This window comes from Nitrospiria bacterium (genome assembly GCA_036397255.1).
In the GTDB taxonomy this organism is placed as follows: domain Bacteria; phylum Nitrospirota; class Nitrospiria; order DASWJH01; family DASWJH01; genus DASWJH01.
The window spans coordinates 1-50,121 of record DASWJH010000015.1 but is presented as its reverse complement, the minus strand read 5'-3'; the positions used below and the strand labels follow the sequence as shown (position 1 = coordinate 50,121).

At 45.3% G+C, this 50,121-nt stretch carries 49 protein-coding genes; 13 read left to right on the top strand and 36 right to left on the bottom strand.

What is annotated here, in order from left to right; genetic code table 11:
- Positions 1-256: 256 nt before the first annotated feature.
- A complete protein-coding gene (locus VGB26_02290; protein HEX9756615.1) occupies positions 257-463 on the top strand; it encodes a hypothetical protein in 207 nt (68 codons plus the stop codon).
- A gap of 28 nt (positions 464-491) precedes the next feature.
- On the opposite strand, the gene VGB26_02285 is transcribed toward VGB26_02290, so the two are convergent.
- The 13 genes from VGB26_02285 to corA form a co-directional block, all read right to left on the bottom strand.
- Positions 492-3,629, bottom strand: a complete 3,138-nt coding sequence (locus VGB26_02285; protein ID HEX9756614.1) for an efflux RND transporter permease subunit — start codon at positions 3,627-3,629, stop codon at positions 492-494.
- A gap of 114 nt (positions 3,630-3,743) precedes the next feature.
- Entirely contained in the window at positions 3,744-5,384 is a 1,641-nt protein-coding gene (locus VGB26_02280; GenBank protein HEX9756613.1) for an efflux RND transporter periplasmic adaptor subunit, read from the bottom strand.
- A 25-nt stretch (positions 5,385-5,409) separates the two neighbouring features.
- Complete coding sequence (locus tag VGB26_02275) at positions 5,410-6,690, bottom strand: TolC family protein (protein ID HEX9756612.1); 1,281 nt, start codon at positions 6,688-6,690, stop codon at positions 5,410-5,412.
- A 125-nt stretch (positions 6,691-6,815) separates the two neighbouring features.
- Positions 6,816-7,232, bottom strand: coding sequence for a hypothetical protein (locus VGB26_02270; protein ID HEX9756611.1), 417 nt, complete (start codon positions 7,230-7,232; stop codon positions 6,816-6,818).
- A gap of 249 nt (positions 7,233-7,481) precedes the next feature.
- Entirely contained in the window at positions 7,482-8,468 is a 987-nt protein-coding gene (locus VGB26_02265; protein HEX9756610.1) for an NHL repeat-containing protein, read from the bottom strand.
- Positions 8,465-9,001, bottom strand: coding sequence for a hypothetical protein (locus tag VGB26_02260; GenBank protein HEX9756609.1), 537 nt, complete (start codon positions 8,999-9,001; stop codon positions 8,465-8,467). Before VGB26_02260 ends, VGB26_02265 begins: the two co-directional genes overlap by 4 nt.
- A gap of 212 nt (positions 9,002-9,213) precedes the next feature.
- Positions 9,214-10,050, bottom strand: a complete 837-nt coding sequence (locus VGB26_02255; GenBank protein HEX9756608.1) for a transporter — start codon at positions 10,048-10,050, stop codon at positions 9,214-9,216.
- A 288-nt stretch (positions 10,051-10,338) separates the two neighbouring features.
- Positions 10,339-10,869 carry a hypothetical protein gene (locus VGB26_02250; protein HEX9756607.1) on the bottom strand — a complete coding sequence of 177 codons (531 nt, stop codon included), beginning with the start codon at positions 10,867-10,869 and terminating at the stop codon, positions 10,339-10,341.
- A 22-nt stretch (positions 10,870-10,891) separates the two neighbouring features.
- Positions 10,892-11,086 carry a GDCCVxC domain-containing (seleno)protein gene (locus VGB26_02245; protein ID HEX9756606.1) on the bottom strand — a complete coding sequence of 65 codons (195 nt, stop codon included), beginning with the start codon at positions 11,084-11,086 and terminating at the stop codon, positions 10,892-10,894.
- 14 nt (positions 11,087-11,100) lie between these two features.
- On the bottom strand, positions 11,101-11,517 hold the full coding sequence (locus VGB26_02240; GenBank protein HEX9756605.1) for a MerR family transcriptional regulator: 417 nt from the start codon (positions 11,515-11,517) through the stop codon (positions 11,101-11,103).
- A gap of 141 nt (positions 11,518-11,658) precedes the next feature.
- Positions 11,659-12,258, bottom strand: coding sequence for a DedA family protein (locus tag VGB26_02235; GenBank protein ID HEX9756604.1), 600 nt, complete (start codon positions 12,256-12,258; stop codon positions 11,659-11,661).
- Between the two features lie 86 nt (positions 12,259-12,344).
- On the bottom strand, positions 12,345-13,751 hold the full coding sequence (locus VGB26_02230; GenBank protein HEX9756603.1) for a TrkH family potassium uptake protein: 1,407 nt from the start codon (positions 13,749-13,751) through the stop codon (positions 12,345-12,347).
- A 71-nt stretch (positions 13,752-13,822) separates the two neighbouring features.
- On the bottom strand, positions 13,823-14,890 hold the full coding sequence (gene corA / locus VGB26_02225; protein ID HEX9756602.1) for a magnesium/cobalt transporter CorA: 1,068 nt from the start codon (positions 14,888-14,890) through the stop codon (positions 13,823-13,825).
- Between the two features lie 583 nt (positions 14,891-15,473).
- On the opposite strand from corA, the gene VGB26_02220 reads away from it, so the two are divergent.
- The 4 genes from VGB26_02220 to VGB26_02205 all read left to right on the top strand — a co-directional run bounded on the left by VGB26_02220 (position 15,474) and on the right by VGB26_02205 (position 19,017).
- The gene (locus tag VGB26_02220; protein ID HEX9756601.1) at positions 15,474-16,958 is read left to right on the top strand and encodes an alpha-amylase family glycosyl hydrolase; all 1,485 of its coding nucleotides are present in this window, start codon (positions 15,474-15,476) and stop codon (positions 16,956-16,958) included.
- A gap of 149 nt (positions 16,959-17,107) precedes the next feature.
- Positions 17,108-17,701: an NAD(P)H-dependent oxidoreductase gene (locus tag VGB26_02215; protein ID HEX9756600.1), complete on the top strand. Its 594-nt coding sequence runs from the start codon at positions 17,108-17,110 to the stop codon at positions 17,699-17,701.
- Positions 17,702-17,728: 27 nt separating this feature from the next.
- Positions 17,729-18,589, top strand: a complete 861-nt coding sequence (locus VGB26_02210; GenBank protein HEX9756599.1) for a methyltransferase domain-containing protein — start codon at positions 17,729-17,731, stop codon at positions 18,587-18,589.
- Between the two features lie 8 nt (positions 18,590-18,597).
- Positions 18,598-19,017 carry a DUF5069 domain-containing protein gene (locus VGB26_02205; GenBank protein HEX9756598.1) on the top strand — a complete coding sequence of 140 codons (420 nt, stop codon included), beginning with the start codon at positions 18,598-18,600 and terminating at the stop codon, positions 19,015-19,017.
- 155 nt (positions 19,018-19,172) lie between these two features.
- Here the strand turns inward: VGB26_02205 and VGB26_02200 are convergent, their stop codons facing one another.
- From VGB26_02200 to VGB26_02185, 4 genes are all read right to left on the bottom strand, one after another.
- The gene (locus VGB26_02200; GenBank protein HEX9756597.1) at positions 19,173-19,421 is read right to left on the bottom strand and encodes an endonuclease domain-containing protein; all 249 of its coding nucleotides are present in this window, start codon (positions 19,419-19,421) and stop codon (positions 19,173-19,175) included.
- 278 nt (positions 19,422-19,699) lie between these two features.
- Entirely contained in the window at positions 19,700-20,656 is a 957-nt protein-coding gene (locus VGB26_02195) for an aldo/keto reductase (GenBank protein ID HEX9756596.1), read from the bottom strand.
- Positions 20,657-20,787: 131 nt separating this feature from the next.
- A complete protein-coding gene (locus VGB26_02190) occupies positions 20,788-22,110 on the bottom strand; it encodes an Npt1/Npt2 family nucleotide transporter (protein HEX9756595.1) in 1,323 nt (440 codons plus the stop codon).
- A 162-nt stretch (positions 22,111-22,272) separates the two neighbouring features.
- The gene (locus VGB26_02185; protein HEX9756594.1) at positions 22,273-24,315 is read right to left on the bottom strand and encodes a c-type cytochrome; all 2,043 of its coding nucleotides are present in this window, start codon (positions 24,313-24,315) and stop codon (positions 22,273-22,275) included.
- Positions 24,316-24,628: 313 nt separating this feature from the next.
- Here VGB26_02185 and VGB26_02180 point away from each other — a divergent pair, with 313 nt between their 5' ends.
- A complete protein-coding gene (locus VGB26_02180) occupies positions 24,629-24,802 on the top strand; it encodes a hypothetical protein (GenBank protein ID HEX9756593.1) in 174 nt (57 codons plus the stop codon).
- Positions 24,803-24,855: 53 nt separating this feature from the next.
- On the opposite strand, the gene VGB26_02175 is transcribed toward VGB26_02180, so the two are convergent.
- From VGB26_02175 to dinB, 5 genes are all read right to left on the bottom strand, one after another.
- Positions 24,856-25,383: an SRPBCC family protein gene (locus tag VGB26_02175; GenBank protein ID HEX9756592.1), complete on the bottom strand. Its 528-nt coding sequence runs from the start codon at positions 25,381-25,383 to the stop codon at positions 24,856-24,858.
- A gap of 76 nt (positions 25,384-25,459) precedes the next feature.
- Positions 25,460-26,026 carry a peptidoglycan-associated lipoprotein Pal gene (pal, locus tag VGB26_02170; GenBank protein ID HEX9756591.1) on the bottom strand — a complete coding sequence of 189 codons (567 nt, stop codon included), beginning with the start codon at positions 26,024-26,026 and terminating at the stop codon, positions 25,460-25,462.
- Positions 26,027-26,489: 463 nt separating this feature from the next.
- Complete coding sequence (locus VGB26_02165) at positions 26,490-26,828, bottom strand: hypothetical protein (protein ID HEX9756590.1); 339 nt, start codon at positions 26,826-26,828, stop codon at positions 26,490-26,492.
- Positions 26,812-27,348, bottom strand: coding sequence for a hypothetical protein (locus VGB26_02160; GenBank protein HEX9756589.1), 537 nt, complete (start codon positions 27,346-27,348; stop codon positions 26,812-26,814). Before VGB26_02160 ends, VGB26_02165 begins: the two co-directional genes overlap by 17 nt.
- 246 nt (positions 27,349-27,594) lie before the next feature.
- Positions 27,595-28,677 carry a DNA polymerase IV gene (dinB, locus tag VGB26_02155; protein ID HEX9756588.1) on the bottom strand — a complete coding sequence of 361 codons (1,083 nt, stop codon included), beginning with the start codon at positions 28,675-28,677 and terminating at the stop codon, positions 27,595-27,597.
- 349 nt (positions 28,678-29,026) lie between these two features.
- Here dinB and VGB26_02150 point away from each other — a divergent pair, with 349 nt between their 5' ends.
- Complete coding sequence (locus VGB26_02150) at positions 29,027-29,431, top strand: hypothetical protein (protein ID HEX9756587.1); 405 nt, start codon at positions 29,027-29,029, stop codon at positions 29,429-29,431.
- A gap of 175 nt (positions 29,432-29,606) precedes the next feature.
- Here the strand turns inward: VGB26_02150 and VGB26_02145 are convergent, their stop codons facing one another.
- From VGB26_02145 to VGB26_02135, 3 genes are all read right to left on the bottom strand, one after another.
- The gene (locus VGB26_02145) at positions 29,607-30,407 is read right to left on the bottom strand and encodes an EAL domain-containing protein (protein ID HEX9756586.1); all 801 of its coding nucleotides are present in this window, start codon (positions 30,405-30,407) and stop codon (positions 29,607-29,609) included.
- Positions 30,404-32,314, bottom strand: coding sequence for a diguanylate cyclase (locus VGB26_02140; protein HEX9756585.1), 1,911 nt, complete (start codon positions 32,312-32,314; stop codon positions 30,404-30,406). Before VGB26_02140 ends, VGB26_02145 begins: the two co-directional genes overlap by 4 nt.
- Positions 32,315-32,661: 347 nt before the next feature.
- Positions 32,662-33,837 (bottom strand): thiolase family protein, encoded by a 1,176-nt coding sequence (locus VGB26_02135; protein HEX9756584.1) that lies wholly within the window; start codon positions 33,835-33,837, stop codon positions 32,662-32,664.
- Between the two features lie 444 nt (positions 33,838-34,281).
- Between VGB26_02135 and VGB26_02130 the strand changes: the two genes are divergently transcribed.
- The 3 genes from VGB26_02130 (at position 34,282) to VGB26_02120 (ending at position 37,513) form a co-directional block, all read left to right on the top strand.
- Positions 34,282-35,604 (top strand): serine protease, encoded by a 1,323-nt coding sequence (locus tag VGB26_02130; GenBank protein HEX9756583.1) that lies wholly within the window; start codon positions 34,282-34,284, stop codon positions 35,602-35,604.
- Positions 35,592-36,578 carry an FHA domain-containing protein gene (locus tag VGB26_02125; protein HEX9756582.1) on the top strand — a complete coding sequence of 329 codons (987 nt, stop codon included), beginning with the start codon at positions 35,592-35,594 and terminating at the stop codon, positions 36,576-36,578. The genes VGB26_02130 and VGB26_02125 overlap by 13 nt, the downstream gene beginning before the upstream one ends.
- Positions 36,579-36,736: 158 nt before the next feature.
- A complete protein-coding gene (locus tag VGB26_02120) occupies positions 36,737-37,513 on the top strand; it encodes a hypothetical protein (protein ID HEX9756581.1) in 777 nt (258 codons plus the stop codon).
- 36 nt (positions 37,514-37,549) lie between these two features.
- Here VGB26_02120 and VGB26_02115 read toward each other — a convergent pair whose 3' ends face one another.
- A complete protein-coding gene (locus VGB26_02115) occupies positions 37,550-38,482 on the bottom strand; it encodes a carboxypeptidase-like regulatory domain-containing protein (GenBank protein HEX9756580.1) in 933 nt (310 codons plus the stop codon).
- Positions 38,483-38,645: 163 nt separating this feature from the next.
- On the opposite strand from VGB26_02115, the gene VGB26_02110 reads away from it, so the two are divergent.
- Entirely contained in the window at positions 38,646-39,488 is an 843-nt protein-coding gene (locus tag VGB26_02110; GenBank protein ID HEX9756579.1) for a radical SAM protein, read from the top strand.
- Positions 39,489-39,505: 17 nt separating this feature from the next.
- Here the strand turns inward: VGB26_02110 and VGB26_02105 are convergent, their stop codons facing one another.
- The 10 genes from VGB26_02105 to VGB26_02060 form a co-directional block, all read right to left on the bottom strand.
- Positions 39,506-39,721: a hypothetical protein gene (locus VGB26_02105; protein HEX9756578.1), complete on the bottom strand. Its 216-nt coding sequence runs from the start codon at positions 39,719-39,721 to the stop codon at positions 39,506-39,508.
- Positions 39,711-40,322, bottom strand: coding sequence for a NapC/NirT family cytochrome c (locus VGB26_02100; GenBank protein HEX9756577.1), 612 nt, complete (start codon positions 40,320-40,322; stop codon positions 39,711-39,713). The genes VGB26_02105 and VGB26_02100 overlap by 11 nt, the downstream gene beginning before the upstream one ends.
- Before the next feature lie 30 nt (positions 40,323-40,352).
- Positions 40,353-40,853, bottom strand: a complete 501-nt coding sequence (locus VGB26_02095) for a c-type cytochrome (GenBank protein ID HEX9756576.1) — start codon at positions 40,851-40,853, stop codon at positions 40,353-40,355.
- Complete coding sequence (locus VGB26_02090; GenBank protein ID HEX9756575.1) at positions 40,811-41,404, bottom strand: hypothetical protein; 594 nt, start codon at positions 41,402-41,404, stop codon at positions 40,811-40,813. The genes VGB26_02095 and VGB26_02090 overlap by 43 nt, the downstream gene beginning before the upstream one ends.
- The gene (locus tag VGB26_02085) at positions 41,394-41,951 is read right to left on the bottom strand and encodes a hypothetical protein (GenBank protein ID HEX9756574.1); all 558 of its coding nucleotides are present in this window, start codon (positions 41,949-41,951) and stop codon (positions 41,394-41,396) included. Before VGB26_02085 ends, VGB26_02090 begins: the two co-directional genes overlap by 11 nt.
- A gap of 64 nt (positions 41,952-42,015) precedes the next feature.
- Positions 42,016-43,311: a hypothetical protein gene (locus VGB26_02080; protein HEX9756573.1), complete on the bottom strand. Its 1,296-nt coding sequence runs from the start codon at positions 43,309-43,311 to the stop codon at positions 42,016-42,018.
- Positions 43,312-43,623, bottom strand: a complete 312-nt coding sequence (locus VGB26_02075) for a hypothetical protein (GenBank protein ID HEX9756572.1) — start codon at positions 43,621-43,623, stop codon at positions 43,312-43,314. It lies immediately after the preceding gene.
- A 4-nt stretch (positions 43,624-43,627) separates the two neighbouring features.
- Positions 43,628-45,865, bottom strand: a complete 2,238-nt coding sequence (locus VGB26_02070) for an OmcA/MtrC family decaheme c-type cytochrome (protein HEX9756571.1) — start codon at positions 45,863-45,865, stop codon at positions 43,628-43,630.
- A 161-nt stretch (positions 45,866-46,026) separates the two neighbouring features.
- Positions 46,027-46,464 (bottom strand): CBS domain-containing protein, encoded by a 438-nt coding sequence (locus VGB26_02065; GenBank protein HEX9756570.1) that lies wholly within the window; start codon positions 46,462-46,464, stop codon positions 46,027-46,029.
- A gap of 502 nt (positions 46,465-46,966) precedes the next feature.
- The gene (locus VGB26_02060) at positions 46,967-48,262 is read right to left on the bottom strand and encodes a citrate synthase (GenBank protein HEX9756569.1); all 1,296 of its coding nucleotides are present in this window, start codon (positions 48,260-48,262) and stop codon (positions 46,967-46,969) included.
- A 274-nt stretch (positions 48,263-48,536) separates the two neighbouring features.
- On the opposite strand from VGB26_02060, the gene VGB26_02055 reads away from it, so the two are divergent.
- Positions 48,537-49,010 carry a universal stress protein gene (locus tag VGB26_02055; protein ID HEX9756568.1) on the top strand — a complete coding sequence of 158 codons (474 nt, stop codon included), beginning with the start codon at positions 48,537-48,539 and terminating at the stop codon, positions 49,008-49,010.
- A 251-nt stretch (positions 49,011-49,261) separates the two neighbouring features.
- Positions 49,262-49,909 carry an ankyrin repeat domain-containing protein gene (locus VGB26_02050; protein HEX9756567.1) on the top strand — a complete coding sequence of 216 codons (648 nt, stop codon included), beginning with the start codon at positions 49,262-49,264 and terminating at the stop codon, positions 49,907-49,909.
- Positions 49,910-50,121: the final 212 nt, after the last annotated feature.

Sequence of the window (50,121 nt, the reverse complement as noted above, 5' to 3'; positions counted from 1 at the left end):
TTCCCTTTCGAGCAAAACTCTTTCAGTATCTGGCGGTCTCTCTGGCTCAACTTCAATTTGGTTTGGCGCATGGTTGACGCATCTCCTTGTAGGATAATGCGTCATTATAATGTTTCTATATTAATGTGTCAACGTACTAGACTACTATGCTGATACACGGACTTATCGTGGCTGGGTCCGATTAAAAATTAGAGAGGATCGCCAGACAGAAATTATATTTGCTTTTCACACGTTAGGTGTGGAGTTCTTGGGTCTTATGGCCGCTTCCGCTTTTATGGAATACCGGGAGTATCGGGATAAAGAAGATGACCAAGAACCCACCCTGGAGGGACCCTACCTCCTTTGTGAGGATGTTTTCCAGTTTTCTTATAATGAAGACAAGCAGGTTGTCTCGCAGCGCTTCCAAGAATGGCTTAATGATGCCGTCCTAGCCGGGCTTGATCAGTGGAGGAGGCAACTCTAATGCTTATTGCTTAGCTCGAATGTCTTCTTCAAAATCCTCTTCGCTCGTTCTTCATCTTTCTGAAAGCATTTCCGCTTCCCTGCCATATCACATAAATAGCTGGAATGACAAACAACGTCAGCAGCGTGGTGGTCACCATGCCGCCGATCATGGGCGCGGCAATTCGTTTCATCACATCGGCACCGGCCCCATGGCTCCACATGATCGGCAAAAGACCTACGATGATGGCCAGCGCAGTCATAATAATAGGCCGTACCCTTTTGACTGCTCCTTCCACGGCAGCCTCGATCAGATCTGCTTTTGTGTTGAGCCGTCCCTCTTTTTGGCACTTCCTGAAGGCTTGATCAAGATAAACCACCATCACGATTCCGATTTCCGTAGCCACACCCGCCAAAGCAATCAACCCCACCCAGACCGCCACGCTCAGATTATAGTCTAGTAGGGCCAGAAGAAAAATTCCCCCCACCAGCGAAAACGGAACCGTGAGCAACACCAAGAGCGAACGACCTACCGAGCGAAAGTTCAGATAGAGCAGGACAAAAATGATTAAGATTGTGAGCGGGACCACCACCTTCAGCTTTTCCTTGGCACGGAGCATATATTGATAGGACCCGGCCCAGCCCAGGGAGTATCCCGAAGGGAGTGACACCTTTTCATTCACCGCCCGTTTGGCCTCTTCCACATAACTGCCCAAGTCCCGGCCCGAGACATCCACGTAGACGATTCCCGCCAGCGACCCGTTTTCATCTTTAATCATGGGGGGGCCGGTAGCGATCCGTATTTCGGCTAGCTGCTCCAATGGAACCTGTGCCCCGGTAGACGTCTGAACCAGTACTCGTTTTAATCGTTCCGGATCATCCCGCAGCTCCCGTGCATAGCGGACATTCACAGGATAGCGCTCCCGCCCTTCCACCGTCATGGTCACATTCGCTCCTCCGATCGCGGCCTCGACGATCTCCTCCACCTCCTGGACCGTCAACCCGTAACGGGCGGCCTCGTGGCGTTTCACAATGAAATCCAGATAATATCCTCCGGTGACCCGCTCTGAAAAAGCGCTCCGGGTTCCGGGAATTCCAGACAGCAATCCCTCGATCTTTTTTCCGATATGGTCAATTTCTTGTAGATCCTGTCCGTAAATCTTAATTCCCACGGCGCTCCTCACACCGGTGGCCAGCATCTCGGTACGGGTTTGAATCGGCATCCACCAAATATTCGGCATTCCGGGAAAACGGACGGCCTTGTCCATTTCGGCAATCAGTTTATCCCATGTCATTCCCGGTCGCCATTGATCCTCCGGTTTCAGTGTAATGGTGGTCTCCGCCATGGAAAGGGGGGCAGGATCCGTGGAGGTCTCCGCCCTTCCGATTTTTCCAAACACCCGCTCCACCTCTGGAAATTGCATGAGCAGTGCATCCTGTTGCTGAAGGACTTGAGTGGCCTTCGTCATCGAGATGCCGGGAAGAGCCGTCGGCATATACAGAATCGAGCCTTCATTGAGAGGCGGCATAAATTCCGAGCCCAATTTGAAAAAAACGGGTATCGTGGCACCGAAAAGAACAACGGCGCCAATGATCACCAGCACACGAAATCTCAAAAAAAGCCGCGCAATCGGCTCATACATGGCAACAAGAAAACGGTTGATGGGATTTTTATGTGTCGGGGTAATCCGCCCCCGGATAAGATAGACCATCAGCAGGGGCACCAATGTAATCGAAAGGAACGATGCGAACAGCATGGCAAAGGTTTTGGTAAAGGCCAGGGGTTTGAATAACCTGCCTTCCTGCGCTTCGAGGGTAAAGACCGGCATGAAAGAGACGGTGATGATCAGGAGTGAAAAAAAGAGAGGTTTTCCCAATTCCTTTGCAGCATCGATAATCACCTGTGTCCGATCCTGCCCCGGCCCCATTTGTTCCAGCCTCCGGTGGGCATTCTCGATCATCACGATAGCGGCGTCCACCATCGCCCCGATGGCGATGGCGATTCCTCCCAGGGACATCACATTGGAGGTCAGACCCAGATAGTTCATCGCGATAAACGAAAGGAGGATGGCCAGGGGAAGGCTCAAGATCGCCACCAGGGCGGAGCGGAAATGGAAAAGAAAAATAAGACTCACCAGGCTCACCACGATGGTCACCTCGATGAGCTTCTCCTTAAGGGTCGCAATGGCGCGCAGAATCAAATCAGACCGGTCGTAGGTGGTCACGATTTGCATACCTTCCGGAAGGGACGGTTCGATCTCCTTCAATCTGGTTTTGACCCGGTCGATCACTTTGAGGGCATTTTCCCCATAGCGCATGATCACGATACCGCCCACCACTTCCCCTTTTCCATCCAGCTCTGCCACCCCCCGTCGCATTTCAGGACCCAGTGCGATGTTGGATACCTCTCGAAGCAATACGGGCACGCCGTTCTGGCCCAAGCCTACAGGAATCACCTCCAGATCTTCCAGGGATCGGATATACCCCCGGCCTCGAACCATATATTCCCGCTCGCTCATCTCGATCGTCCGCCCGCCCACATCGTTGTTGCTCATCCGGATGGCTTGGGTCAACCGGGTGAAAGGAATACCGTATGCCAACAGCTTATTGGGGTCTACGTTCACCTGATACTGTTTGACAAACCCCCCGATGGAGGCCACCTCCGCCACCCCAGGAACCGCTTGGAGCTGATACCGCAAATACCAGTCCTGATATGTTCGAAGCTCGGCCAGGTCGTGCTGCCCGGATTCATCCAGCAGAGCATACTGATAGACCCACCCGACCCCAGTGGCATCCGGTCCCAAAATGGGATTGACCTCTTCCGGGAGCTTACCTGCAATCTTGCTCATATATTCTAATACCCGGCTTCGGGCCCAATAAATATCCGTCCCGTCCTGGAAAATCACATAAACATAGGAAAAACCGAAGTCTGAAGCGCCACGGACATATTTCACCTTCGGTGCGCCCAGCATGGAGGTCACAATGGGATAGGTAATTTGATCCTCCACCAGGTTGGGGCTGCGTCCCGGCCATTCCGTATAGATGATGACCTGGACATCGGAAAGATCCGGAATGGCATCCAGCGGCGTTTGTGTAACAGCCCAATAGCCCCAAGCCGATAGAAGGAACACCCCCAGGAAAATAATAAAAGGATTTTTCGCGCTGTACTCAATGATTCGTTCGATCATCTTACTTGCCTGCTTTCATAGGGGGAGCGACCATCCCCCCTCCACCGGCAGAGCCGGATGGAGCCTCCCTCTTCCCCACGCTCGCATTCGCTCGCTGTTGGTTAACATTCACGACTATTTCACCTTGAGGGTGAACTTCGCCTTCACCGGTTTTCCCGAACCACGAACGATGCTGGCTTCAATCTCCCAAGCGCCCTTCATCCCGAAATCCACCTCGGCCTCATAGATTCCGTCCTTGGTGTGCTTCACCTCCACGGTTTCAATTTCCATACCGGGCATGGCCATGGTGTAGGCCAGTGTCACAGCGGCATCGGTCACCGGAGATCCCTGGGCCTGAACGGTCAGACGGACTCGGTTTTCACCTTTCTTTGGCGGCTCAGGCTCGGTCGCCAGTGTCAGGGTCAGACCCTCTACGGTCTGTTCCCGTGGAGAAGAAGGCTGATTCATCTTCATCCCTTCCTTCCCCTTCATTCCCTCCATGCCCTGCATCCCTTCCATACCCCCCATCTCCATCTCGCCCATCTGGGCCTGTTCCATTTTGATGCCCCCCATGCCCAGCATCCCCATCATATTGGCGGCGGCCATGAGTTTGCTTTCGGAATCGATCAAGAAGGTTCCCGAAGTCACAACCGATTCTCCTGCTTCTAAACCGGCAAGGACGGGATAGTACTGCCCGGTCTTATGACCCACCGTCACCTCTCTCGGCTCATACATGCCATCCCCCTGATCCACGAACACAAGCTTTCTCGTCCCGGAATCCAGCAACGCATTTTGAGGAACCGCGATATGTTTTCCGGGTGTTACTCGAATCTCAACATTTCCGTACATCCCCGGCTTGAATTTCCCCTGCGGATTTGGAAACTCCAAACGGACCTTTACCGTCCGGGTTTCTTTATTCAGATAGGGGTAGATGTAGATTACCTTCCCGTTGAAGTTTTCACCCGGATAGGAGGTAAGAGTTGCCGTTGCAGACTGTCCGACCTTCACCGCCGACAGTTCATATTCATAAATATCCGCAAAGACCCACACCACCGAGAGATCGGCAATCTCATAGAGGTTCGTTTCCGGGGTGGCATACATTCCTTGGACGGCCATCTTTTTGGTCACCACCCCGTTAATGGGGGAATAGATCTTGGTCTCCACTTCCGGATGCTGTCCCTCTTTCAAGCCTTCGAGCTGCGCGTCGGTAAGATTCCATAACAGAAGCCGCTTCCGCGCCGATTCCACTTGGGACCGGGCCCCGCTGCGGATATGGGCAACAGGACTGGCTTGAACCCGTTCAAGGGTTTTAAGGGCGAGAAGATATTCTTCCTGAGTCGAGACCAAATCCGGACTATAGAGGGTAAAAAGCGGATCTCCTTTTTTTACGAATTTTCCGGTATAGTCCACAAAAAGGTCGGTAATCCAGCCCGAAATCCGGAGATTGACCTGACGAACACGACGCTCATCATAGTCGACGCTTCCCACCGTGCGGATCACCGTCTCAAGGGTTTGCTCCTTCACCTTTTTGGTCTTCACCCCGATCAACTGCTTGCGGGATGGGGCAACCATGACGGCCGCCTGTGCCATTCCTGATTGATTTTTCATCCCTTCCATCTCCATTCCCCCCATATCCATCCCCGCCATATCCTCCATCTTTGGGACTTCCGGAGATGTCATAAATCCCATGAATAACCCCGAATACCAGGTCATCCCTATAAAAACCAGTGTCGCTAGAACACCGCTCAAGAATATTAAAATGTTTTTGGCTTTCATTTTTTCCGCTCCTTTTTTTAAAACCTTAAATGTTCAATTCATTCCCTACAGTCCGCTCCAGTTTGGCAACCGACTGCCAGAACCGGACCAGTGCCTCAAAATATTCCAGTTGAAAATCCAACAGCGTGCGTTCGCTGTCGATCAGATCAAGAAACCCAACCTTCCCCGCCTGGTAGCCGATCCGTGCTGCCTTCAGGGACTGCTCGGCCTGAGGCAACACCCCTTTTTGGTATACCTCAATAAGCTGCTCTGCCGTCTTGATCTTCGTAAATAGATCCCGAAGCTCAAACAACGTTTGGTTGCGAAGGGCCGTCTGGTCCGCCCGGGCTTGAGCCTCTTCGGCCACAGCTTGGCTGACACGGGCATCGTATTTGCCTTTAAAAATCCAGGGGAGATTGACCTTGCCCACTGCCATCCACTTGTCAGGTCCCGTATGAACGTCCCAGTACATCACCTCAACCATAAAATCCGGAAAGTAATTCTTTTTTGCCAGTGATCGGGCCTGCTCACTTTTCTCAATCAGAAACTGGACCGCTTTTAGTTCCGGCCGCAATTCGAGCGCCTGCCGGGTTAACTCCTCAGTGGTCAGAGAAAAAGAGCGATATTCCACATCTTCAACACGTCCCAGCATCGTTTCAGGGGGTTGATTCAACATGGCATTGAGTTCAGCCTTGGCGGATACTTCCTCCTGCTTTAGGACCAACAGGCTGTTGTGAAGTTTGGATAGCTCCACCTGGGCCTTGAGGAGATCTTGTTGTGATGCCTGACCCACTGAATATTTTTGATCCGCAATCTGAATAAATTCCTCCAAAAGACTCTGATGTTCCAAATGCAAGTCAATGCTCTTTTGAATCAGAAAAAGATGATAGTAGGATAATTTTATACGGGCCGTCACCTCCAGGACTTTTGCCATGTAGTTCTGTTCCGCAGCATCTGCCAATTTGGCGGCAATCTTTCCCTTCAGAGATAACTTACCCGGGAAAGGAAAGCTCTGGCCGATGCCATACCAGGTCTCATCGGCATCACCGACATTGAAATCCGATGGGATAGCCCACTGGGTGATGGTCAATTGGGGATCGTCTAAAGACCTGTCTTGATCAATCTGCGATCTAGTTGCCTCAAAACCCTGTTTCATGGCCATAATTTCCGGATTGCTCTCTAAAGCTTTCTCGATTAAGTTTGATAAAGACACAATCGGGGGATTTTCTTTTTCTGGTTCTGCGGAATGGGCATGAGGATTCACCGTGCTGATCAGAACCTCCAACGCGAACCCAATGAGAATGAATAGTACTTTTGGTCTTAACATAAAAAGGCCTCCCTTCACCTCGAATGGATTTCAGGAATGATGGAGTACACGGAACAAAGAATTAGCTTTTGGGCGTTATTTATCCCAAAGCTCTTCGGAAACGGTTTTTTAAGGGATAGGACGGTTTAAATAAGAAGGGAGCGGGTGACGATATAAAGCTTAACAGGTCGGTTGTATTTAGGAGAATCAATTTCTCTTGAAGAAAAGACTCGGAGAGGGTTCTCCTCTGGGAAAGGTTCATTTTTTAAGATATGACCTAAATCGGATGGGTCGTCTACATAATAGTTAATGCCATAAGAAATGGAGCCGGTTAACACCGGATGCGTTGAGAAGGCAATCAGGCTTTGGTTGCAGTTCTGCTTTGCGACTTGAGGGGTGGTATCCATCCGGCAGTGCTCTTCACAACAGGCCATGGATTTACCTTCGCTCATTTTTGAGTGGGAGGGAAGAAGACAGGCAAGGGTTGGCTGACTCGATAAAAAAACGAATGTAATGAAAGCCAGGAAAGCAACTACTCTTACCGTTGGAGGAATCTTTTTCAAGAACTTTCTCCTTACAGTTTTAAAAAGAATATCACACGACTTAAAGGAAAGCAAGCGTCCGAATCATTCATTTTGCACATATTACCCCGCAAAAGTCTAAACTGAATCCTCAAATCCCCATATTAAGATTCCCCTCTTTGGAAAAGAGGGGCAAGGGGAGATTTTACAAAATTTAATCCCCCTGAATCCCCCTTTTCCAAAGGGGGAACTAAATAGCTACCCCGTAGCATGCTACGGGGAATATCAGGTTTAATCCCCATTAGATAGAAATTCAAACACCAATAACCTGTCATGGGCCGTATCGGTGGCAAAGATCCGGCTATCCAGGCCCACAGCCACACGGTTGGGTGATAATAATTCGGTAGGAAGATCCAGGTCCCACTGATCCAAAACACGGCCGTTCCCCGAGAGTGCAACCATCCGGTGGTTGGCACTGTCGGCCACAAAGATCCGCCCTTCTGAATCCACCCCGATACCGGAAGGCACCCGAAACCAGCCTTTCCAGGAAGCTGGGATCCCCCAGCCGAAGAAACCACCCCATTTAGCTAGGACCTTGCCTTTGGGGGTGAACTTCTGGATCCGGTGATTATAGGCATCCGCCACGTATATATTCCCATCCCGATCCACGGCCACATCGGTTGGATAGTTCATAGCTCCACCCCAGACTCTCCCAGGTTCTCCGACCTGGAACTGAAGTTCTCCATCCAGGTCATAGACCTCCACCCGCTTGTTATAAAACTCAGCAAGATAGATCCGCCTCCGTTCACGATCCATTCCCAACCCAGCGGCAACCGTAAAATGACCACGATCCTTTCCACTTTTTCCCCACTGCCTCAAAAATTTGCCTTCAGGAGAAAAGATCTGTATCCGATCGAGATCGTAGTCACTGACATAAACCTGACCCGTCTGGTCTACGACAACATCCACCGGTTTTGAAAATTCCCCCGGGCCCTTACCGGGTTCTCCAAATTGGAGAAGAAATTCTCCTTTTTCTGTGAATTTTTGAATCCGAGCATTACGGGTATCCGCAACATACAGGTTTCCTTCGGGATCAAACGCAAGGCCCATAGGCTCCCGAAATTGTCCTGGGGCCTCCCCGGTTTTTCCCCATGTCGAAAGGAGTTTAAAACCGTCTTCAGCGGATGATTCCGAAATACCCCACAAAAAAAGTAAAATAAACCCTATATAATAGGAAATAATAAATGGCCCGGGTATGAAGGAATTTGGTCTTTTCACGGTGAAAACCCTTTTGGGTCTATGGATTCAGGCACAAGTTTAAAGGGTGCATCTCGGGCATCCTTTGTACCCGCTTTCAAAACGACCTCACGGTCAATCATGTCGATGGCTTGTTGGATGATGGCATTCTCCTCCACTGGGAAAATTTGCTCTGTTTCTGTGATTTGAAAGGTGTAACCTTCATTTAACTGGTTGAACCTTCCCACGAATTCAGCCTTGATCTCACGGGGGGAAAATCCAGCATCGTATACATATTTTCTTAATGTTTGAATATCCAGAATCGGTTTGCCCCTGATAAACCCAATCTCCACAATTCCTTCTGTCATCTTCATGTCATACCAGGCAATCCGGCCAGATTGTTTAAAAAAGCGCTCCATACCGTAGGCGCAGAAGTAACAGGCCAGTCCATCCGCACGAATAAAAATCTTATTCTCACCCTTCTCGGCAGAAGGGGCAATCACCTTTGCTTCAGGCGGTGATGGGGAAAAAAAGATGGTTGAAAGCATCGAAAACAAAAAAACTTTGTATTTCATGTTAATCCCCCCTCCTTTACTAACAGGGTGTTGAAAAAGGATGTATTTGTGCGTTAGGTCGTCATTCCCGCGAAACCTGTCCTCGAATGCCTCTATCGGGGAGCGGGAATCCAGAAGTTGTTGATTTTAAAAATCCTGGATTCCTGCCTGCCGGCAGGCGGGCCCGATAAAACCATTCGGGAATGACGGATTCGAAGTTTTTCAACATCCTGCTAAAATCTAAACTCCGCAAGTGCCTTAAAATTAAAATCCTTCGGCTCTTGTTGTCCGTTTAACGATTGCAGAACCGGAATCTGTACCCCACCCCGCAACATGACTCGATTCGTTGGTGAAATTAAAATTTCGGGGGAGAAAAAGAGAAAATCCCCGCCGGTGTCGGGATTTGGAATTCCACTGACCTCGGCCTGTCGCTCATGGAGATAATTTAATTCGAAGAAATAAACAATGTCTGTTTCTTCCAACCCCCGAAGTTCCGGGCGCAGCCCATACGCCACATCGAAATAGATCCGGTTCCCCGGCATGCTCTGATGATCTTCAACATGATAAAGGTATCGAGCGTCCACAAAATAGTACCAGTGCAGCCCCTCACGCCCATGGGCCAGGCCCCCGAGAATGCTCGGTTGATCACGGCCAAGCCTTCCATCCCCTTCACCGACTGGAAGAGTGGACTGAATCACAGTGGCAATGGCATACTTCACGCCGGGAAGATCTTTATCCCAAAAACGCCATTTGAGGCGCACAGTCGGATCACCCAGGCCGTTTTCTACGTCTTGACCCGTTGAGGTCATTTCTTCCTCACGGACAAAGGGCATGGAAAGGCCTACGGCCAAGTCCCGCGTCAGACCGTAGGTGAATTCTTGCTCTATCTCAAACTCCCGCTCATCTCCCTGGCGCTCATGGGTCATTTCGGTATGAAGGTCAAAAGCTCCTTTACCGGGTGCCTCATGGCTGATCATAAATATGGGTTCATGGGCATAGGAGGTTCCTATCAATAGGAACCAAAAGGCCATTCCTCCAACGAATCCCTTCATTGAATTGATCCAAACCATCTCAACCTCCAAAGAGCTCATCCCAACAGGGTTGAAACCCAAGTCACGACAGCGCTGGTTCGGCTTCCTTGAGCCTTGACGTACAATAAAAAATGGACTCTTCCCAGAAAAAACAAGGACATAACAAGTAGAATAGGTGAAAGGTTCCCGGTGACTTGTCGGGACAGATCCATGCCAGCCAATCCGATAACAGAAAAAATTCCTGGTGAGATACAGCACCAAGGGAGTGCAAAGAGACCTCCGATGAGGCCAGATTCTTTGACATTCAAAACCATGTCTTGTTTTCTCTCAATAAGCCATATAAAGATTCGCTTCCTTTCGCAAACGGATCATTTCCCGGAGGCCGAGGGGTTTAAAAAATGGGGCCGATAGATGATCAACCGCACCCAAATCTTCTTCAATTCCGGCAACGACCAACATGGAACTATTGATATAGAATTGGGCGCCTTTTTGCCTTAGCATGTGGAGGTAATCCCCATAGGTTGCAGGGATGTCCTCCATTTTCAATCCAAACTGTTGAGAGAGCGATGATTTTAAGTTTTCTGGCAGTTTAAACTTTTCAATTCCGTCCTTCCCAAACCATCCCACTTTATAGGTATTTACGGCGTCCGCATCAATGAGAACATTGACGTTGAGCCCTTCCTCCAGAGCGGCCCAAATTTGATTGTAAGCCACGCAGATTTGTGCGTCATCATGCTTGAGACTGGTTTTCAAATGAAATAAAATTGTTTTTTTTGATTCAGCAAATGTAAGGCCCACATGGGTAGATATTCCAAGAAAGAAAAGGAACGTAAGGAAAACCCAAAATGCTTTATTCATTTCAAACCTCCCGTTAAATTCCTTAAAAGTTATTCATTTGTTTCGGTGGACAAACGGTATCGCTGTAGGAACAAAAGATACAACAGGTCCCAGGTTTAGGTTTCATCATCCTCTTGCAACGTCCACAGATGTAATTGATTTGACAAAAATCCCTCGGCATGGTCTCCTCTTTCTCAAAACGGCAAAAGGGACATGTGATTCGGGCATTTATTTCCATCTCTTTCCTATCCTTCAAAGGATTTTTCCTCCTCGACGATCCAGAGCTTCCAAAATCGGACATTCACTGGTGGGACCGCGCCCTCTGCAAGAATGTTTTAAACGAAACAGTGCTTTTCTCATTTTTTTCAGGGCCAAGATTTTTGAATCAATCTCTGAAATTTTGATCTCGGCTCTTTTTTTAATATTCCCGCAAGAGGTCTTTGGATCAACCCGTAGGGAAAACAGATCCTGAATCTCCTTGAGAGTAAAACCCACCATTTGTGCCCCTTTAATAAATTGAATCCGGGTCACACTCTCATCCGAAAATGTTCGATACCCCGAACCGGTCCGGGGCATTTTAGGAATAAGTCCGCGCCGTTCATAAAACCGGATGGTTTCAATATGGACACCGGCTTTTTTGGCCAATTGGCCCGAAGAAAAAGTCTTCATTTTGAAATCCTCCAAAATCATCATAATCCCTGTACTTAGGTACAGGGTCAAGTGAAAAATCCGGCTTTTAAAAAACCTTTATTTTATATGGACTTCCAGGAAATCCAGTCGGAAAGAAATCTAATGGGCAAGATTTAAATTTTAATATTCTTTCGGCTTTGAATTCATTTTCCTTAACAATAAATAAAAGACAAGAACTGCGGCAAAGGTAAGAGAGATACCCCAAATTCGATGGGGAAACCATCGGGACACTTTCTCCCATTCATTTCCCAAAAAGTAACCCAGGGAAACATAAAGACTAGACCAAATAAGCCCACCTGAAAAAGCGAACAACGCAAAAACATGATATTCAAGCTTGGAGGCTCCCGCCACAATAGCCGTCGCATGTCTAACCCCCGGAATAAAATATCCGAAAAAAATGGTCCACTTCCCATAAGTTTCAAACCAAAAATGGACCCGGTTCATTTTTTCCGGTGAGAGGCGCACACACCGCCCATACCTTTGGAGGACAGGAGTCCCCACAAAACGCCCCAGACTGTAGCTGATCGAAATACCGCAAACACTTCCCACAAAGGCAACCGAATAAGCGGGAAAGGGTTGTAAAACTCCTTGAAAAACCAGAAAACCAGAAAAGGTCAGCAGAACTTCATCCGGGACGGGAAGGCCAAAAAGACCAAGCACCAGAAGAATAAAAATAGCCAAATATCCATACTCGGTAACCCATTGGATGAGGATTTCCATTAACCTCCTAAAATGCTTCCTAAGGAATGAAAAACGTTAAAACATTAGAAAAAAGCCGAATAAATTATCTAAGGATAATCCTTCCATCATCCAATCACCACCCGAGTTTTTGGATAGCGATACCTTATTTGGGCTCGAGTTTTGATGGCAAAAAGTCCTATCATCAAAGGACCGAATCGGCCGATCAACATGTCCAATATTATAATCACTTTCCCGGCATCTGAAAAAAGGGCTGAAAGGCTTCTGACCCCCCCATCCCCCACCGAGAGGCCCACCGTTCCAAATGCCGACGTGACCTCAAACAAAAGGGTTAAAAAGGGTCGACCCTCGATAAAGGTGGAAACCAAAGTGAAAAAAATAATGATTCCCAATCCGAGGAAAAAAATGACAGCAGAGCGAATCACCAAGTCATAGGGAATCCTTCTTCGAAACACTTCTACCTCTCCCCGGTTGCGAAGAATTCCCCAAGCGAAGAGGCAGAGGATTCCGAACGTTGTTGTTTTAATACCCCCCGCCGCGCTACCGGGAGATCCTCCAATAATCATCAACAGGATCAGAAAATAGGTTGAAGCATCCCGCATCAGGGATACGTCGAAGGTGTTAAAACCGGCGGTACGGGCCGATACCGAGAAGAAAAAGGAAGTCAAAAACTGTTCATGTTCAGAAATAGGAATTGTTGAATTTGGATCATGCCATTCGAGAATCCAAAGCCCTGCTGTTCCTCCGATCAGTAAAATGAAGGTAACGATCACCACAAACTTTGTATGGGTCCTTAACCTAAACCGCCTTCCCTGGACATTATCGAGCAGGTCCTGGAAGACGATAAAACCGATTCCCCCGATAACGATCAATAAGGAAACAACCCCGATGACCAGCCAATCCCCCCGGTAATCGATCAGGCTGTTGGAGAATAACGAAAAACCGGCATTGTTGAACGCCGAAACGGAATGAAAAATACCGAAATAGATGGCTGTGGAGAGTTCCATATGGTTCATAAAACGGAGAGTCAGGAAAAAGGCCCCCGCTCCTTCAAGTAAAATCACCATATAGATGATGGTCTTTACGAACCGGATCAGTCCGGCCATATCCAGCGTATTCATCACCTCCGCGATCATCATCCGGTCCCTCATTCCCAGGCGGCGCCCCAGGGCCAACAAAAGCAACGTCGCGATGGTGGCGTATCCCAAGCCCCCGATTTGAATCAGCAATAGAATCACGGTTTGCCCAAATAACGTGAAATCCTGAGGCGTGTCCAAAACGATGAGGCCTGTGACGCAAACCGCCGAGGTCGATGTGAACAATGCATCCACAAAACTCAAATGGACTTCAGGCGGGGTGGCCCATGGCAGCAATAATAAAACCGTCCCCAAAAGGATGACGACCAGTCCCGCCAGAGGCACGATTTGGCCCGGAAGTAAACGTATCCCGAGGAGCCGTTTCAAAAGAGATGATTTTGAGAAAAACTTAGTTCGATTCGATTTAACTTTTTTCATATTTCATTTCCTTCGACTCACGCCCGGTAACATAAAGTTCACACCAATATGAATTTGGAACCTTTATTTCCTCATGACAACCACTTCTTCCTTTTGAAAAATACCACCATCGAAACCCCGACAATGGCCATCACAATGAGACTCAAGGGGTATCCGAACTTCCATTCCAACTCAGGCATAGATTTAAAATTCATCCCGTAAATTCCCGCAATAAAAGTAAGGGGCATAAACACCGTCGCGATCAGGGTTAACACTTTCATGATTGCATTCATCCGATTACTGACACTGGAAAGGTAAATATCCAACATGCCAGAAAGCATATCTCGAAATGTTTCAATCATATCAATCACACGGATTGTGTGATCATAAACATCCCTCAGGTAAGGGCCTGTCGTTTCCATAAAAAGAGAAGAATCACCCCTTTCCAATGCACCTAAGACCTCTCTCAAGGGCCAAATGGATTTTCGCAAAAATATCATTTCCCTCTTTAGTTTATGAATCTCATAAATCGTCTTTGTGGTGGGATCCTCGATTAACTCGCCCTCAACCGTTTCAATCATTTCCCCAAGGCTATCCAAAACAGTAAAATATCGGTCGACAACGGCATCAATGAGACAATAGGCGAGGTAATCGGCTCCCATCTTTCGAATTTTCCCCTTACCAATTTGAATCCGCTCCCGGACTGGGTTGAAACAATCCTCTTCCCGTTCTTGGAAAGAGATCACAAAATTTGAGCCAAGAACCACACTGATTTGCTCTTCCTCAAGCTCATGAAGACCGGAATGGAAGGCAAACATTTTCAAAACAATAAAAATATAATTCCCATAATCCTCCATCTTCGGGCGTTGGCCCGTATGAAGAATATCTTCCATGACCAACGGATGTAATCCAAAGGCGTTTCCCAACTCCTCAATCGTAGCGGAGTCATGAATTCCGATCACCTGAATCCACATCACACGTTCCTGACGTTGATAGGCGTGAATCTCCCGAACGTTTTGAACCTCCCTCTCCTCTATTTGAAGGCCGTCATAAAACAAAGCACGTATCCGCACCCTTTCTGTTCTCTTCTCACCAACATGAATCAATGTACCGGGAGGAAGCCCTTCCCTTTTGGATCTTTTTTTCAACCGCTTTGCCATTTTAACCCCCATTAAAAAGTTAGGAAATTATGATCAATGGTAGGAATAATTTCTCACTCGCTCTTTTCATTCCATCCAAAAATAATTGTAGAGATATTCTGAAGTAAGGAAGGTAAAAACGAATCCTCCTGTAAGACCTAATATTTGAATTCCCAAACGGGGTGGAAAAATTTTTCTTGATTGTAGACACATGTCATACGGAATGAAAGGGCGGTTCCCTCGTATGAAAGAAAGTGCTGGATATAATGAAGGGCCGATTTATCGGATATAGATTACTGGAGCCAATCGGCCTTAAAATGTTAGAATAATTCTGTTTGAAGTTTTCTTCCGTTTTTTCCTCCACGTAACTTACGTGAAATGTAATTCCAAAAAGAACGGAATGTAATCACCATATTAACCGTCAATAAGGTAACTTTTGGTTCTATACCAATGTTTTTTCCCATAGACTTTACAAAATTCAAAAACCAGATAAATTATAGTTGAAACACAGAAGGTTTAAAAGAGAAATCATAACCATTACCTAAACCTCATCCCGGTCGATGAGGTCCTTCCGAGGTTACAAAAAACTGACCACGGTTTCGTCATGAAAGAACTTCCGACTTTCCCGGCTCTTTACGAAATCAACACCCGGGTATGGCTGCGGCAATTTGATTCCCCCGGTCAAAGGGCAACCCTTGAAAAGGTTCCTTCAGAATATTGGGACCGATTATCCCACATGGGAATTCATATTATTTGGCTCATGGGAGTATGGGAAACCAACCAGAGCAGTATTGAAAAATATGGGTCCCACCCCAGTGTCATTGAGGGTTACAGAAAGGCTTTGCCGGATTTCAAAAAAGCCGACGTCATTGGGTCTCCCTATGCCATTGATGATTACCGCCTTAATCCTGCATTGGGCAACCTGGATGGCCTTAAAAAAATCAGAGAAGACCTCAATCAAAAAGGGATGCTTCTGTTCCTTGATTTTATTCCCAACCATTTTAACGCAGACTCCCATTTGATACAGGAACATCCTGAATTTTTTATTCAAGGAAACAAAAGTTTGTATCAAAAATCTGCCTTGACCTTTTTCAAACATAAGGGCACCAATTCATTTTTCGCCCATGGGCGGGACCCCTACTTTCCCCCGTGGATCGATACCGTCCAGGTGAATTACTTTCACCCGGACACCAGGCGTTTCATGATTCAAAAGCTGGTGGAACTGGCGGAAATCAGTGATGGGGTCCGGTGCGATATGGCCATGCTGGTGTTAAATTCAATCTTCAAGGAAACCTGGAACCATGTTTTGGATGAAATGGGGTACAAGGACCCCCAGGAGGAATTTTGGGATCAAGCCATTAAAGCGGTGAAATCCAAATTTCCCGGTTTTATTTTTATGGGAGAAGTTTACTGGGGGAAAGAAGGAACATTGCAGGAAATGGGATTTGACTTTACCTATGACAAATCCTTAACGGATTTTATGGAAAATGGGAATGCAAACCAGATTCGAAAGCATTTGGAAACCACCAAACCGGTTCAGCCGCGCTCGGTTCATTTTATTGAAAATCATGATGAAGAGCGGGCGGTCAGAAAATTTGGGAAAGAAAAATCTTTGGTTGGTGCAGTCACCATCAGCACTCTTCCAGGCCTTCGTTTTTTCCATGACGGGCAATTTGAAGGGAAAATGATCAAACTTCCAGTACAATTAGGAAGAGAACCTAAAGAAACCGTGCAGGAGGATATTCAGTCATTTTATCACCGGCTTTTATCGATTACGAAAAACCCCGTTTTTACATCGGGGGAATGGACCCTTTTGGAATCTCTTTCTGCGGGTGAAGGAGATGGATCCCATCAAAATATCCTCATTTGGATTTGGGGTTATCAACAAGAAAAACGCCTGGTCACCGTTAACTTTTCAAACCATGTTTGCAGGTGCAGGGTATTCTTAAACTTTAAAGAAAACCACGGGGATTTGACCTTTTCGGACCTGTTAAACCATCAGACCTACACACGCAAGGCGGACGACCTCCAAAAAAACGGACTTTTCATTGAGCTGGAGAGGTATCAATCCCATATCTTTTCTTTCTGAAAAAGTGATTTTAGCATTGTACACCCCCCCGCAACCTCATAGCTCCCACTCAGAAGTTTTTAAACAGGACATCAAAATAAATTCCCTCTCTTGCTTACATGATTTTGTTCTGTTATCTTACTATTTTTTTAGGGAGAAAGGGTTAAACCATGAAAAACATTGTCAGTATTTCGGGAACAAACCGTCCCAATAATTACACCTCACGTGCCCTCAATATCGTCAATGATGAATTGTCTAAAAAAGGGTTAAACCCGATGGTCTTCGATGCACGTGAACTCTCATTGTCCTTTCCAGGACATCCCCCATCAGATGCAACCGAAAAGCTGCGGGCAGGCATTGAAAAAGCAACAGGGGTTGTTCTTGCCACTCCCGAATATCACGGAAGTTTTTCGGCCATGACAAAGCTCATCATCGAAAACCTTGGGTTTCCATCGGTCCTAGCAGGGAAACCGGTTGCTCTTATCGGTGTGGCAGCAGGAAGAATCGGAGCCATCAAGTCTCTTGAGCAATTAAAAGGCGTCTGCTCCCACATTGGGGCCATCGTGGTTCCAGGGTCGGTTTCCATTGCCGGTGTACAAAGTATCTTTGAGGATAATGGCCATTGCACCGATCCGGGATCTGAAAAAGCTTTAAGGGGGGTAGCCCAATCTTTACTTGATTTTATCAAGGATTATGTCTGTCCCAAATACGCTTTAGAAGAGATGGTCCGCGGAGAGGCACAGCCTTGGTCGGCTAAAATATAATCAAAAAAGGAGAGGAAAGAAACGGCAATGAAGGAAATGACACCACAAGAGATTATTGAAAACCAAAAACAGCAATGGAATGGGGTTGCTCCCTCCTGGGAAAAGTGGGATCAGAAATTGGATCAAAACCTCTCTTTTCTGAATCATCGACTGATCGGGGATGCCCAATTACGTTTCGGACAAACCGTCCTGGATCTTGGAAGCGGAACCGGTTTCCCTGCCGTTCTGATCGCCCAGACCGTTGGGGAAAAAGGAAGCGTCACAGGCCTTGATTTAGCTGAGAGCATGCTAACCGTTGCACGGGAAAAGGCTCAACGACTCGGGGTAACCAATATTCAATTTCAACAGGGAGATATTACAGCCCTTCCGTTTGAATCCAATCAATTCGATGCTGTGACTAGCCGTTTTTGCCTTATGTTCCTTCCGGAAATCCCGAAAGCCATCGTAGAAATCGCCAGGGTTTTAAAACCCGGTGGATATCTTGCCGCAGCGGTCTGGTCTGAACCCAAAAAAAACCAATTTGTTCAAATACCGGTGCAGGCCCTTTCAAAAATCATCGAGTTTCCCAAGCCCGATCCCAACCAACCCGGAATATTTCGTTTGGCCCCTCCCGGCGAATTGATGGACATGGCAAAACAGGCAGGACTCCATGGAATCAGAGATGAGGAGGTTGAAGCTGAATCTCCCTTTGACTCCCCCGATGAATATTATGAAAACCTTCTAGATCTGGCGGCACCCCTCAAGCCATTTTTTGAAAAGCTCACGCCTGATCAAAAAAAGCAGGTTGAAACGGAGGTTAAAGGGGAAATCAAACAATTTCAAAGGGAGGACCAGATTTTCCTCCCCATGGCCATCCGGCTGGTCACGGCCAGAAAACCCCTTGGATGAGGTATTCAATGAAACATTTTCCACGAAGCGCATACGATAAAGTTGGCGAGCTCGTCTATTTCGCCCGAATGCTGGATAAAATCCGCTTAATGGGAGAAGGAAAATTACCTCTGGACTACCATCAAAATCTTGGAAAAGGTTTTGACGGACGATGTACCCGTTTTCTCCACGTGGATTACAACGAGTTGCGGGCCCGTGTCCTTCAAGGTGGAACCGATGAGGAAATTCTTCAATGGTGTTTTGAGAAAGGACGAAAGCCCAACGAAGAAGAAATTTTAATCTGGAACAGCTTTATGGTCAAAAGAGCCTGGAACGATGAAGCCACCCCGGAACTTGAAAAATACAAAACCGCAAGCGGTTTATCGGATCGAAAAGATATTCAAACCCTTTTTGATTATTATGGAGTAGATGAGGGACGAAAAAAATAGATCATTCAATCAATGGGGAAAAACAAGTCCAGGGAAAGTTAAAAATAAATTGCAATTTTTTCCTAACAATTTAAAAAATTAATAACTCTCCCAGTCATTGTGTGGATCTTTTTTTATCTCCCCTCCATGGATGGGAGGGGATTAAGGGGAGGGTGTTATGAACCATTTCCTCTGACCACTTCTAACACCCCCTCTATATTAGTTAGGACTTCATGGTCCCAAAACCTCAACACCTTATAACCCTGTCCTTCAAACCATTTATCCCTTAGTTTATCTTTCTCGCCTACTTCCGACTTTGCATGTTGTCCCCCATCCAACTCAATGATGATCTTTTTCTCAAAACACACAAAATCCAAAATGAAATGACCTATGGGCTGTTGGCGTCTGAATTTGAGGCCGTCCAATCACTGGATTCCCGCTTACGCGGGAATGACGAAAGAGTCTTCTCTTCAATGAAATAAAGGGTGATTTCACATGTATAGTTCACCCTCACCCTCTCCCATCAAGGGAGAGGGTATTTCTACCTACACAACCTCATGAGGAACATTTTTTTTACTAAAAAGGGTTACAAAACTCCCTTCCTGTCATTCCCGAATGTTTCATCGGGAATCCAGGGGTTTTATATTCAATAGATCCTAAATTCCCGCTTGCGCGGGAATGACACAATGGATCAATAAGAATTTCAGATGCTTTTCAAATATTCCATCATCTTCCTCCGCATTGTCGGATCAGGGAGTCTCCCATACCCCGCCTGCATATTGTCTTTTAGATGTTTGGGTTTACTGGTCGCAGGAATCGCGCAGGTGACATCCGGATGGGAGAGAATAAATTTCAGGAAAAACTGACCCCAACTCTGACAATCAAACTCTGAAACCCATTGGGGTAGAGCTTTTCCCCGTACTTTTTTAAACATGTCACCTTTTTCAAAAGGCCGGTTCACCAAAACGGCAATTTTCTTTTCCCTTGCAAGGGGTAACAGACGCTTTTCAGCCCCCCTTGTGGAAATAGAATAAGGAAGTTGAACAAAATCCAAATCCTCTTTCTCCATGATATGCTCCAGATCATCAAAAGCCCTGGGAACATAATGGGTAATTCCAACGTACCGAATTCGGCCGGTTTCCTTCCATTCATGCAAAGTCTCAAGCTGGGTTTTCCAATCCACCAGGTTATGGACCTGTATCAGGTCAATACGCTTCACCCGCATCCGTTCCATGGACTCTTCCATTTGCCGAATGCCTTCTTTTCTCCCCCGTGTCCACACCTTCGTGGCAAGAAATAGTTTACTTTGAATACCCAGTTCTGCGGCCAGATCACCCACTACTGTTTCGGCGGTTCCATACATGGGCGAGGAATCAACAAGTGTTCCTCCCATCCCAACAAAATGCTTTAAAACTTCTTTGACATTTTTACGGACTCTAGGATCGGTTCCAACCTCAAAAGTACGGGAGGTCCCCATTCCCATAGCGGGGATCAGTTCCCCACCCTTCGGTATTGCCCTTTTTAGCTGGGTTTGGGTCTGTGAAAGCCCGATTTTAGGAAGGGCAAATACCCCCCCCATACCCGCCATTAATAGGAGGGCTTCTCGACGTGACATTTTAAAAATTCTTGATCTATCCCCTGGGCCTTTTTTAAATTCCATTGTTTCCTCCCATAAAACAATAAAGCCCCCCTCCCTTAATCCCTCCCCCCCAAAAATGGGGGAGGAAGATTGAGGTTAATTCCTCCCCCTGGATAGAGGGGAAGGTAGGGGAATGAGGAAAGGTTATTGTTTCATTTTGTTTGGGTCAATAAATTCATTCGAAGCTTTTCCTGGCGGCCCCCCAACCACACGCCGGTCAATAACCAAACAAATGCAATGGGCATGGCGATGAAGGCAATACTAGATAATCCCAATCCGACACTGGTTAACCCCGCAAAAACCCATCCGCTGACCGCATCTCCCCCACGGTACACCACCGTATCAATAAAATTTTTAGCTTTATACTTCTCCTCCCGCCTGACCACCGTAAATAGCATTTCACGTGCTGGTTTGGCAAAAGCATAATTACCCGCTCGCCGAATAACCTGGAAAACGAGTAATACACCCAATACCGGGGCCATTCCCAAAAAGGTAAAACCAATCAGCATAGCCCCAGGGATCAGAGCAAGTGTCGCGGATAAACCGAACCTGGCCACAAAGCGGTGGGTCAGGAAGACCTGTGTAATCACAGTTAGAAAATTCACGGACAGGTCAATGATGGCAAATACTGAGGTCCGTTGGCTCGAATCATCAAAAGCATCACGGATGATTTGGGCCTGTTCAAAGTAAAGAAAGGTAGAAATGCTTGTGTAAAGAAGAATATAAAACCCAATGCCCATTAAATAAGGGGAACGAAATAATAATGAAATACCCGCCAATAACCCTCCCCCAATGGCTTCATCGTTTTTTTTATGGGGGTTTGAAGTTGTGGCCTGCAGGGACGGTTTCTCCAATGGACCAGATTCGTTCACACCTTTATCAGCCCACTTAATCAGGTTTTTAATGCACAAAACAGCCATTGCCAAAAATAAGGCAGAAATCAGAAGCAAATGAATCGGACCAATGCGAGGGGCTAATGTTGCTGTCAGGAAAGGTCCTAAAATTGCCCCCACACTTCCACCGGCAGCGATAAAGCCAAACAGGCGCCGTGCTTGTGCGTTGCTGAACAAATCCACCATAAAGCTCCAGAAAACGGAGACCACAAAAAGATTAAAAACACTCACCCATATGAAAAATGCTCTTGCTGCGGAGACCGCTGCGATTTCATATTGAAAGAACCCATAAAAGATAAGGAGGTTGGCAATAAAAAAAATGTAAACCACCGGGAGAAGCACATGCCGATGAAATCGCTTCACCGCTGCTCCGAAAATAGGGGTTGCACCCAGCATGGCCACAAAGGTTCCGGTAAAAACCCATTGAAGATTCTCCACTCCCCCCATAATCCCCATCTCATCCCGTACAGGCCGAAGGATGTAATAGCCACAAAGCAGGCAGAAGAAATAGGCGAAAGACCACAGAACCGCTGGTACTTCTTGATCTTTTACATTGATGAAACGTTTTAGGAACATAAACATTAGAGAAAATTTTCCGATGGGAAATTCCAGGTCAATATGAGATAAACCAATTAATCTGGATTCACGCTTTTGCGGGAATGACGAACGGATTTTAGGAATCTTACAATTAAAAATTCTTTCTGTGAAATTAGCCAAATAAAATCATATTTAACATTTTCCAAATTATTGACAACCGTACAAATCACTTGGGGTAATCCAAAAGGTATATTTTTTACAATCATCGGGGGCGGGTGGCCGAGCCGGAGGGACTTCATTGTCAACGGGAGGAAGGGTTCGAAGATATGCCCCCAATGCCCGGATATCCTCTTCATCCCAGTTTGATGCGTGATCCCAGATCATCCCCTGCCAGTGAAGCATTCGCCCATCCGGTGTGACACCACTTCGAATTGCCCTGGCAATCTCCAACTCGTTCCAGGCCCCTATCCCATTCTCGGGATGGGGTGTGATATTCCGAGTCCACAATGTACCGAACGCTTGCCAGCTAATTTTTAGGCCTCCACCCCCCTCCGGTCCATGACACAGGGCACAGGAAGCAACGGTATATAGATACCGGCCCCGTTTCACCAAAGCGGCCTGCTCCGGACTTTTTAAATGGGTTTCATTAGGCGTGGGAATTTTGGTAAGAACCGTATTGGCCACCCGATCAGGGGGAATCAGTATAAAGCCAGGAAATCGGAAAACGGCTAAGCCCACCATGCATAATAAAAATATTCCAATAACCATAAAAAATAAAAATATCCAACCGCTGATGGTCTGAGGGTAGCGGCGATTTGGCGGCCCGGCAAAAAGGAAAGCAAAAATTCCAAGAATAAATACCAACAATTGTGCACCCACAAGGATTTCCTGGGGAAGTCCAAGTAAAGGCCCCTGAGGCCTTTGACCAAAATTCCCATCGATGAAACGAAGGACTTTGGTAGGCTCCAGCAGTTTCATGACAATTGTTTCCACAACCCCATAATGCAAAGCGTGGGATATTTTATTATAAACAGGTTTTAGGGTTTTCAAGTAACTGGCAATGGCCATTGCATCCTCTTCTTCCAAAGCGTGCAGATAATGCCAGGGCATATCGACGGGATTAAGGACCCTGTCCCGCGACCTTCCGTTTCGGATAGCATTGGCAATTTCTTCTTTTGCCCACCGACCTAAACCCGTTTCGGGATCAGAGGTAAGATTTCTGGAGATGTAGAAACCATGGGGATAGGCATCCACGCGCATTCCACCCGCAAGATAAAAATCATCCCCCCGGTAGATTCCTGTCCGGTTGATCTGGGTATGACAAAGACCACACATTTGTGCATGAACCAGATATTCACCCCGCCGGATCAAATCACGATGCTGACCCGGCCCTTCTAATTTGCCTCCTGCTTCCCATGGGGGAACACGGGCAAGCGATAAAACGTAATTCACCAGGTCCCAACGCTCATCGGGGGGAATCACTTCCGCATAAGATGGCATTGGACTGGGGGCCAAACCGGTAGTTATTCTCAACCAAATTTGTTCCGGAGAACTTCCCCCTCGAAAGGTCCATGGGGCTGACAGATCTCTGGAAAAAACAGGATAACCTTTTGAATCTTTAAGCCTTGGGGTGGCTCGTCCATCTAGGCCGTGACAGCCAAGGCATCCCTGTTGTCCATAAAGAATTTGACCCCGCTTTAGGCTTTCTTCATTGGGTTCTACCCTAGGTGGAATCTCAATAGATTCCGGAATAGAATCCTGGAAAACACTGGAAAATCCTTTGATAAAGCTGACGACCTCATTAATTTCATTTTCGGATAAAAGGTCATGCCAGTAAGGCATTGCGCTTCCACGAAGTCCATTGGAAACCGTGGAAACCAAATCCTCATGGCTTGGCGGTTGGCCGGGTGGTGTGGATTTGTATTTAAATTGTCCTTTTGTGAAATCCCGTGGCCGAGGAATCATGGAGGGTGCCGCGGGTCCGTTTCCCCTTCCATCCGGACCATGACACACCGCGCACTTTTGAAAATAAATGCCCTCACCCAATGGCAGGTCCGGGGAAAGGTAATTGCCCGGGGGCCATTTTAAATCTGAATAGATTTTGGAATCCGGTTGCCAAACCTCAGCAGGTTGGGAGAATCCTATCCTGGCATAAATGGAGCGCCCAAGATCAAGAAGCAGAAGAACAAATAAAACCGTAAAAAATACCCGGCTACGGGAACCCAACAGCCAACTCCTACCCTTTTCCATGGTAAGCCCCCTTTGGTATGCTTTCCCGATTTAAAATGATTTCCAGGCAGACCATTATTTCTTTGGAAATTGTAGCGGGTTCTAAGGGGGGGGGTCAATGGTTTTGAAAAATATTAGAGGTGATGCGCTAAAGCGGAGGGGGAAATTTTTAAAAATAATCACTTCTAAAATTTATTAATGATTGACCTGGCAGGATTAGGAGATTATGCTTACCAACCGATGTCTAACTTGAGTAAATTGCAATACTCATTGGATTATTTTCAAAATGACAAATGATCATATAACACTTTACAAGGATTAAGGAGAAACATTCGTGAAAAATGTGGAAATGAATGTCGAAGGAAATATACTCACCATTAAAGTGGACCTGTCAAAAGAATTCGGGCCATCCTCATCAGGCAAAACCACCATTATCTCTTCAACTGAAGGGAATATTTCCATTCCCGGAAGAGATGAAAAGATCGGGCTAAACATTTACCGAAAATAATTGGTTTGGCGGAAAAACAGGCCGGTTATAAAAAAAAAGAATGCTAATGGGGGTTAGGTTTTTCGTTCCGTTTTTTGAAGGTGGCTTTGAATTTTTGCTACCGTGCGGGAAACGGTTTCATCCACCACAGGCTTCATCATATAACGGGCAAGGAACCGATTTACGGGGCCCTTGACTTGAAAGGACCCCGTAACCGTTATTTTCGTCCATCCAGGCTGATCAGAGCCCAACTCCAATCTGGACATCCCATTGATGATGGGAGCAGCCTTTCCATCAATCCATACTTTGGTATGCCGGACCGCAAATACTTTTTGATCAATCCTCTCAGTGACCTCAAGTTGATCAACCATTTTTTTTCCATCGGACACAAAACTGGCCACTTGAAGGTGGCTTCCTATTTCGGGGTAATTTTGGGACACCTTTTCAACGGATTGAATTTGAGGGACCCATTCTTTCCAACGATCCGTTTGAACTAGTTTGTTCCAAACCTGTTCTGGCGTTTTTGGAACCTCTATCTCCGCCTCAAATTGATATTCCTTAGGAACCAAAGAACCAATATCCTGAAGGGCAAAGAAAAACACGAAAAATCCAATTGCCCCCCAGACATATAGCCGAGCTTTTCCTCCGTTTTTCTTCATAGTTTGACAAGGATCACTCTTAATTCAATTTAACAAAACGGCCCCGACGGTTTTGCTGAAAGCACCCCTCATTACGATCCTTACAAAACGGATTTTCCTCACCATAACTAATGGTTCTGATCCGATGAGGCTCAATTCCTTGACTGAGCAAATACCGTTTTGCTGCCTGGGCCCGGCGTTCTCCCAAGGTTAGATTATATTCGTTGGTGCCCCGCTCATCCGCATGACCTTGTATTGTTACTTTCCTTGCAGAATTGGCCTTTAACCACCTGACGTTTTCATCCAACACCTTTAGATCCTTTGGCCGTAAAAGGCTTTGATCAAATTCAAAATAAACGTCCCCCAGTCCCGCGGAAATACCCTGGTTCATCATATCATTCTTCCGAACCTCCGTATCCTGCAGGTCTTCTTCTTGAACCATAAACCTTTCGTCAAAAACCTCTTCTGTAGGGGTGGCTGACTCATTCGGAAAAACACCCACACTTTGCTCCGCGGTCCCAACCCGTTTGGCACATCCCGCCCCCACGATCAAAAACACCCCCGTTAAGGCCAGAGCCAAAACTTCATTTACTAAACTTCGCCTCATCTGTAATTCCCTCCTTTTTTAAAATGAAACTCCCGTCAATTTAGAGAAGATTTCAAATTAAAAATACAAAACCTTGTTAATGATAGATTACGTGATTCTCATGGACACCTGAGTTCCCCAAATTTTGGAGGAACCCTATCCCATTTTTGGGAATTCGTTGATGAAAAAGATAAATCCAAACCATTAAAAAGATTTAAAAAAAAATTAAAAATTACTAATTAAATGACCTTGTACTTCTTTACAAGGTTTTCCTTCAGGTTTCAAAAAAGCGCAATAAGGACTGCCCGGTTGCCAGGGCCAACCCAGGAAAACATAAATTTTTACTTTTATTGGGAATTGAGGGCAAGTATAAGCCTAAATTCCCAATTTTACAACTCGAAAGCGTATGAGGTTTTTTTTGATTTTCCCTAGGGTCTAATAAAGGTGTCATTCATTTGAATGCACAAACACATTCTAATCACCTTTATTCATGAACGGTAAATTGGCTGACCATCCCCAAAGAGAAATGGGGGGCGCCCTTTTTAGGATCTAGGAAAAAACAGACCAGAGCATAATTTCCCGGGCTAAATTCTGTTTCGAAAAAACCGCTATCACCTTTCCCCAGCCCAGTCATTCCCCCCAACGGTTTCCCTGTAGTCATTTCCTCGCCGGGTTTTTCAAATTCGCGAAGAAGGTCACTCACCGTTTTTTCAGGGGCCAACTGGAAGAGAACCACTTCATGTGCCTGTTTTCCCCGATTGTGAACCCGAATGGTTTGTGGACCTTTTGAAACCCCGTTTGAAAGCTTAAACTGAAAGTCCACGGTTTGAATTTCTAATTCCCCTTTTTTCTTTTGAAATTTCACTTGGAGGGGGCTTTTGGTAACGACAAAGGGTTTTACCATTCCTAAAACCGCCTGGAGGACACCGTTTGCGGTTGGAATCAAACAGGTCACCATAAAACGGCCAGGTTTTAAATAAACAGTGGCAGAGCCCCCCCTTCCCCTGGAATAAAACCGTTTGGCTCCCCTGCAAATTGTGCCCAAGAAGGAAAAATCGCCGGATTTTTCCCAATGGCCTCAATAAAATCTTCCGGGCTTTTCCATCTTCCAATCTAATGATCTGTACATGGTGCAGATCTTTACCCTCGTTAAGGATTTTGATCCGGGTCCAGCCGGAAGGAATCATATCAGGCCCTTCAAAACCGTAATCAACTGCTTTAAAGACATATTCTTGTCCATTTGAAATGCTTTTTGATAAGGCAATTCCGGGTAAAACCAATAAAAACACCATTAAAACGGACCAACCCAAATAGGTTTCAAACCTCCCTAGTTTTTTATCCATTTTTGAAAGCTCCTTCATTGAAAAGGTGTTTTCAAACCTTTTTATACTTGTCAAAAATACCCCAATTGATGACCCTTGTAGATTACAATTTCATTCTAGATTAATTAAAATTTTAAATTTACAACATTAAAAATCAATTAAAGCTACATTAAAAACCCATTATTCATTTCTATCATGGGTTTAGAATCGTTTTTTTTATTTGAGGTTGAAAAGGAAAAAAGGAAGGTAACAGAGTTTTAATGCAGATTATTTTTCAAGCTTTTCGATCCGAATCCCAATCAAGCGGAACATCTTTTTTTTAGGATTCTCCCGCCGGTCCAAAAAAGGCAAAAGCAATTTAATTGCTTCCGTTTCGAGTTTTTTTTGTGACCCGCTGGGTTCGGATATAGTGCGGGAGCGCGTTTTGGTTTCAAAATCTGAAAAACGGACAATGACCACAACCGTTCTGAATGTTTTAAATCCTAATTGGAAAAATCGGGCCATCACATTTTTAGCCATGGCCATCAGGCATTTCAAAATAAAATCTGAATTCCGTGTATCCTCAGGAAAAGTCTCCTGTTCCCCAACGGATTTAACTTCATAATCCTCCAAAACGGGGGAATCGTCTCTCCCCCTGACCTTTTCGTATAGATCCAAGCCCCATTTCCCAAACATCTCTTTCATTTCCTCCTTCGTAAACCGTTTTAAATCTTTCACCACCCGAATCCCCTGCTCAACCAACCGGGCCTCCGTTTTGGGTCCGATCCCAGGAATCCTCCGAACCGACATTGGCGCTACAAACGTTTCAGCATCCGACTCCTTTACCAGGGTTAACCCATCGGGTTTTTTAAAATCCGATGCGATCTTGGCAATTAATTTATTAGGGCCAATCCCAATGGAAGCGGTTAGGTTCTCTTTGGAGTGAATTTCTTTTTTTATTTCTTGGCATATTTTTTGGGCTTTTTCAAAGGACCCGGCAAAACTTAAGTCCAAATACATCTCGTCAATACTGGCTTCTTCAACCAAGGGCACGTGCTTCCTAACGATTAATGAAATTTTTCCCGAAACTTCGGTATAACGGGTGAAATGGGGCCGGACAAAAACCACCGGTGGATCCCCGCGACGCTTGGCCGCCTCTGACCGGCCCCAGGCTTGCGTGATGGGCATTGCGGAATAGATGCCATATACCCTAGCTGGATAATTGGATGTGGAAACTACCCCTCGTCCTTTCCCATCCTGAGGGTCAGCCCCGACCACCATAGGTAAGCCTTTTAATCGAGGGTTATTCAACTCCTCAATGGCTGCAAAAAAAGCATCCATATCCAGATGACCGATGATTCGGGTAGGCATAGAAAAACTCCAATTTTCCTTAAAAGGATATCATTTTCCAATTACGGGGGCTAAGAGATTTTTTGAAGGGAAGGATAAAAAGTAAAGGAAAGATAAAAGAGTAGGATTAAAAAATCCAACCCTTGATCCAAATATAAAAAAAATTGTTGTGTAACCGATTTCATAGGTTGTCCAATAATGACCGCCAGTGTCATCGGAACCTAGAGTAAATTATCCCCTTATCTAACTCATAACCCATTGTTTTATTTGCTAATAAAAATTAATCAGCTTTTTTGCACATATATTGCATTTATAATTGCTTCGGTTTGAATTCCAGAAAAAATTTGTTTATTACGGGTGCGGTCAGGTAATGTTATTTAAAAAACCAATTCAGTTTTTACTTTTTTCTGCAATGGGTCTTTTTAATATTCTATCCCTAACCGGGTGTGGTGGGGAAAGCCACTCCGCAGGCACGGCAGGGGTTTTTGTGGACTCATCTACAGAGAATTTTTTGAAAACCACGTTTGATGAAACCAAAAAGTGCACACAATTTTCGGAAGGAAACTTTGATGAACTGTCCATTACCTTAATGCCTCCCAATTTTCCATGTAAGTTTTATGAAAGCGGATGCAGCGGGGAGTATTTAGAACCTAACCATATTAAGGTCGGAAGCCACTATATCTGGCGGCATGAGGTCATCCATTACCTCCTTAAACTCAACACGGGGGACCCAGACCCCTCCCATCTAAGCCCTTTCTTCATAAGTTGTGCATAAAAACAGTACCCTTTTAATTTTATTTTCTTAAACCACGGGCTTTTTCCAAACCCTCCATATAGAGGAAGAGATTTTGGACCCTGGGAGTGTTTTAATGGTATCCCATGAGATTAGGTGAACGGTTTAACCTTTAGGCAGGAAAACAAAAAAGAAGATATTCCTTCAATAAAACAATTTATTTCTTCGGCTTCTTCAACTCCTCGGGCTTTCCAAGCAAATATCCCTGGGCTAAATAAATGCCTAAATCCTTCATTACCTGAAGCTCTTTGACCGTTTCAATCCCTTCCGCAATAATGCCATCCGTAGAACAGTTTCGTAACCCCAACAATAGATCCCGCATGATTCGTCGAAATTTAATGGAGGTTACCGTCTGAATAACGGTGGACCGATCCAATTTGATATATTCAGGAATGAGCTGAACAATAAAAGGTAGGGAAATAAACCCAGCTCCGAAATCGTCTATAGCGAATTTAAACCCTTTTTCTCTCCAATATTTCGCAGTTTCCAAATGGTTGGCTACATCATGAAGGGCCTCTCCCTCGGAAATCTCTAATACAACGTCTATTCCTTTCGGTTTTTGAACAGACTCAATCTGTTTTAAGAGATTAAAGTCCACGTTGATAAAAACCGTTTCCAAACCAATCTCCTGAGCGGCCTCTATCTGGGAATAAAAACACAACTGCTTTAACTCGCTCAACTGTCCCACGGCATGATATTTCTTAAACATGTCGAGAATGTTCAACTTCCCCTGGGCACCCCGGCTCAACGCTTCATATCCGATGATCCGGTCCATCCGGACATCCACTACCGGTTGAAATACCACTTTTATGGAATTCTCGTTAAGCAGGTATTCTTCTTCCCCAATATGGACCTTGTCCCCCCCCTTTTTTGCGATATACATGGCCCGATCCGCAACTTGAATCAATTCATCAACGGTTTCCCCATGGTCAGGAAAAAGGGCCACACCAATACTCATTTCCATTTCTTGGCCAATCCGCCACTTAAATCTTGGATCCCTTTTCTGATCCTCTCCGAGGTCAATAAAACCCCCTTTCTATCTGTTCCTGAAAGAAGCACCACAAATTCATCTCCTCCCCACCTAAACACATGATCAATTCCCCTGACGGAATTTTTAATGCTGAGGGAGACCTTTTTGATAATTTCATCCCCCGCTTGATGGCCCTTGGAGTCATTGATCTTTTTAAAACCATCCAGGTCACACATCAGGACAGAAAAAGATTGGTTTTTTTGAACAGTTTGGATCATTTCCTTTTCGAGGCAGTGATTAAAATAACGTCGGTTGTAAAGATTGGTGAGACTATCCCGGATCACCTGTTCCGACAAGGCCATTTCCGCTTTTTTGCGTTCCGAGATATCCCTTAAAACCACGGTAAAGATTCTTTCTTTTCCTGTATTTAATTTGGAAATCGACGCCTCTGCTGGAAACTCCTCCCCATTTTTACGTAAACCAAAAATTTCGCGCCTTTCCCCCATCAAACGGGACCTTCCTTCAGTTTCAGAAAATTTTGAGAGGTGACCCCCGTGGTGGGAACGAAATTTTTCCGGAATGAGAACATCTAAAGACCGTCCAAGAATTTCCTCCTCGGAATATCCAAAAATACCTTCCGCCCCCTTATTAAAAATGATGATGTTTTGGTTTTCATCGATGGAAATGATTCCTTCATTGGCAATATCTAAAATTCCCGAGAACCGGGTTTCACTGGTTTGAAGGGCTTTTTCTGCCTCTTTGCGCTTTAAGGCATTTCGATTGGCTTCAATGATATTGGCACAGGTATTCAACAAGGGCCTTAAAAATTCCACCAGACCCTCATCGTAGCTTCCCCGACGATTGGCAATTCCCATCATCCCAACCATTTTCGATCCTAAAAAAAGCGGGATCCCTAAAAATGCATTCAATGGGGGATGCCCTTCCGGAAGCCCGCCCCGCCGGGAATCCGTTTCCGGAGAATTGGAAATGACCGGCTCCCCGCTGCTTAGCACCACGCCAAACAATGTTTTGAGATTGTGAAATTCTAATCCTTCCGGAATATTTTGATCGTAAAATTTCCGGGTCTCATCATTCCATGAAATATTGGTTAAAGCGCGTGTTTTTAAATAGGGCCTGCCATCGGATTTAAAAAGAACCTCTCCTATAAACCCGTATTCACTCTGGGTCAGGGCCAACACTCTATTTAACATGGCATCAAAAAGATCATGGGTGTCCCGTTCAGAAATAAATTCGGATTGTGCCTGACTGATGGCAACCAATAAATCATTAAATTTCTTTATTTCCCGCTCCGCTTTTTTCCGCTCCCTATTCTCCTTTGTGACCTCTAGGGTTTTCATTTTAAGTTCATCTGTTTTTTCACTGAGTTCACCGGCTCTTTTTTCCAATTCACTGTTTTTCTCCCTCATGAACCCTCGGTCGCGTCTGACCACAAGACTGATGCCAATCAAAAGAGTTATGAAAAGCCCTGCAATCCACCTATTAACTTGATGAATTCTTTTGTGCTCGCCCAATATGAGCAAATCTACCACTTCCTGAATTTCCACACCTTTTTTCCTGATTTCGGAATAAACCCCGCTGTAAGCTTTAGAGACCTCTGTGCTTTCCATAGATTGCCCTGCCTGTTTCCAACGAGCCGTAGCCAACTCTTGAAAAAGCCTCATTTGGTAATAAAGGTTTGTCAGAAGGGCATTCCCTTTGTGATCCTGACCAATCACCTCAATCCCCCCCATCTTTTGATGATCTTGGAAAAGAACCGCATGGGTTAGGGCAAGTCCCTGTTTAAGGTTGTCGAGAACATCAGCCTGAAAATTAACAGAAGCATTTCCCCGTAATACCTCTTCCAGCCATAAATGCCACACATCCACCTTTCGCATTAAATTGTGGGATAATTCCACCATGGGAACATGTTTTTCCATTTTTTTGGGAAGAAAGGGAAAAGAAAACCATACCCACGGCAAGGAGGCCCACCAAAAATATTCCCAATTCAAGAACCAGAAATTTTTTCGCTATTTTCATTGTAAGAATTAATCCAAAGCCTATTTAGCTCCTCTGAAAGCAAAATTTTTATATGGTTTTTCAAATAGTTATATAAATCTTTGTCGGCCATAAAATGTGAAAGCTTTAGGAAAAGCATGAGTCATAAAAAGCTAAGTCGCTATGGGAGAAGAAATAAAACTGAAATAAAAAATTTAATTTAGGAGGATAAGGAAAGGGGTTCTACCTATTCCCGCTCAAGCATTATGGCAATGGCTTCTCCACCTCCGATACAAAGGCAAGCCACTCCTCTTTTTTGGTTTAGGGAAACAAGCGAATGAACCAATGTGGTAAGAATTCTTGCCCCGCTTGCCCCGATGGGATGCCCCAATGCGATGGCTCCCCCTCGGACATTTACTTTTTCAGGGGGCAAATTTAATTCCCGATTGGCGACCAATGAGACAACCGAAAAGGCCTCGTTAATTTCAAAAAGATCTACATCCGATATGGTGTGTTTTGTTTTTTGCAAGAGTTTACGAATGGCCATGACAGGGGCTGTGGTAAACCACTTGGGCTCATGGGCATGAGAGGCATACCCCACAATCCGTGCCAAGGGGGAGACATTTATCTCTTTCGCTTTCTGTTCTGACATGATCGTTAGAGCCGAAGCCCCGTCACTGATGGGTGAAGCGTTGGCCGCGGTAATGATTCCATTTTTTTTAAAAATGGGTTTAAGGTTAACCATTTTACTGGAATTAAACTTCGAGGGGCCTTCATCTTCGATGACATCAGAGGAAAGTTTTCTACGTTCAACCCAAACCGGAACCAATTCCTCTTTAAAGGCCCCCGTCCCCTGAGCCTCCAAGGCCTTTTTAAAACTGGAAATGGCATACTGATCCGCTTCTTCCCTGGATATTTTATATTGACGGGCACAAAGCTCCGCTGCGGACCCCATATGAAAATTATGGTAGACATCCCACAGGCCATCCCGAATCATACTGTCTACAATCTGACCATCTCCCATTCGAAAACCCCACCGGGCCTTTTCTAATAAATAAGGGGCGTTATTCATACTTTCCATTCCCCCCGCCACAATGATATCTGCATCTCCCGCCCGGATCGCCTGGGAAGCCATTATTACCGCTTTCAACCCTGAACCGCAGACCTTGTTTATGGTAACGGCACCCACTGAATGAGGGAGCCCCGCCCCAATGGCCGCCTGGCGGGCGGGGGCTTGGCCAAGGCCGGCAGAAAGGACGTTTCCCATAATCACTTCGTCCACTTCTTCCGCCCGAACGTGAGCCCGTTGAAGTGCCTCCGCTATCACCTTGCTTCCAAGGACCGTTGCAGAAACCGAACTTAGGACCCCGTTAAAACTACCGATAGGGGTCCGGACTGCACTGACGATTAGCGTTTCCTGCATGTTTCCCCTCCATTGGTATAAAACATCTTGAAAAAGTATAACAGAAACCAATAATTCCACCACTTGGGACCGTGGTTAGGGTTTCCTTTGGCCCCCCTGGAATTGGGACCCCCTCTTAACCGGAAACCGCTCAAAGAATACTGGCTCCCCCTTATCACAGCCCTAAACCATTTGAAATGCATCTTATTGATTTAATTTATAAAATTTTAAAAACCCCTAAAACTGAACAATAAAAGTTAGAAAAAAATGAGAACAAAAGCCCTTTCCTAACAATTTTTTTAATAAGGAAATAAGAAACCACTTTTATTTTTTAAATTCACCGTTTGTCTTGATTTTAAAAACGAAATGCATACGGAAAACAAATGTTCTCCTATGCCAGCATCGTTTATCAGTCCAAAACCTTGACATGGGGTACCCTGAAAGCTACCCTTGAGTAAAGGACTTATGAAACCATTGATTTTGGGGATGTTTTTGGAAAAAAAAAGGAAGTGTAAGGAGGTTTTGCTTTTTGGGTCTCTTATTTTTATCCTTCAAGGGATTCTAGGGTTGCCCTATGCATTTGGGGTGGAGGAAGGAGCTGAACATATATTTGAGAAATACAGAGACCGGGTGGTTCAAATTCGTATCCTGGAGGCTTCTTCCGGAGCAAAATCCACCGTGGGTTCCGGTTTTGTGGTCAGCCCAGAGGGACATATTCTCACCAATTACCATGTGATCTCCCAATTGATTCATCGGCCGGAACAATTTCGAGGAGAAATTATCCATTATAATAATGAGTCCAGCCCCTTAACGGTTCTTAATTTTGATGCCATTCATGATTTAGCCGTTGTTAAAACCAAACGAACCCACCTCCCTCATTTTCAATTTCATACCCAACCGGTAAGGAAAGGGACCCGGATGTATTCCCTGGGAAATCCCTGGGACCTGGGACAAACCATTATTGAAGGAACTCATAGCGGTCTTCTGGAACACACCCTTTATGAAAAGATCCATTTTACCGGTTCGATTAATTCCGGAATGAGCGGAGGCCCGTCTATTCTTTCCAATGGAAAAGTGGTGGGAATCAATGTGGCCACCGCGGGAAACCAGTTAAGTTTCCTTGTTCCCGTTAAATACGCTCAAACTCTTTTAAAAGAAACGGCTTCAAGGAAACCAGCGGGACCAGAAACTTTGATCCTGAAATTGCGCGATCAGCTCTTGAGTCATCAAGATTTGTACTTGGTGGAGGTTTTATCTCACGGCTGGGAAACCGTCACCCTGGGGCCCTACCAGGTTCCCGGGAAAATCGCTCCTTTTATCAAATGTTGGGGAGATTCTTTCCGAAGGGACAATCAACTATATGAAACAGTCACCCAACGGTGCTCTTTTGAAGATGGAATATACCTTTCGGGGTCCCAGTTTTCCGGGACAATGATTTTTACCAATACCTTTATTTCAACGGAGCATTTAAACCGTTTTCGTTTCTACGGATTATATCAAGAATTTTTCCAGGTGGAAAAGAATCAAATCTCAACCAATGAAGAGGAAGTCGGCCCTTTCCGGTGCCATTCCAATTTTGTCGCACAGAAGGGACCGAATTTAAAGGTGGTATTCTGTGCCAGGGGATATAAGAAACTGCCAAACCTGTATGATTCTTTTATCATGGCTGCCACCTTGGATGGGAACAACAAGGGACTGCAGACTTCGGTCTCATTAACAGGGGTCAGTTTTGAAAATGCCAAAAGGTTTGCAAGTAAATTTTTGGAGAACATAACGTGGAACCGGTAATCGTCGTTGAGATTCTCGAAAAATCGGGAAAAGTTCGCGAACGTTTTCGACGGGACCGTTTCCCCATTCATATCGGCCGCAGTTATCAAAATGAAATTATACTGGATGACGAGTACGTCTCCCCCACCCATCTCTCCATTGAATTAAGTGAAAGCGGGCAGCTTTATATAGCGGATCTAAATAGCACCAACGGAGTCTACCAGATGCCTGCCTCTAAACCCATTATGCGAAAGGTCATCGGAGATGAAATCATCATTCGGGTCGGTCATACCCTTCTGCGAATCCGGACACCTGCTTTTGATGTTCCATCCGCTAAAGAACTTGAATATGGATTCGCGGCTTTAACCCAATCGTTTAACCGCTCATCTACATTTTTTGGCATATTGATATTAACCGGTTTATGGATTATGGTTGAAACATTCTGGAACTCTTTTTCCAAACCCCAGCTTGGAGATTTGGTTCTTTTACCTCTGTGGTTTATTGCCGGAATTAGTATTTGGGCAGGAATTTGGGCCTTATTGAGTAAAATTTTTATGCACCATCACTATTTCAAAGCCCATGTGTTTATTGTCTGTGTGGGTCTGTTGGCTTTCTCCGTATTTGATACCGCCCACGAATATTATTCCTTTGGTTTTTCGGCAGGCTTCTCCACTGATATTCTGTTTTGGATTGGGGTTAGTCTTGTTTTAGGGTTTATCCTGTGGGGACATCTGCGCCTCTGCACCCATAAATCATCTAAGAAAATCGCTTTGGGGACCGGAATGGTGGTCTTTACCATGGTCGGCCTCTTCGGTTTTTCCTGGAATATTGTTAGCAACCAATTAATAGGATCTTTAAATTTCCACGGCGAATTAAAACCCCCTCCTTTTCAACTGGTGAAAAGCGCTAACCTGGATCAATTCTTTCAAGAGGTCCAAACCATGAAGACTAGGGTGGATCAACCGATTAAAAAAGGATGGGACCAAGTTCCTTAACAATTTTTTTATTCAATCCTCGCCCAAAAACGCCTATTTAATCCCCATATCTTTTCCCCCTTAAATTCTCCATAAGAAATATAACCTTTGCTCAATTGACTGAAAATTAGAATGGGATAGAATTAAACACATAAAGAACACAGGTCTGGAGGTCTTAAATGACGGTAACGCTTCTCGCGTTTATTTTTTGGATCCTCTTCGGAACAGCCATTTTTACCTCTTTCATTTGGTTAGTCATCGTGGCCTTCCGGGAAAGCGTTCTATGGGGTTTTTTGGTTTTATTCCTCTCCCCCTTTACCACCGTTATTTTCGCAATAAAAAACTGGTCTGAAGCCAAAAAGCCTTTTTTGATCCATATCATTTCAATTTCCGGATTTGTCTCCCTGCTTTTTTATTTACTGATCGGTTTAGGGGGACTTCAAATGCTTGAAGGGATCTATGAGGTAACCAGAAAAGGGATATCCCAAGAAGAAAAGGGAAAAAAAATTGATCAATTATTGGATCAGATCCAGAACACGCGGTCTCTCAACCCTGAAGAAAAAGAAAAATTCTTAAAGATCAGGCAAACATTGGAAGAAATAATAAAGAGTCTAACGAAGACAAAGGAAAAGAAACTGAGAAAAACGCCCACTGAAATTGTGGAAATCCCACCCGGTCAACCCAAGCAGGAAAACAAAAATAAGAACCAACCCTTGGCCCAAATTAAAACTTTTTTTTCGGAGGAATATGCAACCCTTGAGGAGGTTCCCTTAACCAAAGCTTACAAAAAGATCGGAGAGACATTCCGGGTAAAAGGAAAAGACGGTCTCATTATGGATGGACAGTTAACACAAATTAAAAAAAGAATCCTGGTTTTTAAAAAAGCTTCAGACCAGGGCAGCCTGGAATTTGAAATGGGGTTTGACGAAATTTCCTCCCTTCAGGTGTATCAATAGTTTTTTCCTGCCGTGTTAAATCCTGAAAAAAAAACTTCAATCTCTTTTCACACAAAAAGGGTCTTCACAACCCTCCAGGTCCTGAAAGGGATCGGACTCAGGTGGAATCCGGAAATGCTCCTGTGTTTCGTATAATGGACGGACCACTTGAGTGGGATCAAACTCAAAATCGATCGAAACGGTTCTCCCTTCAAGGATGGTAAACTCTTTTTCTATGGGCTTGAGATGGGGATGCCAAGCGGTGACTTTGTATTTCCCTGGCAATAAGTCATCAATCAAATACCCTCCTCCTTTTTGGGTTTTGGCAAAATAGGGATTATCCACGATCCATCCCCAGCTTTGCATAAATTCATGCATTGGACAGATCATCTGGACAATTTTTTTACCCTTTCCCAAATGGATGGTTCCCCCGAATTTTCCCCCAGAAACCGGAACAGGGAAACTCAACACCCGGTGACCGGTTTCCGGCTGATAAATCTGACCTCCATGTAGAACAGGGTCTTTGTTCACGACAGACACGCGCCGGTGGTTCCTCATGATGCTGACCAGCGGATGAACGTGGGTCAATCTTCCGGCATGCAATTCAAATTGCTTGTCTTCGGGAACATCGGCAGGATGAAACATGCAGTTAATGGCTACAAATTGATTTTTTTTAGACCGAAATCGCTTTCCTTTTGTCACACCCTGAACCGCCACCACGGCATCCTGCAAACCTCCATCAAGATCGACATTGAACTCTTTGAGCAGAATCAACCCTTCTCCATTGGATATTTTCTTGCAATAAGACCCAAACGGATAAAGAACTATCGGAAAGGCCCGGTGTTCCGGTACGGGACCTTTTAATATCACCCTCCCATGGATTTTTCCCCCGTTACCAACTTTCGTTCCTGTGTAGCCATAACTATCCGAAATACCAAAGATAACAGCTACCAGACATCCTATAAAAACCTTACCAGAATGTGCCATCATTTCCCTTGATTGTTTTATCAACAAATTTAAAAATAGGTTAATCATCAGTTGGAAGACATATTACCTTATAAAAAAAGCAGGAATACATTTTTAATAATTCTATTATTAAATACGCTCCACTATAATTATAAAGAATTTTAATTAAATCATCAAATGCGAAAAAATGGACTGGATCGACAATAAAACCCTTCTGACGCCCACGGGTGGCTTTCTGAAAAATGGATTTACCCACACGGTTAATATTTACAGTGGGTGTTCCTTTGCAAATGCACTTTGCGGTACGTTTTGTTATGCCCAGCACATCACATGGAACACTAAGGGCAGACCGTGGGGGCTTTATGGAGCAAAAGAAAATATTAAAGAAACCTATATAAAAGATTATGATCGAATCAAACACCCCTTACGAGGAAAGGCAAAACCTTTAAGAATTTACATGAGCAGTATCACCGATCCCTATGTCCCCCAGGAAAAATCCCTCGGGCTAACGGCTGAATTATTGGAAAAAATGATTTCACGACCACCCGATGTTCTGGTCATTCAAACCCATTCCACTTTAATCGGCCGGGATTTACATCTCATAAAAAAATTATCAGGGCTATGTCAGGTCTGGGTTTCCATGACCGTCGAAACTGATCTGGACCCCGTTCCGGGGTTTCCTCCCCATACTTTTCCTCCCCTTCAGCGTTTGGGAACTCTAAAAGCGTTCAAGGATAAAGGAATACAGACCCAAACGACTGTCAGTCCCCTACTGCCACTAAAAAATCCCATCGGTTTTGCACAAGGGATTGGCGAGGCATCCCACAGGGTGATCTTAGACCATTTTCTCATCGGCGATGGTTCAAACGGAAAAAGAACCCTGAGGACGGATTTTGTGAAAAGACTCAATACCGGGGGATATTCGGAATGGGCCAAGCTAGAAAAATTATGGGAGGTCCGAAATATTTTTCAAACCGTTTTGGGAGACAAACGGGTTCTGGTTAGTCAAGAAGGGTTTAATTCCGTATAAGGCCTATGGGTCTTTCATCATAGAATTTTCTGTTTCCGAAGATCTTGAATAACCACCTTAAGATATAAAAGAACCGCCATGCCAATGAGGAGACCTCCCACACCCGTTGAAAGAATGATGGTAATGGGAGTCACCTTAAAGAGTGAGAATGAAACCAATAACAGACCGATGATATTAAAGATTCCCGCAAACATCAATGCCTTATTGAATTTTTTTACGTTTTCAGAGGCCACTTTTCTTCCTCTCTTTGGGATGTGTTGCGATATGACAATCTGATCCTAAACAGGACTTCTTGCTGAGATCAAGATCCTTTAGGTAATCCTGATGCTCTTCCAGTTCTTGATAATTACGTACCGGCCCGTGGCAATAAAGACAGATCTGGTTATCGTAAGTCCCATAAATTTTTAGGGGCAACTCATAACCCACCACATAATAGGCCCAAACATGCCTAAACCCGGCAATTTTTCCTCTGAACCCTCCGAAAAGATTATAATCCGTATGACAGTGATAGCACTGATTATTTGCAATCCACCGGAATTGATAATGCTGGGCGGCCAAATATTCACTATCAGGGTTTTTGAGATTCTCAACACGGCTTTCCATCACATGGCAGGAATTACAGAACGAAACCGTTTTAGAATCTTCGAACACCATGGCAAAGCTCAACAGATAGGCCAGAGGGGATAAAATGACAAATCCAAACAATAAAAGCCAACGGGCGGTGATATCTTCCAGAAAGGACTTCGGTCTGAAGAAAATCGTATAAACCACAAGAAGAATGGTGAACACACACAAGCCAATACCAATAGCTTTGACCAAATTTTCCTCAAGCATACGTTTTCCCTCTCAATCTTTCTTTAGAATCTACTCTTTCAAACAGGTTTCGGGTTTTTTCTCTTGTTGCGGATATTTCAAACCGGAAATGTATCCTACCAAAACCTCCAGTTCCTTTTCCGTTCCTTTAAAACGCTTTCGATCTTTTTTCTTAGCTTTTCTCTTGCAATCGGAAGAATCCTTAAATTGGTCCTTGGGTTTTTGAATAAAGTCTCGGATCCACTTTCCTTCTCTCTCCTTTCCCACATGGGAAAGATCCCCACCTATCTTTGAATCTTTTTTATCTTCATCTTCCCCGTCGCCGTCATCCTCATCTTCGCCTTTTAGCTCAACCCCCTTGGATTTGGCGAATGCCTCTTTTTCCTTTTCGATTAATTCGCCTTCCGCTTTGACCGTATGACAGGTATAACATCTTTTCTCCACAAAAATTTTACGCCCCTCCTCGGCACTTTTTTTCTCTTGGGCCAAGGCCATACTTCCTACAAAAACTAGGGCAATGAATAGGAAAAAAACCTTAAAAACTTGTTCCATAAAATCCCCTCTCTCCATTGGGCTTCCTTCAAAGGGTCATGGCACTCCCGGCAAAGTTGGTCCTGACCCATGGGAAACCTAAGATAAACTTCCTTTTTTTTACCCGGGGCCACTTCTTTTTTGGCCCTTTTTTCAACATCCGGAAAATGAATGATTCTTGTAAAATCCCTGCTCCTTGGGTTCACCTCCGAATCATAAACAATCCTTCCATGAATGGAACCTTGGGGGTGGGGATCATGGCAGGTAAAGCAGGTCATTTTTCTGTTTTCATCCCCTGGAAGCGGACCCGAATCTTTCTTCTCATGTTCCTTCACCCCAGAATGTTCCACTTCCGAATGACAGCCTAGACAATTCTCTGAGGGAAGATCAACCAGAAAATAATCTGGACTGGTTTCCCCTTCCTTCGGAAGCCGGGTGTGGCAATCCAGGCAAACAAACTGATCGTCAAGCATCTCCACATGGGGATTTTCCTCATCCCCCTCCTGGGCACTTATGACTCCGGGAGATAGGATCAAAAAAAGAATGACCATTAGCCACCAATTACCTTTCATATCCCCCCTCGATATGGCAGCTCGCGCAAAACCCAATCAGCTCGTGGCAGTTACCACAAGATTTTGGATTGACCCGAGCCTCCATTCCGTGAACAAACCTGAAATTCCGGTCATGAACCCTTTGCGTCGGAAGATCTCTTCGCTGATGGCAATCCTCACAAAACTTGGGAAGATGGCAGCTTCCACAATCTCCCCCATCTGCTTTGGCGTAGACCCCATGCTTGGAACCCCAGTCGAATTGATGATTGGCAGGCTGAACCTCCAGAAGATCGAAATGACAGAGGCCGCACCTGCCCGGCGCCACGTTGATTCCCTTGGGGTTAAAATGGCAAAAATGGCAGGTCTCTTTTCCGGGAAAGAAAACCTCTTTGGAAAAATCATACATTTTTTCTTCTTCTTTTTCCTCCTCAATCAATGCCCCCATGGGATGGCACACCGAGCAGGCAAACCCTTCTTTTTCCAACACGGTTTCATGTACCTCATGGGAGAAAACTTCCTGGATGCTCGCCGGCCTCTGGGCCTTCCATCCCCACTCCACTTCTGACATACGGCATCCCTGAAGTAGAAAAATACCAACCAGGATAACCCCAAGAAAGATCTCATTTTTGATTTCAGAAGTAAAAATCATAGCTGGCTACCAGATTGACACGGGTATCGGTTTGAAAATCAGGATTATCATTCAATTCAACCTCGGCTTTCAATAAAAGATTTCGGATCAATAAATATTGAAGTCCAAACGCATGGCTGAAAGCATCCCCTATCTTGTTGGTCAACGTCTCCACATGAACAAATGCAAACGAGTAATGTAAATTGAGTCCTCTGAGTATTTCCTCAGAAACGCTGAAATTCACCCCCACCGCCTCGTCCTTTCCACGGCCTTTTAAATAATAAAGCCCTTGAAAGGCTTTGAGGCCGACCCGACGCCAAAAATCCCAGGAAAAACCCAATCTGGTCAGATGGCCGTAGGCCCTCACCCCGTTGGATACCTCATATCTGGAAAATGCATAGCTGGCAGAGGTTTTTAGAAATTTCGCCGGGATGTAGGTCACACCGGTCTTCGCCTGGTGAAGACGGCTGACTGAAAAAAGATCAAAAATGCGGTCCTGCAAATAATCTCCCCGATCTCCGTCAGGCCGGGAAACATCATATTCCACATTGAGGTGAAGGGATTTGTAGGGAGTCATTCCCACCCCCGTGGTCAAAAGTGCAAGATCTCCCTCCCCTACATCGATTTCCCCCCGTGTATAAAAGTCCGCAGACTCGGTAAACGGAACCAGTCTGTTCAATGATAAATGAAGAAAATCCCTTGAGCCAAAATCCTGGGGATTGATCCTTTCATATCCCAACGAAATAATCGAATCGAGAAATTCACTGGATTTTAATTTGACCCCATATATGGATGAGCTGATTAAGGGAGCTTCAGGGTCTGGGTGGGTATCTCGATCCTGGTACCCTGCATAAGCCAAGATTTCTATGTCTTGCGTGGGGCGAAATTTAACCAAACCTCCATCCACCAGGTAATAATTGGTCCCCTCTGTTAGAATCTGCCTGCCTAACCGGACATCGACTGTTCCCCCACCATTTCTATATTCCAGGAAAGCGTAATACGCATCAAAGGAGCGTTCTTCTCCGCTAAAAACCTGCCTTCCTCTTGAATAACTGTTAAAGGAAAGACCCTCTTTCGGACTAACCGCATTGAGCTCCAGGTATTGGTAAAAGGGATGGACCTTTTCCCGGTTTCCATTGGAACGGATGAGAGGGCTATTGGCCTGGAAGGCAAGAGTGAAGTTTCCAACGACGGAAGGACCCTGAGGCATTAGCATCTCTTCTTCGCCGTTGGCTTCCCCCGTTTTGGAAAAGAGTAAGATAAAGGCAATCAAACCGATTTTTAAAAATCTTTTTCCCAATTATTCGGTAACCCCGTTGTCCCCATGGCATACCGAGCACCCCCCTACGCCTGCCCTCAGGGCAAGTTCCCTGATATCCTCAAGGGGAAGTGTTCCTTCACCTGTTCGATTAACACGATGGATTTCTTCTGCCGGATGACAAATCAAACAGTCCGAACGTCCCCAACCCTCAGGGTGTTCCGCCTGTGTCACAATAATACCACCGGGACCTTCAAAAAGATTCCCTAAGTTCTGCCCCTCATCATCCCCCGATTCTGCGCAGCTCAACAAGAACAGGAGGAGCAGAGGAACCAGAAAAGAAAATTTTCCCATTCTCTTATCCCTGTGGACGTTCCATACGCCTTTCCGGCGGAAGGGGAGGAAAATGAACAGATGGATTCTCCGCCCCCAAGGCTTTTCCTTCTCCGTGACAAATGACACAATCACTTTCAGGCTGGGCCCCCGCCAAGTGATTGGTCCCCACTTCGGGGTCCACATGATCATGGCAGGCGGTGCAGACCGTCACCACAGGGGGGCTTGTAAATGTATTGGTGATATTTTTTGTGGTTCCCGTCCGGATGAATTCTCGTGTGAGGGTCGACAAAACCCCCGTCCCCAAAATTCCTTCCCCGGACTTTAGGGAATAGGTTCCGCTTAAATGGCAGGATTCACAATCCCGTGTATTTCCCGGAAAGAGGACCTCGCTGAAATCGATGGGCTGGGAGGAAAAACTGTAGAGAACATAGGAATTTGTGAGATTTTCCCCTTGGTGAATCTTATGGATCATCACTCTGAAATCAACGGATTTGGTGACCGTCGCCACACCCTCCGTAGAAGGCTGCCTCCCCAATGTATCGTGGGAGACGTTATGACAGAGCGCACAATACTCCGTGGTATTTCGGGTTCCGCCATGAACGGAAAAATCCTTTGAGAAAATACCATGGCAGGAGACACATTTGGTGGAGGTATCCACAACCTTCCGGCGCGGCACTGCCACTGAATCCGTTACTGGAAAATAAGTGACTACATTTTCCCCGGCATCCCGGACTTCATTAAAAACCTCTCCGGGATCTTCTGTGCCATTGCCATTGGGGTCCCTGGTTCCTGAACAATTCAACCCCCCTTTCCTTGAATTGATTCCCTGGACCGTCACACACCGATATCCTTCCACGCCGATGGCATAGCTACCGGAGCCATCCGTTGGAATTTGACCCACAAACGTATAGGTGAAATTCCCCAAGCCATCTGCAATTGCAGAAGATCGGGGATCCTCCTGTTTATAATCTTCCTCAGGGGGAGTTTTGGATGCGTCGTTATTATAGTCCTGGATTGTATAGTCTGTCGTGGGACCGGCCAAAGTTAACCTGAGAACCCTCATTTCAGAAGGGAGGACGGAGCCTCCTGTCCCGGTTTTAATGTTAAACGTGACTTTCGGATGCTCTCCCGGGGCCACCGTGCTCAATCCGGTCTCTGCGCTTTCTACGCCGACAATATTGAAAATCAATCCCGGAACCTGGATGGACTTGACTGGAATCGTATGGGAACCAACCACCGACAGATCAAATTCCTTACCGGTGGAAGAAAGGTGGCAGGCAGAACAGTTATTATCATCCAACTGAATGCCTCCCCCATGGTTGGCCCCACTTAAGAAATTCACGTCATCATGGCAAGAACCGCAGGATGCCCTGGAAGGCTTATTCTTATAATGGTCACTTTGTGTCCCTCCGGTATGGCACTGGGTACAATTTCTAATATCCTGCGGAAACTCCACCGTTGAAAAATCAAATACAGTGGAACCAAATCCGATAATCTGGTAGGGGGTTCCCCCCTGAACACTGGGAAGCTCCGCCCCCCTATGTATCTTGTGAATCATCACATTGAAATCCATGGTTTGACCGGTATCCGGATCGCTGGTCTGAGGCGTATGACAAAGGATACAAACCTTAACATCCCTTCTGAAATCCCCATGGGCTCCCAAGGGATTATGGCAATTGTTACAAGCCTCTGACCGGACGATATCCCGAACAATTCGGACATCGCCTCCCGATGGGATGAAATCAAAGGTAGTATTGGAGATGTATGTTTTCCCTTGAAAAGGCCGATCCGCATAAATTCCCACGGTATGGGTAATATCGGGGTTAAAGGTCAAAGGAAGAGCAATATCAAAGGTATAAGTATAAATACCGTTTCCCAGTGCAGTGTAGGTTCCCTCATTGGATTCAGAGTTGGCTTGAAGAGCAGAATTCCCCGTGATAGAGCTTGTTGAATTGCGTGTGATATAGCTGGTATATTGCCGTTCCCCGTCTTCGATTCGTGCAATGAGAAAACGGGTTCGCACAGCCCCTGATGTAGAAATCCCATCACGATCCAGGGCATTTCCTGCTTCATCCGTTAGCTCAAAGGACACCACCGGTTTCCGATCGCTGCTGGGTATCACGACCCTTGTAATTTTCACGTTGAGTTTATTTTCATTAAAGGGTTTATCAACCTCCACAATGATGGTTTCATCTTCCCCGCATCCACCAACCACTAAAAAATTGGCTGCAAAAAAAAGAAAAATAAAACTTCTCCACATGATCCCACCTATCTTATTTTTATCAGGAAAAATCGTTTTTTGGGTCTTTGCTTGGCTAAAAAAATTGGTTTGAGTCAAAATCACTCTCCTTTTCTCTCTCCTCGCTTTTCAAAAAAAATGGAGGAAAAAAACTCCTCTTTTCCTCCAAAGACCATTAATCCTTAGGCGGCTTTCATTTCACCGTGGCCCACTTCTTGAGAAATGGTATGACCCAGGCCGGACAACTCCTCGCCCATTAACTCAATGAGGTCATCCATTGTAATCATCCCAACAATTTTACCTTCACCGGAAACAACCGGAAAGCGCCGCACAGCATATTTCTTCATCCTCTTAATCAGGTCCCAAATGCCAATCCCTTCCGGAACCACATAAGGATTTTTGGTCATCACCTCCTGGATTTTTGTGTTGAATCCTTCTTTGCTATCCGTCATTAACCGCATCACGATATCCCGGTCTGTCAAAATACCAATGGGCCTTTCATCTTTGGTGATCACCACAGATCCAATTTTATTATCCCGCATCAAGATTGAAGCATGCAACACACTCTCTTCCGGAGATGCAGTAATTACAGGTCCCTTGCAAAAATCTGACAGTGCCATGGCGCACCTCCTTTTTTACTTGCCTCCCCTTCCCCTCTTTCTGAGAGGGTTAATAGGTTTCCTTCAAAAAACCACAACCTCTTACCCCTAAAAAAATGCAAGAAAAATGCCATTAACCTTTAGGTAAATTCATCAAGAAGAAAGACTTGCGGAAGGGAAGAAATGAGTATGGTTGCAGGTAGAACCTGGGTTGAGAGCCAGGGGGGGGTTCTGAAATAAAAAATTATCTTTAAAAACAATGGGAATGAAAAAACACCGCTGTTTTAAGAACGTAAATTCGATTTAACCTTCTTTTTTCTTGATTAAATGAGAAACAGTGTTGAAAATTCAACCCAGCCAAACCTCGACAATCCGCCACAGGGGAGGGGTTTCCTCAGTAGCAAATTGCCTCAGTGGGGTTCCTTTTGCCTTTATATTGAATATTCTTATATCCCCTTAACTCTGCTTTTTATTTGAAGGGTTTCTTGAAAATATCTCATGAATCCCCTTTTCAAGGAATCCTTCATGTTCTCTCCTCCATCGTGAGGTAGGATCGTTTTGGGGCCCCATCATACACTTGCCGTGGTCTTCCGATACGGTGCTCAGGTTCTGCGATCATCTCCATCCACTGGGCAACCCAGCCCGCTGTTCGAGCAATTGCAAACATCACCGTAAACATAGGAATTGGAATTCCGAGCGCCTTATAAATGATCCCTGAATAGAAATCCACATTGGGGTAAAGCTTCCTATCAATAAAGTAGTCATCCTTCAAAGCAATCTCTTCAAGGTTGAGAGCAAGATCGAATAGAGGATCGTTTCCGCCTAAATTTTCCAACACTTGATGGCACATTTTACGGATAATTCGGGCCCGCGGATCATATGCCTTGTAAACACGATGACCAAACCCCATCAAACGGAAAGGATCATGCTTATCCTTTGCTTTTGAAATAAACTTAGAAATATTTTTATTCTCACCGATCTCTATGAGCATCCTTAGGACCGCTTCGCTAGCCCCCCCGTGAGCCGGCCCCCACAGAGCTGCGATCCCAGAAGCAATACAAGCAAAAGGATTCGCCCCTGAACTGCCCGCAAGGCGTACCGTCGAGGTGCTCGCATTTTGTTCATGATCCGCGTGAAGCAAAAAGACCAGGTCTATGGCCTTCTCTGCTATGGGGTTAACGGCATAATCTTCACAGGGAACTGAAAACAGCATATGCAGGAGATTCCCAGTATAGCTAAGGTTGTTTTTTGGATAAACAAGGGGCTCACCAATAGAATGTTTGTAGCTTGCCGCGGCAATGGTGGACATCTTTGCAATCAAACGATGCGCTGCAATCTCCCTGTGTCTAGGGTTGGTAATATCGGTGGAGTCGTGGTAGAAGGCAGATAGCGAACCCACCACACCGACCATGATGGCCATCGGATGTGCATCATGATTAAAACCTTGGAAAAAAGATTTCAGCCCTTCATGGATCATGGTGTGATGAAGAATACTATGCTCAAATTGTTCCAGCTGGGCGTGGGTGGGCAACTCACCGTTTAACAGGAGAAAGGCAACTTCAAGAAATCTGCTCTTCTCTGCAAGCTGTTCAATGGGATAGCCACGGTAAAGCAGAATCCCTTTTTCCCCATCAATAAAGGTGATGGCACTTCGACAGCTAGCCGTGGCCACAAAGCCCGGATCGTAGGTGAAATAATCCAGTTCTCGAAATAACGATTTGATTTCCACGGCTGGAGGCCCATGGGTCCCCCGAATAACCGGAAGGTCAATTTTTTTCCCTCTTGCGTGATCCGTAATGGTAATTTTGTCATTATTCATTTTTACCTCCGGGATTTAAATTGAATAACCCAGGAATTGGACAAGCAAAAAAAAAGTTTCTCTCTAAAATGCTTCCCAAGATTTCCAATAATCGAAATTATACCTATAATAAGAAAATAATTGGAAGAGCAAAAAAAGTGTGTTGAACCCTTTTACTTGAAATTTGGGGTTCAAAGGAAATATGATTTAGGAGCACTTTCGTTGGAATGAAAGTTAATATGGAAAATCAGGGAATTGGAGAAAAAAGTTGCCCGATAAAATAAGGTGCATTCTCATGCCCACCGATTTTTCGGAATGCTCCCATGAAGCATTAGACTATGCGGTTTTTATTGCAAAAACCTTTCGGGCAGAGGTCCATTTGCTCCATGTAATCCATTTTCCGGCCCATGGCATCAACCCAAAACTTTTCAACCCGATCAAGGAAATTCAAAAGGAAGAAACGGATAAATTAAACGGTCTAAAAGAACAGATTCGCCACCAATGTCAAAATGTTTACCTGTTGTGCAGGGAGGGCTCCCCGCCAATGGAAATTCTCAAAGCCGCCGATCAAATCCCGGCCGATCTCATCGTCATGGGAACTCACGGGCGGACCGGCCTCGCCCACACCTTAATGGGAAGCGTCGCTGAACGTGTGGTCCAAAAGGCTTCCTGTCCGGTGCTTACGGTCAGGTGGAAAGGACCTCCAAAGTCCACCCTTGAAGGGTCTCTAATTCCCATCTCTCCCCCTTTGCCTCAGTTTTCGGTTTAAATTTTGTCCCCGATTGAAAAAGCCATTTCTTCATTAATCTGATTTCAATTTTTCCTGACCCCCCCTATTTAGAAAAAAATTTATTCTTTTTATAAATCTTTTATAACAAGAGGGTGCTATCTTTAAATTGACAGGGAAATATTTTATGGCTATTCTAGATCTGTTTTTAGAGAAATGTTTGACCCATACGATTCCCCGAGCAAAGAGGGAAAACGTTTCAACCAATAGCTGTACCTAAACAGTGAGGGAAAATGAATTTAAGAATATGGGTTTGTGTTTTGTTGGGTCTGCTTTTTGTTCCGTTACCCTCTTTTGCGGCAGATGGAATTTTACTCATTAATGCCGCCAGAAAAGGAGAAGTCCAGGAAATGCAGTCCTTACTGGATAAAGGAGTCGATGTAAATAGTAAGCTTGAGGACGGGACAACAGCCTTAATTGCAGCATCTACCAATGGTCAGGTGAAAGCGGTAAAGATGCTTCTTGCCAATGGCGTGGATGTCAACATGAGCCACCCGGATGGTTCCACTGCCTTGCTCATGGCCGCCCAACTTGGCCATATGGGAATTTTAGAGGCTCTAATCGATAAGGGAGCCGATGTAAACGCTCAATATCTTTCCGGCGCAAGAGCCCTGCATCTGGCCTCTCTTCGAGGGTATACACATATCGTTAAAACATTACTGGATAACGGGGCAGATGTTAACGCTAAAGGAGTGGAAGGGGATACGGCCCTTCATGTGGCCTCCCAAAATAACAGGAAAGAAATTGTAGAACTGCTTCTTAAAAATGGCGCCGAAACAGGCCTAAAAAATGATAAGGGAAAAACTCCTTTGGATGTTGCAAAGGAGAAAGATTTTAAAGAGATTATCCAACTACTCAAAAAAAGTGAAACCCCTGGGTAAAAGATAGAAACCTTTAAACCTTTTTTAAGCTTCCCAATTTAAAGACCTGCTTCTTATTAAAGTATATTTATTTTTGGGTCTTCGTGTAATCGAGTGGGTAAAAATTGTTAAAAAGTGTTTAAGGTCCATACAGGGCAAGGGTCAAGTCAAAGTCATTCTGTGGTTGAAGCCTTTGAAGTATTAGAGGTTCCTGCAAAATCCAGTTCGTCATT

Coding starts and splice junctions, on each gene's coding strand:
- VGB26_02120 (HEX9756581.1), top strand. CDS start 36,737: ATGACGGTAACGCTTCTCGCGTTTATTTTTTGGATCCTCTTCGGAACA.
- VGB26_02250 (HEX9756607.1), bottom strand. CDS start 10,869: ATGAATAAAGCATTTTGGGTTTTCCTTACGTTCCTTTTCTTTCTTGGA.
- VGB26_02275 (HEX9756612.1), bottom strand. CDS start 6,690: ATGTTAAGACCAAAAGTACTATTCATTCTCATTGGGTTCGCGTTGGAG.
- dinB (HEX9756588.1), bottom strand. CDS start 28,677: ATGCCTACCCGAATCATCGGTCATCTGGATATGGATGCTTTTTTTGCA.
- VGB26_02210 (HEX9756599.1), top strand. CDS start 17,729: ATGAAGGAAATGACACCACAAGAGATTATTGAAAACCAAAAACAGCAA.
- VGB26_02205 (HEX9756598.1), top strand. CDS start 18,598: ATGAAACATTTTCCACGAAGCGCATACGATAAAGTTGGCGAGCTCGTC.
- VGB26_02160 (HEX9756589.1), bottom strand. CDS start 27,348: ATGGATAAAAAACTAGGGAGGTTTGAAACCTATTTGGGTTGGTCCGTT.
- VGB26_02055 (HEX9756568.1), top strand. CDS start 48,537: ATGCCCACCGATTTTTCGGAATGCTCCCATGAAGCATTAGACTATGCG.
- VGB26_02060 (HEX9756569.1), bottom strand. CDS start 48,262: ATGAATAATGACAAAATTACCATTACGGATCACGCAAGAGGGAAAAAA.
- VGB26_02290 (HEX9756615.1), top strand. CDS start 257: ATGGCCGCTTCCGCTTTTATGGAATACCGGGAGTATCGGGATAAAGAA.
- VGB26_02140 (HEX9756585.1), bottom strand. CDS start 32,314: ATGCGAAAGGTGGATGTGTGGCATTTATGGCTGGAAGAGGTATTACGG.
- VGB26_02130 (HEX9756583.1), top strand. CDS start 34,282: ATGAAACCATTGATTTTGGGGATGTTTTTGGAAAAAAAAAGGAAGTGT.
- VGB26_02235 (HEX9756604.1), bottom strand. CDS start 12,258: ATGGAAATCCTCATCCAATGGGTTACCGAGTATGGATATTTGGCTATT.
- VGB26_02260 (HEX9756609.1), bottom strand. CDS start 9,001: ATGAAATACAAAGTTTTTTTGTTTTCGATGCTTTCAACCATCTTTTTT.
- VGB26_02230 (HEX9756603.1), bottom strand. CDS start 13,751: ATGAAAAAAGTTAAATCGAATCGAACTAAGTTTTTCTCAAAATCATCT.
- VGB26_02065 (HEX9756570.1), bottom strand. CDS start 46,464: ATGGCACTGTCAGATTTTTGCAAGGGACCTGTAATTACTGCATCTCCG.
- VGB26_02190 (HEX9756595.1), bottom strand. CDS start 22,110: ATGTTTATGTTCCTAAAACGTTTCATCAATGTAAAAGATCAAGAAGTA.
- VGB26_02240 (HEX9756605.1), bottom strand. CDS start 11,517: ATGAAGACTTTTTCTTCGGGCCAATTGGCCAAAAAAGCCGGTGTCCAT.
- VGB26_02285 (HEX9756614.1), bottom strand. CDS start 3,629: ATGATCGAACGAATCATTGAGTACAGCGCGAAAAATCCTTTTATTATT.
- VGB26_02070 (HEX9756571.1), bottom strand. CDS start 45,865: ATGTGGAGAAGTTTTATTTTTCTTTTTTTTGCAGCCAATTTTTTAGTG.
- VGB26_02095 (HEX9756576.1), bottom strand. CDS start 40,853: ATGGAACAAGTTTTTAAGGTTTTTTTCCTATTCATTGCCCTAGTTTTT.
- VGB26_02195 (HEX9756596.1), bottom strand. CDS start 20,656: ATGGAATTTAAAAAAGGCCCAGGGGATAGATCAAGAATTTTTAAAATG.
- VGB26_02150 (HEX9756587.1), top strand. CDS start 29,027: ATGTTATTTAAAAAACCAATTCAGTTTTTACTTTTTTCTGCAATGGGT.
- pal (HEX9756591.1), bottom strand. CDS start 26,026: ATGAGGCGAAGTTTAGTAAATGAAGTTTTGGCTCTGGCCTTAACGGGG.
- VGB26_02215 (HEX9756600.1), top strand. CDS start 17,108: ATGAAAAACATTGTCAGTATTTCGGGAACAAACCGTCCCAATAATTAC.
- VGB26_02255 (HEX9756608.1), bottom strand. CDS start 10,050: ATGGTTTGGATCAATTCAATGAAGGGATTCGTTGGAGGAATGGCCTTT.
- VGB26_02185 (HEX9756594.1), bottom strand. CDS start 24,315: ATGGAAAAGGGTAGGAGTTGGCTGTTGGGTTCCCGTAGCCGGGTATTT.
- VGB26_02135 (HEX9756584.1), bottom strand. CDS start 33,837: ATGCAGGAAACGCTAATCGTCAGTGCAGTCCGGACCCCTATCGGTAGT.
- VGB26_02050 (HEX9756567.1), top strand. CDS start 49,262: ATGAATTTAAGAATATGGGTTTGTGTTTTGTTGGGTCTGCTTTTTGTT.
- VGB26_02110 (HEX9756579.1), top strand. CDS start 38,646: ATGGACTGGATCGACAATAAAACCCTTCTGACGCCCACGGGTGGCTTT.
- VGB26_02115 (HEX9756580.1), bottom strand. CDS start 38,482: ATGATGGCACATTCTGGTAAGGTTTTTATAGGATGTCTGGTAGCTGTT.
- VGB26_02100 (HEX9756577.1), bottom strand. CDS start 40,322: ATGCTTGAGGAAAATTTGGTCAAAGCTATTGGTATTGGCTTGTGTGTG.
- corA (HEX9756602.1), bottom strand. CDS start 14,890: ATGGCAAAGCGGTTGAAAAAAAGATCCAAAAGGGAAGGGCTTCCTCCC.
- VGB26_02145 (HEX9756586.1), bottom strand. CDS start 30,407: ATGAGTATTGGTGTGGCCCTTTTTCCTGACCATGGGGAAACCGTTGAT.
- VGB26_02220 (HEX9756601.1), top strand. CDS start 15,474: ATGAAAGAACTTCCGACTTTCCCGGCTCTTTACGAAATCAACACCCGG.
- VGB26_02090 (HEX9756575.1), bottom strand. CDS start 41,404: ATGAAAGGTAATTGGTGGCTAATGGTCATTCTTTTTTTGATCCTATCT.
- VGB26_02245 (HEX9756606.1), bottom strand. CDS start 11,086: ATGGAAATAAATGCCCGAATCACATGTCCCTTTTGCCGTTTTGAGAAA.
- VGB26_02280 (HEX9756613.1), bottom strand. CDS start 5,384: ATGAAAGCCAAAAACATTTTAATATTCTTGAGCGGTGTTCTAGCGACA.
- VGB26_02075 (HEX9756572.1), bottom strand. CDS start 43,623: ATGGGAAAATTTTCTTTTCTGGTTCCTCTGCTCCTCCTGTTCTTGTTG.
- VGB26_02085 (HEX9756574.1), bottom strand. CDS start 41,951: ATGTCAGAAGTGGAGTGGGGATGGAAGGCCCAGAGGCCGGCGAGCATC.